Here is a 54419-nt window from a genome sequence, read left to right on the forward strand (position 1 = left end):
TCCCCGTCAGGATCAGCGCAAGCGCGGCGTAAAGCCCCGGCTGCAGTTCCTCGCCCAGAAGCAGGACACCGAACAGGACGGAAAAGACTGGAATAATGTAGGCCACGAGGCTCATGAAGACCGAGCCTGCCGACTTGATCACCCGGACCCGCCAATAGGCGGCCAGGGCCGTGGGAAAGAGCGCGGCATAGACCGCTGCCATTGCCGCTCCAGCGCCGAAACCGCGCGGCACGCCCTCCAGGATCAGGGCCACGGGCAGCAACACCGCCGACGCAACCGTCAGTATGCCAGCCGAGAAGGCCAGAGGCGGCACCTTCGGGCTGCGCCGGGTGATGATCGAGGCAGCCGAGTAACAGACCACGGCGCTCAGGCAGGACAGACGTCCCAGCAGCGTCATGTCTCCCGCGCCGGCCTCAAAGGCTCCCGGACCGATCAGCAGTACCAGCCCGCCAAAGCCCACCAAAAGACCGAGGATCCGTACGGGGGTGATCACTTCGTCCCGCAGAAAGATGAATGCCAGCGGCACCAACACGATAGGCAGACTGCCCATCGCGACGCCTGCGAAAGCCGAGGGCACATGCTGCTGACCCCAGCTCAAAAGGAAGAATGGCAGGGCCATGCCGATCACGCCAACTGGCGCGACATATCCCCACGCCCCGGCCTTCGAGACCTGCCCGATCCCCTGCCCCGACAACTGTGCCGCAGCCAGCAGAACGGGCGCACCCATGGATGTACGAAGCGCCGCGACCCACCACGGGCCGAACCCGGTCAGGGCAATTTCCATGGCCATGAAAGCCGATCCCCAGACAGCCCCGAGGGCAAGCAGGATCAGCCAGTTCACAAGGCCCGGCTGCGCCGGTGTCGTGTCCAAGATCGTGACGGGCTGCCGGACTTATCCGGCGGCCCGCGCCTTATCTTCGGCAGCTTCCGCCAATGCCTCGGCCCGCGCGGCCAGCTCTGCCAGCGTCTCGCGCACCTCAGTCGGAATCACTGCCACCTCGACCATCTCGGGCTGAGGCGCGGGACGGCTCTGCAACTCTTCGATCCAAGCTTCCTGCTGGGCGATCTTGTTCTCCATGGCCTTGATCTGGTCCTGCGTCCCTGCCGCCTTGTCGGCCAGCATCAGTCCGGCCATCAGCAGCATGCGGGCTTCCGGCAGCCTCCCGATCTGGTCCATCAGCGTCTTCGCCTCGTTGTCCAGAAGCCCGGCTGCAGCATGAAGGAAATGCTCTTCGCCCGCCTGACAGGCGACGTTGAACGGGCGGCCTCCGATCTCGATCGTGACTTCGGGCATCTCACGCCTCCTTCAAAAGCGGTTCAAGGGTGGCCAGCACCTCGTCGATCTCGGCACGCTGCGCTTCCCGCTCCGCGCGCAAACCTTCCAGTTCCGAAGCCATCGCGCCGTTCACCAGTCCCGCATCGGCCAGCCCCTGGGCGTTCGCCGCGCGAAGTTTCCCGTTCGAGTCGCGCAGTTCGGCGTTGACAGACCGCATGCGCTGCACCTCGCCATCACGAGTGCGCACCGCTTCTTTCAATCGAACCACCTCGGCTTCAAGCGCAGCCAACGTGGTCTCCTGCTTATCCTTGATCGCCCGCACCCGCTCTTCCAGCTGCGCGTTGGCAACCCTCTCTGCTTCCAGTTCGGCTTTCATCGCCTCGAGGTCGGCCGTGTCCGACGGGACGCCCCCCAGATGCTCCAGCGCCTGCGACGCCCTGTCCAGCGCCGCCGTGATCCGGCGTTCAAGTTCGGCAATATCACTCATAGATCCGTCCTGCTCCGTCCGTTCCTGTGGGGACAGGCGGCGCAGTTCCATGCGAATCGCCAGTGAAGCCCCCGTTTCGGGCGACTCTTACCCATTCGACCGCCTGTTTCACCCCCTTTCGGCACATAAGGCACCCGCGTCGTCTTGCACTCGGACAGGGGGCTGGTATCTAGCGGCTCGATTCCGGCTTCAGAAGTGAGGGACAGAACCTTGGATATCGCAACTCTCAAAGAGCTTCACCCCGATCACTTCAACCGCGCCACGGCCATCCGTGTGCTGGCGATGGACGCTGTCCAGGCAGCGAACTCGGGTCACCCCGGCATGCCGATGGGCATGGCCGATGTGGCGACCGTCCTCTTCGAAAAGCACCTCAAGTTCGACGCATCGAACCCCGACTGGCCCGACCGCGACCGGTTCATCCTGTCGGCCGGCCACGGCTCTATGCTGCTCTACGCGCTCCTGCACCTGACCGGCTACGAAGACATGACCCTCGATCAGGTCCGCAACTTCCGCCAGCTTGGCTATATCACCGCAGGCCACCCGGAATACGGCCACGCCAAGGGGATCGAGACCACGACCGGCCCGCTCGGCCAGGGCATCGCCAACGCCGTCGGCTTCGCTATGGCCGAGGAATCGCTGCGCGCCCGTTATGGAAAGAAGGTCGTCGACCATTACACCTACGTTATCGCCGGTGACGGCTGCCTGATGGAAGGCATCAGCCACGAGGCGATCGGGCTTGCGGGCATGCAGAAGCTGTCGAAGCTCATCGTTCTCTGGGACGACAACAACATTTCCATCGACGGCGAGATCTCGCTCTCCGACGTCACCGACCAGCGCCAGCGCTTCAAGGCCGCGGGCTGGCAGGTTCTGGAGTGCGACGGCCATGACCCCGAGGATATCGACCGCGCCCTCACACAGGCGAAATCGTCGAAGAAACCGACGATGATCGCCTGCAAGACCCATATCGGCTTCGGCTCGCCCAAGCAGGACAGCTCCAAGGCGCACGGCTCGCCCCTCGGCGCGGATGGCATCGCGGCGACCCGCGAGACCTATGGCTGGACCAGCGCACCCTTCGACATCCCGTCCGACATTCTCGACGCATGGCGGGCAACCGGTCGCCGCGGTGCAAGCGAACGGGCCGCCTGGGACGCGCGCTTCGCGGCGCTCAGCGCATCGCGCCAGAGCGAACTCGGACGCATCTGGTCCGGCGCGGCCCCGCGGAAACTCTCCGCGGTGATCCGCGCCCTGAAGAAGCAGATCTCCGAAAACGCGCCCAAGGTCGCCACGCGGAAATCGTCTGAAATGGTGCTCGAGGTCGTGAACCCGATCATGCCCGAGAACATCGGCGGCTCCGCCGACCTCACCGGCTCGAACAACACGCTGACCGCCGATCTCGGCGTCTTCGATCCCACGAACCGCAAGGGGCGCTACGTCCATTTCGGCATCCGCGAACACGGCATGGCGGCGGCGATGAACGGCATGGCGCTCCACGGCGGCATCCGCCCCTATGGCGGCACGTTCCTGACCTTCACCGACTATGCCAAGGGCGCGATCCGGCTCTCGGCCCTGATGGGCGTGCCCGTCACCTACGTGATGACGCATGACTCGATCGGCCTTGGCGAAGATGGCCCGACCCACCAGCCTGTCGAGCACCTCGCCGGGCTGCGCTCCACGCCCAACATCAACGTCTTCCGTCCCGCCGACACGGTCGAAACCGCCGAGGCCTGGGAAATCGCGCTGACTTCGGACAAGACCCCGTCGGTGCTGGCTCTGTCGCGTCAGGGACTGCCCACGGTCCGCACCGAGCACAAGACGAAGAACCTGACGGCTCAGGGCGCCTACGTCCTCGCCGAAGCGAGCGGCAAGCGGCAGGCGCTGATCATGGCCACCGGCTCCGAGGTCGAAATCGCCATGAAGGCCCGCGATCTGCTCGAGGCCGAGGGCATCGGCACCCGGGTCGTCTCCATGCCCTGCTGGGAACTTTTCGAGGAACAGGACGAGAGCTACCGCCGCAAGGTCCTGCCCGCTGGCCCGGTGCGCGTGGCGGTTGAGGCCGGCATCCGTTTCGGCTGGGACCGCTGGCTTTACGGCGAGCGCGGCCGGCGCGAGAAATCGGGCTTCGTCGGCATGCACGGCTTCGGCGCCTCTGCCCCGGCTGAAGAACTCTACAAGCACTTCGGCATCACGCCCGAGGGCGTCGTCGCCAAGGTCAAGAGCCTGCTCTAATCGCAGGCACGGCGCCTTCGGGCGCCGCGTCCTTCCTCTTGGCGAAAATACTTCGGGGGTGTGGGGGCAGAGCCCCCACCCTGAACCACGCCGGACATCTTGCGCCCGCCCCGTTAACCACCGGGCTCGTCCGCCATCTGCCATACGTTTTGCCGACGGTTCGCCGACGCTTCGCCGCCCGGTGAACGCGCCTGTTTTCCCTTGATCTTAACGTCCAGGCCGGGTTTTTCGACAGCACGGAACCACGCCGCAACGCGCGATCGGGAATAAAATTCTTCACCCTGTCGAAATCCCGCTCCCGCCCGCGTCCTTGGATCATCGAACCAGACAGGGAGACAGCCCAGACACTCTCGATCGCTGAGATCCATGCCGCGACGCATGGGCCAGGGCCGCCCCTCGTTGCACCCCGGATCGCCCGAGCCTTGCCAGCGCGCGGAATCCGCGCAACACTTCACCCACAGGAAAGGAAAAATTCCATGCAATATCTTGCACTTATTTACGCAGAAGACGGTGCGGGGCCGAATCCCGGCGACCCGGACTGGGATGCCTACATGGCCGGGTACTTCGCTGCGACCAAGACCTACAAGGACAGTGGCGTCTATCGCGGCGGCGAAGCGCTCCAGCACACCTCCACCGCCACGTCGGTGCGCATTCGGGATGGCAAGACCGAGACCATGGACGGACCCTTCGCCGAAACAAAGGAAAGGCTGGGCGGGTTCTACCTGCTTGATTGCAAGGACCTCGACCAGGCCATCGAGATGGCCGCGCTGATCCCCACCGCCAGGCACGGCACCGTCGAACTCAGGCCCATCATGCAGATCCCCGGCGACGAATGACCCATCCCGCCCCCGGCCTCGCAGACACGATCTCCGCGATCCTCCGCGACGACCGGGGGCGGCTTCTCGCCGCGCTGATCCGCTCGCTGGGCGACTTCGACCTTGCGGAAGAGGCGCTCTCGGACGCCACCGAGCGCGCGCTTGTTCACTGGGGCCGAAACGGCCTTCCAACCCGCCCCGATGCCTGGCTCCTGCAGGTCGCGCGCCGCGCTGCAATCGACCACATCCGCAAGAGCAAGCGTCACGCGGCCCGCATCCCGGACCTGACGATGCTCATGGAGGAAGACGAGGCCTCTCGCGCCATGGAAGCTCCTGAAATTCCTGATGAACGGCTTCGGCTCATCTTCACATGCTGCCACCCGGCGCTGGAGGAGAAGACGCGCGTCGCGCTGACGCTGCGCACAGTCGGCGGGCTGACCACGCGCGAAATCGCCCGCGCGTTCCTCGACACAGAAGTCGCAATGGGCCAGCGTCTGTCCCGCGCCAAGGCCAAGATATCGGCGTCCGGTATCGCGTACGAGGTCCCGGGGCGGCAGGACTGGGACGCAAGGCTCAACTCGGTCCTGACCGTCCTTTACCTGATCTTCAACGAAGGCTGGACAGCCAGCCAGGGCGACGCGCCGATCCGGGAAGCGCTCTGTGACGAGGCGATCTGGCTGACGCGACTGATGACCTGTCTCGCGCCCGACGAGCCCGAGATCGAGGGCCTTATGGCCCTGATGATGCTTTCTCATGCCCGCCGCGCGGCCCGCTTCGACGGCGACGGCGCGTTCCAGCCACTCGAGAACCAGGACCGGAGCCTCTGGGACACGGCCATGATCGACGAAGGCCTGGCAATTCTCGACCTAGCCGTCGCCCGGCGTCTGCCGGGCCCGTTTCAGATCCAGGCGGCTATCAACGCCCTGCATGTGCGGGCGGATCCGCCGGCCGCGACGGACTGGCCCCAGATTCTTCTTCTGTACGAGCGCCTTGCCGCGCTTGCCCCTTCTCCGGTCGTGCATCTGAACCGGATCGTCGCCCTCGCCGAAAGCGGCGCGCTGACCCGTGCCCGTCGCGAACTGGACGCACTCGCCTGCACGCTCGATCCCTACCAGCCGTTCCACGCTGCCCGCGCCGAGCTTGCGCGCCGCGCGGGTGATGTCCCCGCTGCCCGGGCCGCCTATGACCGCGCCATTACCCTGGCCGCGAGCGCGGGCGACCGCGCGTGGCTCGCAGCACGCCGCGATACGCTCGAAGACACTCCCCCTTCCATCGGCCTCAGAGTTTCCCGGGAGTGAATTGGCCGCAGGCCAAGAGGGGGCAGAGACCCATGCCCACCGGCGGCCGCGCGGCGGGCGCAATCGCCGGTTCAGAGCGCCCGCTGCATCAGCACCGCAGGAAACTCGATCCCGGGACGCAAATCGATCATCACCGGACCGATCTCATCGAACCCACATGCCGCATAGAAAGGCACCGCCATGCGTGTCGACAGACAGTCAAGCCGCATCACACCCTTGCTGCGCGCATCGTCGAAGATATGGCCCATGAGCGCGCGTCCGATGCCCTCGCGGGTGCGGCGATGATCCGTGACGACATGACGGATATGTCCCGTCGTCGGCGCGCCGGACCGGCCCCTGCGCGGATCCATCGCGCTCCAGCCGCCGGCTCCGACGATTCGGCCTTCGCTGTCAGACACGGCGAAATAGCGGCCCGAGGTCACCAGCGCCGGATTGGCCCTCGATATCAGGGGGATCGCCATGACCATCAGAGACGGCGGATAATGGTCCCTCAGCAAGGCAGGATAAGAACGCTGAAACAGCGCATCGATCTCACTCAGATCGCTGTGGCGCGTGGTGCGGATTGTCAGAAGGTCTGCCATGGCTCCATCAAAGCTCCCGCAGGCCGGAAAAGTCCAATCACAAAACAAAAAGGCCGCGTCCCGGACGCGGCCCCTGTCTGATGTACGGAAAGGCGATCTTACTTGATCTTGCCTTCCTTGTACTCGACATGCTTGCGCGCGACCGGATCGTACTTCCGTACGACCATCTTCTCGGTCATCGTCCGCGCGTTTTTCTTGGTCACGTAGAAATGACCCGTGTCAGCGGTCGAGTTCAGACGAATCTTGATCGTCGTCGGTTTCGCCATTGGTCGTCTCCTGATCGGCCTGCGCAGTACGCACGCCCTTAAAACCTGAAGCCCGCCTTCTAAAGATTGCGCCTGCCCTGTCAAGGGCGGAATGCGCTGCGGGAAGCGATTAGGCCACGCCCATCGACTTGTGAATGCGATCCCGGGTCTCTTCTGACAATCCCAGCGCCTCGGCCAGCGCGTTCAGGTATTGGGCTTCGGACATCTTGTCGACACGCACGGCCATCAGCGAGGTCGCGTAAACCTGCGCCTTCATCTGTTCACTCGTATCGCCCGCAAGCGACATCACGTCCACTGGCGCAGCCATCTCGGCTTCGACGAAGGCTCGCTGTTCGGGACCGGCATCGCCGAGGTATTCGAAGATCCGGGCTTTCTCTTCGGCGTCGATCACACCATCGGCCTTGGCCGCCTGGATCATGGCACGGATCATCAGCTTCGCGTTTTCTTCCATCGTATCCGTGGCGATCGAGGTTCCGGTCATTGCATCGATCATCTGGCCTGTCTGCGCGGCGCCGGCCGCCATGCCGCCGCCCATTGCCGCCATCAAACCTGCAATCCCAGCAGCGGCGTTGCCGCCATCGGCACCGGCCCCCATGAACTTGTCCATCATGCCGCGGAACTGCTCGGTCGGCAGGCCCATCTTGTCCATCGTCTCGAAAGCCTGCTCGGACATCCCCGTGATCTGCGGGTTGGAGCGCATTGCATCCCGGACGCCGTCCATTCCGCCCATGTTCTTGTATTTGTCGTATCCCTTGGCAGCGGCAAAGCCGACGGCCAGCGTGGCAAGTGTTTTGACGAAACTCATTCCTGTACTCCCTGGTTTCAATGTCCGGCAGTCCATACCGGCGATTCCCGAATATTCCGGAGTGTAACAACATGACGGGGGCATAAGAAATGCGCGGATGGCCTGTAAGCCGGATTCTGTTCCCCGTTGCCGGGGTGATGACCATTCCTCTGGCCCCGCCGTTACCGGCGGGATCAAGCTGCCAACCCGGGCCTCTGGGATGAAGCATCCCTGCGGCGATATCCCTTTCGGGATCAGCCCGCGCGAGGCCCCTATTCGGCATTGCTTCCGGTGGGGCTTGCCGTGCCGTTCCTGTTGCCAGGACCGCGGTGGGCTCTTACCCCACCGTTTCACCGTGACCCTGCATGCAGGGCCGTCTGTTCTCTGTGGCGCTTTCCCTCGGGTTACCCCGGCCGGGCGTTACCCGGCACCGTTGCTTCATGAAGTCCGGACTTTCCTCGCATCCGAAGACACGCGGCCATCCGGCCATCCGCGCGGTTCGGGATGTAGTGAGCGGGAGGGATGGGGTCAATAGAGCCCGATTTGAGCATGGGGAAATCAGTCGGGTCGGCGGGCTTAGCGGAGGTCCGTCCTCAAGCTCGGAAGCCCTTCTAGTCTATAAACTTGCGCGGTATCAGTGCGGAAAAGTTCGCCCCTGCAATTCGGACAAATCTGAAGAGTGACAGCGGGCATGGGATTGTCGCCGTTCCAAAGTATTCCTGACTTGGCCTCGGAAATCGCGAACGCACCTTCAAGCAGCCAACCACCCCAACCGCAGGCATTTTCCGAAAGCGTACAGACGGCGAAAGTAAGCACCGCGTAGTCGGGTGCAGTGACGTCGGCTGCCTCAATCTCTTCAAGGCTCTTTCGCATTTCGACGTCAATAACCTATGGCATTCCCGCCCGTCAAAGATTCCGCGACACCGGCCGAGACGTGATCCGCCGCGCGATCCGTGCGGTGACGTCCGCCGGGTAATGACGCGCCAGCCCCGCCATCAGCGCCAGGTCGGCCGGACCGATCGGGCCCGTCGCATGAGGGCGGAACCTTTGCCGGAACGCATCCAGAATGACCGTCTCGCCGTGCTCGACCGGATAGCCGAAGGCGGCCGCGTTGCGCATGAAATCGCCCGGCATCGCGGCCTCGGGCCAGACCGCCAGTCCCTTGTCGGCTAGCCGCTTCCAGTCGAACAGACGACCCGGATCGGACTTCCGGTCGGGCGCCATGTCGGAATGTGCAATCACATGCTTGGGCTCCAGCCCATGCCGTTCCAGGATACCCGCCAGAAGCGTCTCCAGCGCGGCCATCTGCGCCTCGGGAAAGCGCGACGCGCCGTCATTGTCCAGCTCAATCCCGATCGAGCGCGAATTGACGTCGTCGACGTCCGCCCATTTCCCCGCACCCGCGTGCCAGGCGCGGTGCGCCTCGTCCACCAGACGGGTCACGGCGCCGTCTTTCGCGATCAGGTAATGCGCCGAAACCTCGCAGACGGGATCGCACATGCGTGCAAGCGCCGCCTCGGCATCACGCATGGCCGTATAGTGCAGAACCACCAGTTCCACGCGCTCACCCTGCCGCCGTTCGCCATGGTTCGGAGAGGGGAGGGCCGCGATCTCCATCGTCTCAGCCGCCTCTCGCGGCGCGGAAGGGCGTCGGATCCCAGTAGCAGGCGAACCCGTCGCCGTCCGGGTCAAGCCCCTGACGGTCCCGCTTGGGGCCACCGGCTTTCAGGAAAGCTTCCTGAGCCTGGTCTGATGTGGTGTACCGCGCGCAGGCACGCTGGAACTTGCTGTCGCTGACAGTGCCCGAGCGACGATGTACCTGCTGACCGACCATATTGGTGGTCGAAAGCGCGAAACTCACGATATCGACGTCTGTGCCGCCGGGCCGCTCAGGAAGCGCTTCGGGCTGAACAACCTGGTAGGCTTCTCTCTGACGCGCCAGACGCTCGGCATCGCTTTCGATGGTCTCCCGGCTCGCGACAGCGGTGAAGTTCTGTTCGTCGGAAATGCCCGGATTGCTTACGGCAGCCACCTGAGCCGTCCCTGCCAAAGGCTGAGCGACGACAGGTGCCGCGGTGGCGGCCTGGGTCTGTTGCACCGGCAAGGTAGCGGTCGTGGATTGGGTCGTGCGCGTCGCGTTCAGTACACCAAGCGTCTCGGAGGCGATAACCTGCTCTTCGGGAACCACGGCCACACGTGGGGCTTCAAGCGCAGCGTTTCGCTCGGCTCTCAAATCGGCATATCTGCCCCGGTCGCCAAAACCCACGCCCTGACCGGCATAGGGATTGCTGTCGGGAATCGAGCTGCCACAGGCCGCCACAATACAGAACGCGGCAAGTGCCGCCTTTCGGGAAGTCATATCTCTGCTCTGCCTTCGTTTTGCTTTGACGGAGACTTTACCACCATTTCGACGGCTTGGAAACAAACCCGGCCCGATCTTCCAGCGCTTGCGCGACATTCAGCAACTCGCCTTCTTCCCAAGGCTTGCCGACCAGCTGAAGACCAAGCGGTAGACCGGACGAATCGAGGCCGGTCGGAACTGCAATTCCCGGAAGTCCGGCAAGGTTCACCGTCACCGTGAAGACGTCATTCAGATACATCTGCACCGGATCTTCGAATTTCTTGCCTAACTCGAAGGCCGCCGACGGCGTTGCCGGCGTCAGGATCGCATCGACACCCGCCGCGAATGAATCGTCGAAATCCTTTTTGATCAGGGCACGGACCCGGCGCGCCCGGTTGTAGTAGGCGTCATAGAAGCCCGCCGACAGCACGTATGTGCCGACCATCACGCGTCGCTTGACCTCGGCCCCGAAGCCTTCGGCGCGGGTCTTCTCGTACATCTCGGTGATGCCGTCGCCCTGCGCCAGCTTGGCGCGGTGGCCATAGCGCACGCCGTCATACCGGGCGAGGTTGGACGACGCTTCGGCCGGCGCGATCACGTAATATGCGGGGAGCGCGTATTTCGTGTGCGGCAGACTGATATCGACGATCTTCGCACCCGCATCCTCGAGCATAGCGCGGCCTTCGGCCCAAAGCGCCTCGATCTCGTCGGGCATGCCGTCCATGCGGTATTCCTTGGGGATACCGATGGTCTTGCCCCTGATATCGCCGGTCAGCATGGCCTCGAAGTCGGGCACCGCGAGGTCGGCGCTGGTTGAATCCTTCGGGTCGTGCCCCGCCATCGCCTCCAGCATGATCGCGCAGTCACGCACAGACTTGGCCATCGGCCCGGCCTGGTCCAGCGACGATGCGAAAGCCACAATGCCCCAGCGGCTGACGCGCCCATAGGTCGGCTTCAGCCCGGTGATGCCCACGAAGGCCGCGGGCTGGCGGATCGAGCCGCCCGTGTCCGTCCCGGTTGCGGCAAGGCAAAGGTCCGCCGCCACGGCCGCGGCCGAGCCTCCGGAAGAGCCGCCAGGCGTCAGCGCCGCGTCGTCGTTGCCGCGCCGCCAGGGGTTCACGGCGTTGCCGTAGACGCTGGTCTCGTTCGACGAGCCCATGGCGAATTCGTCCATGTTCAGCTTGCCAATCATCACCGCGCCGGCATCGAAAAGCTGTGTGGTCACGGTCGATTCATATTCGGGCCGGAAGCCCTCCAGGATGCCGCTCGCGGCCTGGCTGGCCACCCCCTTGGTACAGAAGAGGTCCTTGATCCCCAGCGGGATACCGCACATGGACGGCGCGTCACCTGCCGCGATCCGCGCATCTGCCGCCTTCGCCTGCTCCATGGCGATGTCCGGAGTCGCATGCACAACGGCGTTCAGAGCCTTCGCGCCATCTGCAGCCTTTAGACAGGCCTCGGTCAGTTCGACCGCCGTGATCTCTCCGGCACGCAGCTTGTCGCGGGCCTCGGCGATGGTGAGGGCGTTCAGATCGGTCATCGATTACTCCACCACCTTCGGAACCGCGAAAAAGCCCTCGCGGGCATCGGGCGCATTCGACAGGATCTTTGCCTGCTGGTCACCGTCCGTCACCACGTCAGCGCGCCTTTTTAGCCGCATCGGCGTCACGCTGGTCATCGGCTCGACACCCTCGACATCGACCTCGTTCAGTTGCTCGACGAAACCGAGGATGGCGTTGAACTCGCTGGCCAGCGCGGGAAGATCCTCTTCCTCGACCTTGATGCGGGCCAGCTTGGCGACTTTGCGGGCGGTGTCTGTATCGATCGACATACGTCTCTCCGTTGACGGGTCCGGCAGCGTTTAGCGTGCCAGCGGGACGATTCCAAGCCTTGCTCAGACCTCTGTGCTGCCTCAGTGTCGGATCGACAGAGGAGAGCCATGAAACTGACGCTACATCACATCAACCTGTCGACCGACAAGGCGGAAGAGATGGACGAATTCTATCGCGACATTCTCGGCCTCGAACGCGAAACCGAAGGCCTGCCCACGCTGGAGAAAGGCAAGGGCTATGCGGGCGACGTGGCCTTCGTCACCGACGGCGCGATCCAGACCCATATCGCCCAGCGCGACGTGCTGGCGGGCTTCAAGACCGGCCATATCGTGAATGCCGTCAGCCGTGGCCACATCGCCTACCGCACCGACGACCTCGACGCCTTCAAGGCGCATCTGGACAGCAAGGGCATTCCCTATTCCGACTGGGGCCACACCGCCGTTGCCGGCTGGCGGCAGATCTTCTTCTACGACCCCGACGGCAACGTGATCGAGGTTCACGAAGTCGCCATGTGACGCCGCCAGGTCTCGATCATCCAGCCCAGCATCACCGCGTTCAGGATGTGCCAAAGGAAATGCGTGCCAAGCGGGATCGCCGCACAAAGGGGCTCGTCCATCGACCGCGCGGTCAGCGAAACGCAAAGGATGCCCGCCCCGATGGCGAGGTTCCGCGCCAACTCCGGCGCGCGGCGGCGCAACAGGGCGGCATAGGTGAAGATCAGCACCGGCAGCGGCCAGTAGAAACTGGAAGTCGCGAAGAAAGGCAGCGCCTCGAATACCGGGGTCAGCGCTGCGGTATAGGGGATATAGGCCAGCGCACCCAATCCCGCGCCCCAGACCGGCCAGCCCCAGAAATCCCGGTTCGCCAGAAAGATATAGACCAGCGTGAACAGCAGGATCGGCATCGTGTCGGCCATCGCCGCCCAGGGTGTGGCATGGGTGTGGAACAGCCATGACCCGACCCCGATCGCGAACAGGATCGCCGCCAGCACCCGTCCGCCCGTTCCTCCGGCACAGCGCCGCCACATGACGATGGCCGAGACGATGAAGGCGAGGTTCGTCACGGCGTTCACCGGCTCGGACCAGTAGGACGGGTCCGTCCGCTCGCAATAGGCGTCAATCGCTCTTGTCCAGTCCATGTGGTTCCCTATCCTGACAAAAGGCATCTAGGGAGGATCAGATGAAAATCACTTGGCTTGGACATTCAGGCTTCCGGATCGAGATCGGCGACCAGGTTCTTCTGATCGACCCTTGGCTGACCGGGAACCCGGTCTTTCCCGAGGGCGGGCGCGACGCGGCGATCTCGGGCGCGACCCATATTCTCGTGACCCACGGGCACGGCGACCACACCGGCGACGCGGTGGCGCTCTCGAAAGAGACCGGAGCCCCCATCGTAGGCATCTACGACCTGATGAGCCACTGGGGGGCGACCGAGGGCGTCAGTGTCGTCGGCTTCAACAAGGGCGGCACGGTGATGCTGGGTGACGTCGCTGTCTCGATGGTGGCCGCGCAGCATTCCTCGTCGCTGTCGGGCGAAAACGGCCCCGTCTACGCAGGTCATGAGGCGGGTTTCATGATCCGGGGCGAAGGCCACACCATCTACGTCTCGGGCGATACCGACATCATGGCCGACATGGGCTGGTTCGGCGAATACTACGCCCCCGACATCGGTATCCTCTGCGCCGGCGGGCATTTCACCATGGACATGAAGGCGGCAGCCTGGGCCGCGCGGAAATACTTCGACTTCAAGACCGTGATCCCATGCCACTACAAGACCTTCCCGCTTCTTGCCCAATCGGCCGACGAGATGATCGCCGCCCTGCCCGGCGTCGACGTGAAAACCCCCGAGGTGATGCAGACGATCGAGATCTGATGCTCCATTCCGTCGAATTCGGCGGCGGCCCTCCGATCCTGATCCTGCACGGGGGCGGCCTCGACCACCAGCATATGGTCGATGCGCTCGAACCTGTGTTTCAGGACGCGCCGGACTGGCGGCGTATCTATGCCGACCTGCCCGGTCACGGGCGAAGCACGGGCGACGGCATCGATGGCCAGGACGACGTCCTCGCCCGTGTCGCGGCCTTCGGCGAAAGCATCGGAGAACCCTACGCGGTTATCGGAGAATCGCGTGGTAGCCTGATCGCGCACGGTCTCGCCATGACGCACCCGCAGGCGATCTCGGGCATTTGCCTGATCGTTCCCGGCGGAAACGACGCCACCTCGCCAAAGCCCGGCCACGTCACCCTGGCACCCGACCCCGCCACCGCCGAGACCTTGTCGCCCGAGGTCAGGGCGCGCTTCGACCGTCTCGTGGTCCAGAGCCCCGATATCGCCCGCCGCATTGCCGCAACAAAGGTTCCGGCTGCCCGCATGGCCGATACCGAGACGGCCCGGCGCGTCGCTGCGCATTTTCACCCTGATCTCGGGGAGAACCCGGAACCCTTCACCGGCCCCGCGCTCATCGTCGCCGGGCGTCAGGACGCCGTTGCCGGCTGGCAGGACGCCGCCGCACTTCAGGACGCCTATCCAAGATCGACCTTCTCCGTGCTGGATACCGCCGGACACAGCCTGACATGGGAACGTCCCGCGCTCTTCGCCGCGCTCCTGCGCGACTGGCTGGATCGGCTCAGCCTCGCTCTCGCGCAGCCCTAGCGCAGCCCGTCCTTGCCCTCGACCTGATCCACGGTGAGCCCACCCACGCGCGGCAGGGGTCGCCCGCTGTCGGTGACCGCCACGGCGACAAGGATCTCGTTCGCACGCGGCGCATCGGCCAGCCGGACCTCGATCGCGTCGAAATGACTGCGCACATAGGCCGCGTCCTTGTGACCAAGGGGCACATCCAGCGTCTGGCCCGACCCGCCCATCTTCTTGGCAGATGGCACCAGCGCCGCCCCGCCGCCGACCTCGGTGCGCAAGGGCGCACCAAGCTTCGGATGGAGAATCGCGGCAGCATGTTCCAGTTCGCCATTCTCACCCACCATCGCAGCCTTCCCATAGCTCTCCGCAACATCAGGTGCGATGCCCAGAGCCTCCACGCAACGGCGCCCAAGAAGCGCCCCCAGTTCCGCCCCGATTTCAATCAGTTCCGAAAGATCGCTCTGGAAGGCACCCGCAAAAGGATTGGCGATTACCGCGATCGCCACCGCCTTCCGCGTCGGCGGGTGCACGCTCTGACCCATTTCAGAGTGGGTCTCCTCCACCGTCACCACCAGCTTGCGGATCTCAGCCATCCCGTTTCTCCCTGAAGAAATCCCTCAGCAGCGCCGCCGCGTCATCGGCCCCGATGCCGTCATAGACCTCGGGCACATGATGCGCCTGCGGGTGCGTGAACACCCGTGGCCCATGGGCGACGCCCCCGGATTTCGGGTCGTCAGCTCCGTAGTACAACCGCGCGATCCGCGCGAAAGAAATCGCCGCCGCGCACATCGGACAGGGCTCCAGAGTCACGTAAAGGTCAGAGCCGTTCAAACGCTCGGACCCCAGCTGTGCAGCGGCCTCGCGGATGACCAGCATCTCGGCATGTGCCGTGGGATCGTTCAATTCGCGCGTCCGGTTCCCTGCCCGCGCCAGCACAGTGCCATTGGCACCCACCAGAACTGCGCCAACGGGGACTTCTCCCCGTCCGGCCGCGGCCCGCGCCTCTTCCAGCGCCATGTCCATATGGCTGCGAAAACTCATTCCCGGTCAATGCCCCCAAGCCCGATGCGGATCAAGCCCGCATCAATCCCGCTTCCCCTCGGGATGCGGGCAATGTAAGCCCAAGCCATGACCGAAAAAACACCTCCCGGCGAGCGGATCGCCAAAGTTCTCGCCCGTCGCGGCGTGGCCTCCCGTCGCGAGGTCGAGCGCATGATCGAAGCCGGACGGATCGCCGTGAACGGCAAGAAGATCGACTCCCCGGCCCTGAACGTCACCGAAAAAGACCGGATCACTGTTGACGGCGCCGATGTCGGCGAGGCCGAGGCGCCCCGCCTCTGGCTCTACCACAAGCCCGCAGGCCTCGTGACCACCGAACGCGACGAGAAAGGCAGACCAACGGTTTTCCAGAACCTGCCCGAAGGACTGCCACGCGTCATGTCAGTGGGGCGGCTCGACCTGACCTCGGAAGGTCTCTTGTTGCTGACCAACGATGGCGAGATCAAGCGTAGACTCGAACTGCCATCGACCGGCTGGCTTCGCAAGTACCGGGCCCGGGTCAAGGGCACCCCCACCGACGACGATTTCGAGCCACTGCGCAAGGGGCTCACCGTAGAAGGCGAAAAGTTCCAGCCGATGCAGGTCACGCTCGACCGTCAGCAGGGCGGCAACGCGTGGGTCACCGTGGCGCTCCGCGAAGGCAAGAACCGAGAAATCCGCCGCGCGATGGAGTCGATCGGGCTTACGGTGAACCGGCTGATCCGGATCAGCTATGGCCCATTCCGGCTGGGCGACATGAAGCCGGGTGCTGTCGAAGAGGTGAAGGGGCGCGTACTGCGCGACCAACTGGGCCTGCAAGGACCGGACAGCGCCGAGAAACCCAGCCCCAGACCCCGCCAGAACCGAAAGCCGTCCGACGGAAAGCGCGCCAGGCGCTGAAATTCGCCGTCGTCTCCCGTCCGTATCTACCCGCCAAATCAAGCCAAATTCCAGAACCGGGAAGGAATCGGCATCTTTCCCCGTCGCCGCTATGGCAAGGCAGTGTTGCATCAACTATGTTTACCCGGACAAGAGGATCCGATTTCTTAATGGCACGGTTTGTCTTTGCATTTCTTTTGTTGACACTGGTCGTCGCAACCATCGGCTATCTGGCCGGTCGCTTCTCTCGGACGGCAAGTGAACAGGCCGATGCAGGCTTCGTGGCAAGTGGGGGTGGCATGCAACGTATCTCTTTCTTTTTGTTGCTTTGTCTCATGACTTACGTCTCAGTGAGCGGCCTGTCCTGATGGCCGAGCGCTTTGGCGGCAAATTCAGCCCTGGTTCGGCAACCGGACCTTCGGTTCCGGGGAAACCGCGCCGCCGTCCCGCGGGTGCTCGCGTCAATTTTCTCTTCATCGTTCCTTTCCTCCTCGTCCTGTCCGCGTTCCAGCAGGGCCCCGTCGGCATGGCCCTGGATCTTGCGGCATTCGGCGATCTGATGCTGGCCGCTTGGCTGACTCGCGAGGGTCTCGTGGCAGAGGACGCATTCAACGCGCGTCGGGTCGCAAAGCGCCCGGCGATCCCGCGGAAACTGTTCGGCAGTTTTCTCACCGGAAGCGGGCTGGCGCTCGGTGGCCTCGACCCCGAGACATTCGCGCTTCTGGAACCCGCCCTATTCTTTGTGCTCGGCGCGGTTCTGCATTTCCTTGCCTTCGGGCCGGACCCGATGAAGGACAAGGGTGCCGAGGGCATGGATGGATTTCAGACCGACCGCGTGGCCCGAGCCGTGGACGAGGCGGAACAGCACCTTGCGTCCATGCGTGACGCCATACGCCGCGCAGGAGTGCCGGCGCTGGAACGCCGCGTGGCGGATTTCTCGATAACGGCGCAACGAATGTTCCGCGCCGTCGAAGACGACCCGCGCGACCTGACCGGCGTGCGGCGGTACCTGGGCGTCTATCTTCTGGGTGCACGGGACGCGACCATTCAGTTCGCGGACCTTTACGCGCGATCCCGCAACGAAGAGGCACGCGCGGATTACGAAAAGCTGCTGGACGATCTCGAGACATCGTTCAGCAAGAAAACAGATAGATTGCTTCTCGACGACAAATCCAACCTCGATGTGGAGATCGAGGTGCTGCGCGACCGGCTGGCGCGTGAAGGCGTCCGAAGCGAATTTTGACCTGTAGGAGGGACATTGATGGATGACAGCGTGCGCAAGAAGGCCGAGGAATCGAAAGACCTCGTGAAGGAAGTGACGGAGCTTCACCTGCCCGAGCCCAAGCCGGCAGACGCGGTGGTGCCCTACGAGGCCGCCGATCCCGGCACCTCGGCCGAGATCGAGAAACGTCTTGCTGAGATCGACATGACAGACACGAACTCGATCGTGTCCTTCGGGTCTGCCGCCCAGCAGGAACTTCAGGAAATCAGCCAGTCCATGCTTCAGGACGTTCGCAACAAGGATGTCGGTCCCGCGGGCGACTCGCTGCGCGATATCGTCTCGACCATCCGCGGCTTTTCGATCTCGGAGCTCGACGTGCGCCGCAAGCAGTCCTGGTGGGAGCGGCTGATCGGCCGCGCCGCGCCAATCCACAATTTCGTCGCGCGTTTCGAACAGGTGCAGGGCCAGATCGACAAGATCACCGATAACCTGCTGCACCACGAACACAAGTTGCTCAAGGACATCAAGTCCCTCGACATGCTCTATGACAAGACGCTGGCGTTCTACGACGAACTGGCGCTCTACATCGCCGCCGGCGAGGAAAAGCTGAAGCGTCTGGATGAGGTCGATATCCCCGCGCGCGAGCAGGCCGTCAACGAAGCGCCCGAAGCCGAGGGCGTCATGAGGGCTCAGGAACTGCGCGATCTTCGCGCTGCCCGCGACGATCTCGAGCGGCGGGTGCATGATCTCAAGCTGACGCGCCAGGTCACCATGCAGTCGCTGCCCTCGATCCGGCTGGTTCAGGAAAACGACAAATCGCTGGTCACCAAGATCAACTCCACGCTCGTCAACACCGTACCACTCTGGGAAACCCAACTGGCGCAGGCCGTGACGATCCAGCGCTCCTCCGAGGCCGCCGAGGCCGTGCGCGAGGCAAACGACCTCACGAACGAGCTGCTGACTGCCAATGCCAAGAACCTTCGCGAAGCCAACAAGATGATCCGCGAAGAGATGGAACGCGGCGTGTTCGACATCGAAGCCGTCAAGCAGGCCAATGCCGATCTCATCGCAACGATCCAGGAAAGCCTGCAGATTGCCGACGAAGGCAAGGCCAAGCGCGCGGCGGCCGAGCAGGAGCTGAAGAAAATGGAAGCCGAGCTGAAGGCCACACTCGCCTCCGCAAAGGCACGCAGGGACGGCGTTGGAACGAATGCCGGAGAAAGCGTCTCCACGTCCTGACGTCATGCGGTTGAGAACGGCTTTGGCAGTGATGGGAACCTTAGGGCTGGTCGGCGCATGCGACCAGTTCGGAGGCATTCCTACACCGCCAAGCCAGACTCCGCCGCCCTTGTCCCGACCGGCCGCCGAGGAACCATCTGCAGAAAGCGTCGAACTGGCGAATTACTACAGACGCGTCGAAAGCGGCCACGTCACCCGAGGCCTCTTGCGCGCCGATGGCGGCGGTCCCGACGTCCCTTTCGACGCGAACCGGCTGGCCGCCACCTTCCAGGCCATTGCCTTCTCGCGCGAGTTCTCCGACGTTGGAGGCGCGCTGGTCCGCAGAAGCGACGAAAGCATTCTCCACCGCTGGGAGGACCCGATCCGGATCGAGCCGGTTTTCGGCCCGGCCGTGTCGGATGGGCAGCGCAGCGACGATACCGCCTCCATCAAGCGCTTTGCGGACCGCCTCGCGCGGGTCACTGGCCACCCGGTATCGATGGTGGACAGAGGCGGGAACTTTCATGTGCTGATCGTGACCGAGGATCAGCGGCGGACCATCGGCCCCACGCTCCGTCGGATGATCCCCGAGATACGCAGCCGCGAGATCGACGTGATCCAGACACTCGACCGGGCCACCTACTGCGTCGTTCTGGCGTCGGACCCGGCCAATGGCGGCGTGCTGAAACGTGCCGTGGCAATCATTCGCGCCGAATTGCCCCCGCTTCTTAAGCTCTCCTGCATCCATGAAGAGATCGCCCAGGGGCTCGGGCTGGCGAATGACAGCCCTAGGGCACGTCCGTCTATCTTCAACGACGACGACGAGTTCGGACGGCTCACGACGATGGACGAATTGATGCTGGAAATGCTTTATGATCGCAGACTGTCACCCGGCATGGACGCGGAAACCGCCCGTCCCATCGTATCGGAAATCGCCAACGCCCTGAAAGCGCAGGCATTCTAACAAAGGACCAGAGGAGACCCCATGAGCATTTTCGATTTTCTCTCAGGCCAGTTCATCGACGTCATTCACTGGACCGACGACACCCGCGACACCATGGTCTGGCGCTTCGAGCGCGAGGGACACGAGATCAAGTATGGCGCCAAGCTGACCGTCCGCGAGGGTCAGGCCGCGGTCTTTGTTCATGAAGGCCAACTCGCCGACGTGTTCATGCCCGGCCTCTACATGCTGGAAACCAACAACCTGCCGATCCTGACAACGCTGCAGCACTGGGACCACGGCTTCCGCTCGCCCTTCAAGTCCGAGATCTACTTCATCTCGACCCGCCGTTTCACCGATCTGAAATGGGGCACCAAGAACCCGATCATGCTGCGCGATCCCGAATTCGGGCCGACCCGGCTCCGCGCCTTCGGCACCTATACGGTCAAGGTCAGCGATCCGGGTCGTTTCCTGAAAGAAATCGTCGGCACCGATGGCGAATTCACGATGGACGAGATCAGCTACCAGATTCGTAACATCATCGTTCAGGAGTTCAGCCGCGTGATCGCCTCCTCGGGCGTTCCGGTTCTGGAGATGGCAGCGAATACCGCCGATCTGGGTCGCCTCGTCGCCGAGGCGATCTCCGAGACGATCAAGGCGTACGGCCTCGTTCTTCCTGAACTCTACATCGAGAACATTTCTCTCCCCCCCGCCGTGGAAAAAGCGCTGGACGAGCGCACCTCGCGCGGGATCGTCGGCAATCTGGACGAGCATTTCCGCTACAAGGCCGCCGAAAGCCTCGACCAGCCGGGGTCGGCTGCCGGACAGGCGATGGGCATGGGCATGGGCGCCGGAATGGGCACGGCCATGGGTGGCATGGGTGGGCCATGGGGCGCCCGCCCGCAAGCGCCCGCCGCAGCGCCGGTCCCACCCCCTCCGCCGGTTGAGCACGTCTGGCACGTCGCCAAGGACGGGCAGACGTCCGGACCGTTCTCCAGAGCGACCATGGGGCAGATGGCAAGCACAGGCCAACTGACGCGTGAAAGCTGGGTCTGGACCCAGGGTCAGGACGGCTGGATGAAGGCCGAAGACGTGGCCGAACTGGCACAACTCTTCACCGTTCTGCCGCCGCCGCCGCCGGAAAACTGACGGACGGACGTTCAAAAGAGCGTTCCCAAGTCATCAAAGGACAGAAAATGGCAAACCGCACAGGCTACACCGGGCTTCAGATCGGCATTCACTGGATCATGGCACTCTTGATCGCGGGTGCTTTCTTTACCCATGAGAACATGGGCGCTGCTCTTCGGCAGAAAATCGAAGCCGGCATCGTCGGCCCCGGCACCCCGACCCCTCATACCATCCTCGGCATGCTGGCGCTGCTCTTCGTCATTTGGCGAATCGTCGTGCGCCTCCGGAACGGCGCGCCGGAACCCCACGGATCGCACGCCGTTGTGGCGGCCGCCAAATGGGGGCACAGGCTTCTGTATCTGCTGATGGTCGCCGTTCCTGTCGGCGGCTTCGTCGCCTGGTTCTTCGGTCTGCGCGATGTCGGTGAAATCCACGAGTTGGCGGGCAAGGCGCTGGTTATTCTCGCCCTCGGCCATGCCGCCGCAGCCGTCTGGCACCATGTCGCGCAGAAGGACGGAACGCTTCGACGGATGACTCGCCCCGAATAGGCGAAATACCACCGTCACCACACTGTTTCCGGGCCGCGCCTTATTCCGCGGCCCGTCGCCTGTTAACGATCCTCAGGGGGCTCCGGAATTCAAGGGAGCCATTTGATGATCGCAGCACTATTCGCCCTGCTTTTCGGTGGCATCGCCGCCATGGCCGCCGGTGGCGGCAGTTCGCCTGCCCCTGTACCTGCAGGGCCAACCGGCTTCGCACCTCCGCCCCCGCCGGACGAAGATGACGCCGACCAGCCCGGTTCCGCCGCTCCCGAAGACCCAACGCCATCGCCCCTTCCGCCCCAGGACAACCCCGATCTGCCTGCTTCGGCCTATGCGCTCGACTGGGCCGGCCTCTCGCCCGAAGAACAGCTCATCGTCGAACTGATCAACCGCGCCCGCCTGGATCCCGCAGACGAACTGACACGCCAGACCGACGGCTTCGCCTCCGGTGTCACAACCGCTCCAAAAGAAGCGCTGGCCGTGGTCTCAACCCTCAGCCACGCGTCCCGCGAACATTCGCAGGACATGGACGACCGCAATTTCTTCGCCCACACCAACCCCGACGGCCAAAGCCCCGCCGACCGCGCGGTCGAGGAAGGCCACGGCTCACGCTATGTCGGCGAGAATATCGGCTGGATCGGCTCCAGTTCCACCGGCTTCGACCGGCAGGACCGCGTCGAGGATCACCACGGCAATCTCTGGGATTCCGACGGCCACCAGCAGAACTTCATGTCCGACAACTGGTCGGAAATCGGCATCGGCTACGATTATGGCACACATAGCGGCCTGGCCGGCTCGACCTTCGTGACCGAAATGTTCGGCGATCGTGGCGACACCTACCTGACTGGTGTGGTGATCGAGGACCGCGACGGCGACGATTTCTACGACCTCGGCGAAGGCCAGGGCGCCGTCCGGATCACGGCCGAGGCGGCCGACGGCACGCTTTACACGACCTCCACCTGGGATGCGGGCGGATATACCCTGAAACTGCCCCCCGGCACCTACCGCGTCACCTTCGAGGGCGGAGACCTCGACGCGCCCTACTCCACGACGGTCACCATCGGCAGCGAGAACGTGAAGCTTGACGTGTTCGATCCCGGTGCCTCCGGCGGCGTCGCGGTCAGCGCAGCGCTTCTGCCCGATACAGAACCGGAGGATTCACCGGGAACCGAGGTTCTCACGCTGCTCTCCCTTCCACCGGACGACGAGGCAACCGCAACCGAAGCTCTTGATGAACCGGAACCCGAAATGGCGTTTTTCTGACCGTCCGGACGCGTCTGGGCTGTTGCAGCCAGCCCTGCGGCGGGCCATCTTCGGAGTGAACCGACGGAGCACGCCTCATGCGCCCACACCGATGCCCCGCGCATCCAACTGACCAAAGGCGGTCATGACCCGCCGCCAGCCTGTCATCTGCGCCCAGTGGAGCCCTGCCTTCCCTTTGTCCGTCCTCAGTATCGAGAGACCGGGCGCGCTCGGGGCGACTGCGCCCTGCGCGCTGCTTGGGGTGCGCCGGTGACACAGCAGGATCATCGCTTCCCCTGCGAAAACTGCGGCTCGGACCTGCGTTTCGATCCCGGCAAGGACCGTCTGGTCTGCGACCACTGCGGCAACACCCAGGCCATCGACCACGGCCCTTGGACGCGGACCCGCGCCATCGCCGAGCTTGATTTCGAACATACACTCCGTGCCCTGCCCGACGATCCCGATTTTGAGGTCACCCGCGTTTCCCAATGCCCGAATTGCGGCGCGCGTGTCGAGTTTGATCCCGACGTCCACGCAACAGAATGCCCGTTCTGCGCCACACCCGTCGTCACCGACACCGGCTCATCGCGCCAGATAAAGCCGCGCGCCATCCTGCCGTTCGCGCTGAACGAGGCGACCGCTCGCGGCGCAATGGTCGACTGGCTCGGCTCGCTATGGTTTGCCCCGAACGGGCTTCAGGAATATGCCCGAAAGGGCCGGAAACTGAACGGAATTTATACGCCCTGCTGGACTTTCGACGCCGATACGAAAAGCAGCTATCGGGGCCAGCGCGGCATCGTCTATTACGAGGAACACGTCGTTGTTCGGAACGGCAAGCGCGAACGCGTCCGCGTGGCCAAGGTCCGCTGGACCCGGGTGTCGGGCCGCGTCGCGCGGTTCTTCGACGATGTACTTGTCGTCGCCTCCGAGGCGCTGCCCGAAAAGTTCCGCGCCGGTATCGCTAACTGGGATCTGACCCGCCTTGAACCCTACGTTGCCGATTACCTCGCCGGCTTCCGATCCGAGGCCTATACGGTCGATCTCAAGGAAGCCTACCTCGAAGCCCGCGTTATCATGAACCGCCAGATCTTGCGCGATGTCAGGTTCGATATCGGAGGCGACCGTCAGCAGGTCGAAAATGTCGAAACCCGCGTCAGCGACGTGACCTTCAAGCACATCCTCGTGCCAATCTGGATCGCTGCCTACCGATACCGCGGCCGTTCCTACCGCTTCGTTGTGAATGGCCAGACCGGCGCGGTATCCGGGGAGCGCCCGTGGTCGGGCGTCAAGATCGCACTGGCTGTGGGGGCGGCGATGATCCTCGCCGCCATCTTGGGATATTTCTACGCGATGAACAATTAGGCCGCGTTGATCTTCACCTGCCGGGACGCCTTCTCCTCGGCTTTCGCCTTTGGAACCGTCACCGTCAGAACGCCGTTTTTCAGATCCGCGCGAACCTTGCTCTCGTCGGCATCGGGTGGCAACCTGAAGGACCGGCTGAACGATCCGTACTGACGCTCCGAGAAGAACCAGGTCTCGCCTTTCTCTTCCCGCTCGGTCTTCTTTTCACCCTTCAACGTGACGATCCCGTTTTCGGCCGACAGCGATATGTCCTTTTCCTCGACACCCGGCAATTCGATCGAGATCCGATAGGCGTTGTCATCTCCCGATGCCTCCGAAGCAGGCGCGACCCACTCCGCGAGGCGAGTCCCGAACGTGCGGAACGGATCAGCCAGCGAAGGCCAAAAACCGGTGGTATGACTTTTCTCAACCATCATATGTCCTCCTTTTGATTGAGTTCGCCAAATGATGTCTTCAAAATTGGAAAGTTGCCTTGACGCTGATCAATCCAACGATGGTTGCGCGAAAGCGCCAAGCCAAATATGGATAGCGCTAACATAAAGGGAGAGACCCATGATCCTCTGTGCCGGAGAAGCGTTGATCGACATGCTGCCACGAGAAAGTACCGGCGGCGAACAGGCCTTTGCTCCCTATGCGGGCGGCGCGGTCTTCAACACCGCAATTGCGCTTGGCCGCCTCGGTGCGCCGGTGGGCTTTTTCAGCGGGATCTCCACCGATCTATTCGGTGATATCCTCACGCGCACGCTGGAAGCTTCCGGTGTAGACGCCGGTTACGCTGCGCGTTCCGATCGCCCCACCACCCTGGCCTTCGTCACCTTGACCAACGGCCACGCAAGCTATGCTTTCTATGACGAGAACACCGCCGGCCGGATGTTGTCGGATACCGATCTGCCCGAGCTTTCCGACGATGTGGCAGCCGTTTTCTTCGGCGGCATCTCCCTTGTGGTCGAGCCCTGCGCCGCAGCATACGAAGCGCTGATGACCCGCGAAGCCGCGTCCCGGGTTACGATGATCGATCCGAACATCCGCCCTGGCTTCATCCGGGACGAAACCGCCTATCGTGCCCGCATCGGCCGAATGCTGAAACTCGCCGATGTCATCAAGCTCTCCGACGAGGACCTGGCCTGGTTTGCAGGCCATCACGATACCGAAGCATCGGCGCGCGAACTGCTTTCCGAAGGCGCCAGGCTCGTCTGCATCACCAAGGGCAGCGAGGGCGTCACCGGGTACGCCCCGGGCCAAACCATCACCGTTCCCGCCCGCAAGGTCCAGGTCGTCGACACTGTGGGCGCAGGAGATACGTTCAACGCCGGCGTATTGGCCGCCCTGCACGATGCGGGCGCACTGACCAAGAGCGCGGTTGCGGCGCTTGACGCCGACACGATCCGCGCCGCGCTGGAGCTTGGGGTAAAGGCGGCAGCCGTCACCGTAAGTCGCGCCGGCGCCAACCCGCCCACGCGGAACGAGCTGTGAGGGCGCTGATCCAGCGGGTCAGCCGTGCCGACGTCGTCGTCGATGGCGAAACCATCGGAGAGATCGGTCCCGGTCTCCTGATCCTCGCCTGCGCCATGCAGGGCGACACAGACGAGGCACCCGCGAAACTGGCCGCCAAGATTTCCAAGTTGCGAATCTTCCGCGACGACGAAGGCCGCATGAACCGCTCGCTTCTGGACACCGGCGGTTCCACGCTGGTGGTCAGCCAGTTCACTCTTGCCGCCGACACCACGCGCGGCAACCGGCCCGGGTTCTCCACGGCCGCCCCGCCCGAAGTCGGTGAAAGGCTCTATCTCGCGCTGGCCGACGAACTCGCCGCGCTTGGGATTCCGGTTGCAAAGGGCCGGTTCGGTGCGGACATGGCCGTGACACTCACAAATGATGGCCCGGTGACCATCTGGATGGATACCGACGCCTGAGGACGCGGCTCAGCGCTCCAGTGCGCGCCTCAGCAAGGTCCAGGTGTTTTCCAGCACGCCCTTGCGGGCAGCGATGACTTTGGAGGCCCCTTCACGCATGGGCCACCGTGCCTCGGCGTCAAACAGCCGCACGACCTCCCCGGCAAGGCTTTCGGCATCCCCGACCAACCGCGCAGCCCCGGCAGCGGCCAGCGCTTCATAGCTCTCGGAGAAATAGGACACACCGGGTCCGTGAAGGATCGCCGAACCCAGGGCGGCGGCCTCGAACGGGTTCTTGCCCTCAAGCCCCTCACCCTTCGGATCCAGTGAGTGTCCGATAAAACTCACCGGTGCGATCCTGTACCACAACCCCATCTCACCGATGGTGTCGGCGAGATAGACCTCGGTGTCCGCGTCCGGCATCTCGCCCCTGCTCCGCCGACGGACATGGGCAAAAACGGCGCGCGCTTCGGCTTCGGCGGCATCTCCGTCCCGAACATGGCGAGGCGCAATGACAAGCAAAGCACCGGGCACCGCCTCTCGTACCATCCGGTGTGCCGCGACCATGATCGGATCTTCGCTGCCCCAGGTCGCTGCCGCCAGCCAGACCGGGCGCGGGCCGATGGCCGCTTCAAGTGCGGTCAGTTCCGCCTCATCGGCGGGAAGCGGACGGGCCGCCGCCTTCAGCGCACCCACCACGCTGATCCGCCCTTTGTCCGCACCCAGTTGCCGAAACCGCTCGTAGCTGTTCGCGTCCTGCACCAGCATGCGGTCGAACAGCCCCAGGATATCCCGCATGGCCGGTCCCATCCGCTTGCGGCTGGCAAGGTTCTTTTCGGGAAGGCGGCTGTTGATCAGAACCATCGGCACGCCCCGCCGGTGCGTCTCGACCATCAGGCGCGGCCAGAAATCCAGCTCCGAGAACGCCGCGAGGTCCGGTCTCCAGTGATCGAGAAAGCGGCGCGTCGCGCGCGGCGTGTCGATCGGCAGGAGAACGTGGATGCATCGTCCGGGCAAAGCCACGTTCGACAAAGCCACCGCCGACGTCGCGGTCGACGTCGTCAGCAGCACATGCGCACCTGGCATGTCCTCCAGTGCCCTCTCGATGAGAGGCACAAGCGCCAGGCTTTCGCCGACGCTCAATGCGTGAAACCACAATAGCGTGCCTTCGGGACGCTTCTGCGAATATTGCCCGTATTTCTCCGGCAGTCGCTCAGGCGTCTCCTTGCCCTGTTTCAGGCGCCGCCGGTGCGCAAGCCGCCACAGCGGCCCCGAGATATGGCTAAAGGCAAGATAGGCGCGCAACTGCGGCGACATCGCCTCAGGCCGCCCCGCGGTTCAGGAGACGGAGCATGGTGATCAGACCCACGGGCTGGTCCCCGTCCACCACGAAAGCCGCAGAAATCCGGCGCGCCTGCAGAGTCGCCAGTGCCTCGCCCACCATCACCAGCGGGGACAGGATCACGGAGCCCGACGTCATGATGTCCTGCGCCTGCGTTTCATGAAGCGCCGCCTGCATCGTCGAGGCTGCGTTCCGCTCGAGGTACCTCCGCACATCGCCGTCCGTGATGACGCCCACCAGCCGGCCGGCCTGCGTCACCCCAACGATGCCATGACCCTTCGCAGATAGTTCCCCGATGGCCGCCATGACCGGTGCACCGCCGTCGATCAGCGGCAGGGCATCGCCCTCGTGCATGATCTCGCTGACCCGCTTCAGCGCCGCACCCAGCGAACCGCCCGGATGGAAACCATGAAAACTCTCCTCGCTGAACCCCTTCATCTGGAGAACGGCAATCGCCAGCGCATCACCCAGCGCCATCTGAAGCAGCGTGGAGGTTGTCGGGGCCAGATTGTGCGGACAGGCCTCCCGCACTTTCGGCATCACCAGAGCAACCGTCGCCGCACGGGCCAGCGTGCTGTCGCCTGCGCCGGTCAGCGCGATCAGCGGCACGCTGCGGCGCTTCGCATAGCCGATCACGTCCGACAATTCGCTGGTCTCACCCGACCACGAAAGTGCGAGAATCACGTCCGAGGGCTGCACCATGCCAAGATCGCCATGACTGGCCTCGGCGGGATGAAGGAAATAGGCAGGCGTTCCCGTAGAGGCGAAGGTCGCAGCAAGCTTGCTGGCGATGTGACCAGATTTGCCAAGACCGGTTACGATCAGCCGGCCTTCCATTCGGCCAATCAGATCGACGGCATCTGCAAGCGCCTGTTCCATACCGGGCAGAGCCTCGGCAAGGGCCCCGAGACCATCCCGGTCGATCGAGATGGCGTCACGGATAACAGTGTTCTGGCTCATGGCATCTCACATTTCCCTGACCCATCGCTTAAGGTAGCCCAGCGATGGGCGCAAGCTGGGCGGACCGGCCGCCTTGCATCGGAATACCCTTGCGCCGAAGCACGTGGCAACTGCATCCAGCGAAGCACTCTGGCGACCCTTGCGCTGAGCGCCTGGTCGAAAGACGCTGAGAACAGACATGCGCGCGTCGCGCTCAGTCTTTGGAAACCTCGTCGAACGCCTTCAGCCGCGCCAGCAGCGCCGGCATGTCCGCCAGGGCGACCATGTTCGGGCCATCCGACGGTGAGCGCGCGGGCTCCTCGTGTGTCTCGATGAAGACCGACGCCACGCCCACTGCCACCGCCGCGCGCGCCAGCGGGGGCACGAATTCCGCCTGCCCGCCCGACGAGGTGCCCTGCCCGCCCGGCAACTGAACCGAATGGGTGGCGTCGAAGACGACCGGATATCCGGTCCGCGCCATGATCGGCAGCGAGCGCATGTCCGAGACCAGCATGTTATAGCCGAAACTCGCCCCGCGCTCGGTCAGCAGGATGCGGCGGTTTCCGGTGGTTTCGATCTTGTCGACGATGTTCTGCACGTCCCAGGGCGCCAGGAACTGGCCCTTCTTGACGTTGATCGCCGCCCCGGTCTCACCAGCGGCCAGCAACAGGTCGGTCTGACGGCAGAGAAATGCCGGGATCTGCAGGATATCTACCGCCTCGGCGGCAGGTGTGCATTGCTCGCGCTCGTGAATGTCGGTCAGAACCGGACAGCCGAACTCCTCGCGGATCTTCGACAGGATCGTCAGCCCCTCGTCCATGCCGGTGCCACGCCGGCCCTTCATGCTGGAGCGGTTGGCCTTGTCGAAACTGGCCTTGAAGACGAACGGGATGCCAAGATTGGCGGTCATCTCCACCAGCCGGCCGGCCAGCATCCGCGCGTGATCCAGCGTCTCGAGCTGGCAGGGGCCTGAGATCAGCGCGAAGGGCCGATCGTTACCAAAGGTTACATTTCCAACGGGAACTGGCGTCATGCGATGCCCTCGCGTTTCATGATGTCCTCGATCAGCGGAATGTCCGAGGGATTGTTCAGCTCCCAGAACGAACGGCCTCGGGCGTCTACCTCGACACAGCGCACAGGAATGCCGTTTTCGAGAAACCGAAGCTGCTCCAGGCCCTCGCGCCTTTCCAGCGGCCCTTCGGGCAAGTCCGCATACCGCCGCAGCGCCTCGGGCCGGTAGGCATAACACCCCACGTGATGGAACACCGGCACCGCATCCGCGGGCGCATTGTCGTAAAATGGAAGCACCTCTTTCGAGAAGTACAGCGCATCGCCGGAGTGGCCGAAAACCGCCGTGGTGGCGCCGACGCGGCCCGCCTTGCGGTCGGCCTGCAAGTGCGACAGGTGCTTGGGCTCGGTGCGCAGAACGGGCGTAGCCATCTCGATCGACGGGTCCCCCGCCATGGCATCGATCAGCGCTTCGACATAATGGGGCGGCGTCAGCGGCGCGTCGCCCTGAAGATTGACGACGATATCCGGCGCGGCATCCAGAAGCGCCAGCGCCTCGGCGCAACGCTCGGTGCCATTCCGCGGCCGCTCGCTGGTCATCAGCACATCGGCTCCGAAGGTCCGCGCTGCCTTGGCGATACGTTCGTCGTCGGTAAGTACAAAAACCGCATCGATGCCCGACACCGAGCGGGCCGCCTCCCAACTGCGATGTATCAGCGAACGGGTTTCACCCGTCGCCCCCGTCAGCATCGCAAGCGGCTTGCCCGGAAAGCGACTGGAGGGATAGCGGGCGGGAATGAAGATGACGTTGTGCAAAGCTCGGCCCATTTGATACTCGGGGATTAGGGAATTTCCCGGTTCGGTGCAATGGCCGGACGGGCAAAGGGAGGCCAGAATGAAAATCACGCGACTGGAAACCGTCCGCATCTCGGAACGTCCGAACCTCCTTTGGGTCCTCGTCCACACCGACGAGGGTCTGACGGGCCTCGGCGAAACCTTCTTTCATGCGAAGACCGTCGAAGCCTATGTCCACGAGGTCATGGCCCCCCGCGTCATCGGCCGGAACCCGCTCGAGATCGATGCACTCTCGCGCGACCTGACCGGCATTCTCGGCTTTCGCTCCACCGGGGTCGAGATGCGCGGGAATTCCGCCTTCGACATCGCGCTCTGGGATCTCTTCGGCAAGGCCGCAGGTATGCCTGTGGCGCAGATGCTGGGGGGGTTCACTCGCTCCGAGATCCGCACCTACAACACCTGCGCGGGAACCGACTACATCAAGACCACCGAAGGACAGGTCTCGTCGAACTATGGCACGGGCGTCGAAGACCTGAACGATCTCGACGCCTTCCTGCACCGCGCCGATGAACTGGCCCTGTCACTTTTGGACGAGGGCATCACGGCCATGAAAATCTGGCCCTTCGACATCCCTGCCGAGAAGACGAACGGCACCTACATCTCCGTCCCTGACCTCAAGGCCGCGCTGGTGCCCTTCGAGAAAATCCGCCGCGCCGTCGGCGACAAGATGGACATCATGGTCGAGTTCCACTCGATGTGGCAGCTTCTGCCCGCGATGCAGATCGCGAAGGCACTGGAGCCCTTCGGCACCTTCTGGCACGAGGACCCGATCAAGATGGACAGCCTCGCGAGCCTCAAGCGCTATGCCCAGGCCTCGCCCGCGCCGATCTGCGCCTCCGAGACGCTGGGCGGGCGCGCCGCCTTCCGAGACCTTCTTGAAACCGACGTGGCGGGCGTGGTGATGCTGGATCTCAGCTGGTGCGGTGGCATCTCCGAGGCCCGTAAGATCGCGTCGATGGCCGAGACCTGGCACCTGCCCGTCGCGCCCCACGACTGCACAGGACCATTGGTTCTCGGCGCCTCGACGCATCTTTCGCTGAACGCACCGAACGCGATGTTCCAGGAAAGCGTACGCGCCTTCTACCGCACCTGGTACCGCGATCTGGTCACCGCGCTCCCCGAGGTGAAAAACGGGATGATCACCGTTCCACCCGGCCCCGGCCTCGGGATGGAACTCAACCCCGACCTCGACCGTGCTTTCACCGTCTCGAGACAGGTCAGCGACAAAGCCGAGTTCTAGGGATCAGCCCCGAAACCCCGTCGCAACCACGAATTTTTCCGAGGAATCCGACCGCGAGGCAGGCGGCTTGACATTCGCGACCTTGTCGAAACGCTGCTTCAGAAGCGCCTGAAGCCCGCCTTCGGCGCCTCCGGCAAGCACTTTTGCAACAAATGTGCCGCCCTCTTCCAGAACGTCGAAGGCCAGTTCGGCCGCGGCCTCGCACAGGGCGACGATCCGCAGGTGATCGGTCTGCTTGTGCCCCGAGGACGCGGCCGCCATGTCAGACATGACCACGTCGGCCTTGCCACCCAACCACGCCTTCACCTTTTCGTCCGCACCATCTTCCATGAAATCGAGCTGGTGAATCTCGGCCCCCGGAATCGGGTCCACTTCCTGCAGGTCGATGCCCAGAACCGTGCCGACCGCCTTGCCCTTTTTCTCGCCCAGCGCATTTACCCGGCTCACCGCCATCTGGCACCAGCCGCCTGGTGCGCACCCCAGGTCAACCACTCGCGCACCCGGCACGAGGAAACGGAACTTGTCGTCGAGTTCGAGGATCTTGAAGGCCGCGCGGCCTCGATAGCCTTCGGCCTTGGCGCGGCGCACATAGGGGTCGTTCAGCTGGCGCTCAAGCCACCGGGTCGACGAAAGCTTGCGCCCTCTCGCCGATTTCACCTTCACGCGAAGATCGCGCTCTCCCCTGCCGCTTGATTTCCGTACCATCAGGCTTCTGTGCCTTGGAGCCGCGGGCTTTGCAAGTGGCCGCGCGGCGCTCAGCGCCCGAGTATGGCCGTCACATAGCCCCGCGTCTCGCGATAGGGCGGGATGCCGCCATGCTTCCGGACCGCCTCGGGACCTGCGTTATAGGCCGCCAGCGCCAGCCGCCAGTCGCCGAAGGTGCGGTACTGTTCGGCCAGGTACCGCGCGCCGCCGTCCAGGTTCTGCTGCGGATCGTTCGGATCGACGCCCAACAGCCGCGCCGTTCCCGGCATCAGTTGAGCGAGACCCAACGCGCCCTTGTGTGAGCGCGCCCGCGGGTTCCAGCCCGATTCCTGCTGTACAAGCCGCAGAAACAGGTCCTCGGGGATCCCGTAACGCCGCGCGGCATCCCTGGCCGCTTGCAGATACTGCCCGCGGTAGCGCCCGGCGAATTTCGGGATCGACCCCGGCGTTCCCGGCACCCGGATCGCATCCGGTTGATAGCGGATCGAATTAGCGTATTGCTTAGCGGCCCGGCTATCCAGAACCGAGGTCTGCTTGGCGAAGAGCTGCTGGCGCGCCTTCGACGTGACGGACTCTGCCGTCACCGGCCCTGCGAGAAGGCAGAAACATGCAATCAGGAAACGAAACATCGGCCCCCCGTTCGTCTTTCCCTTTGCGAACCTAGGGAATTTGCATGATTCGTCCAAGAGGACCAATCCGCAATCGAAAAGGCCCGCCAATTGGCGGGCCTTCCGAAACGTCTCTCAAGCAACCTCAGATCAGCTTGCCCATCGCGACAGCGGTGTCACTCATGCGGTTCGAGAAGCCCCATTCGTTGTCGTACCAGGTCAGGATACGCACCATGTTGCCGTCCATAACCTTGGTCTGGTCCATGTGGAACACGCTCGAATGCGGGTCATGGTTGAAATCGCCCGAAACCAGAGGCTCATCGGTGTAGCCGAGGATTCCCTTCAGCGGACCTTTCTTTGCGGCGGCCTTGATCGCCTCGTTGACCTCTTCGACGGTGGTCTTCTTCGCCGACTCGAAGGTCAGGTCCACGACCGACACGTTCGGCGTCGGCACCCGGATCGCGACGCCGTCCAGCTTGCCTTTCAGTTCCGGCAGCACCAGGCCCACGGCCTTCGCCGCGCCCGTCGAGGTCGGGATCATGTTCAGCGCCGCGGCGCGCGCGCGGTAGAGGTCCTTGTGCATCGTATCCAGCGTGGGCTGGTCGCCCGTGTAGCTGTGGATCGTCGTCATGAAGCCCTTCTTGATGCCGATCGCGTCGTTCAGAACCTTGGCCACCGGGCTCAGACAGTTCGTCGTGCAGGACGCGTTCGAGACGACGACGTCGGTCTTCTTCAGCGTTCCGTGGTTCACACCATAAACGATCGTGGCATCGGCATCGGTGCCCGGCGCCGATATCAGCACCCGCTTGGAGCCGTTTTCCAGATGGGCCTGGCATTTCTCCTTAGAGGTGAAAATGCCGGTGCATTCCATCACCACGTCGACGTCCGACCAAGGCAGATCGGCGGGGTTGCGGATTGCCGAAACGGTCATCTTCCCGCGACCGACATCGATCCAGTCCTTGCCGGATTTCACCTTGACCGGAAAGCGGCCGTGCACACTGTCATAACGCAAAAGATGGGCGTTGGTCTCGACCGGGCCCAGGTCGTTGATGGCAACGACCTCGACATCGGTGCGGCCCGATTCAATGATTGCCCGCAGAACATTGCGGCCGATGCGTCCAAATCCATTGATGGCGACTTTAACTGCCAAGGGTACTCTCCTTTGGTTCGTGTCCCTATCGCCAGAAGGCGACGAGACGGATCAACTCCAGAAACTTGCGGCCCAGAACTACGCCCCATCCCAGACCAAGCGCGTAATCAAGCGCAAGGAACGCGAGGATGAAGGCGCCAAGGCCAAGTGCGATCCGGTTTGTCATCGCGCGCCTTATGGCAAGAAGTGGCGCTTTGGGAAAGAGGGAAGAATGCTCGGCCCTTTCAGGGAAGCGCGGCAATGCCGCGCAAGCAACCCGACAAAGGCCTCCCGTTTGGTTACTGGATTCCGAAGGCCTACTACAGGCGGTTATATCCGGCCGGATTGAGGGGTCATTGACGACGTATCCAAAACCGTTGGAGTCCCCACGGATATTCTCAAGTGGCATGGAACTCCCGGAAGGTAACGACCTGCCATTTTTCAACCGTTCGATCTGGCGACTGAACAATCCGTTTCAGCAAGTTTGTCGCCCGCAGAGGTCCACCGCGTCAGGGTCCGGGGCCAGGCCCCGCCCCGAACTGCGGCGTCACAAATCGCCAAGGAGTGTCCGCAGGTGCCGCTGCGACACCGGCATCTTCGCACCGCTCCTGAATGCCAGCCAAAGATAATGAAGCGGTTGCCCTGAATAGCGCGCCGGCATGTCTTCGAGCTCTCTGTCCCGCGGCCAGTTCGTCCCGGCATAGCGCTCCGAAAGCCGCGCAATCTGACGCGCCCTTTGCGATACGCTGCCTTCCGGCAAATGAGCGCGCGCCAGATCGCGCAGGGCCTCGTCGCGCACCCTGATGGCGCGTTCGCGCCACCACGGGATTCCCCCGTGGTCCTGACGAATGCCAAAAGCCTCGTTCAGCGTCTTGCAGCCATTTTCCAGGAAACGCTCCAGCGATTGCGCCAGCCAGTCCCTCAACTCTTCCGGCATCGGCTCTCCACCGGCACATACCCGGCAGACCTCATCCAGTGCCTGTATCGGATTCCGCATATCACCCTCCAATCTACAACTTTATGAAATTATTACACAAAATGCGTTTCACGGTCGTTTCTGACGGCGTTCTGACGGCGTCAATTGACGCGTCAAAAACCGTCATCGGCGTCAAGTTCCGTTTTTAATCGCGGAAATTCATGTTTCTTTGCTTGGCCACGAGTCATTACTATTCTCTTATGTATCCGCAGCGGGCATGCAGGGGACGACGGGTTGAGCGGATCACATCAAGAAGTATGGCGTCTGTATGGCGACCTTACCCTTCCCTTCGAAGGGCGCGAGCTGATGCGCGAGTTGGGGGCCAAACAGATCGCCCTTCTGGTCATGCTGATCATCTCCGGTCGACCGGTTCCACGCGAGGAACTCGCGCTTCTCCTTTGGCCGGGTTCAGCGCCGCAATCCGCGCGCCAGAATCTGCGCCAGGCGCTGTTCGCGCTCCGCAAGACGCTCGGTCAGCGGGCCAGCGAGATTCTCGTGGCCGACTCTCACAGCGTGCGCTTCGACAAGGATGCGCTAAGGATCGACTTCAGCAGAATGCAGGACATCGCGGCAGGAAGCGATTTCGAGATCGCCGAGGTGGTTGATCTTTGCCGTGGACCGCTCCTCGAGAACCTTGCAGGCATATCTCCGAAATTCGACGAGCAGCTTGCGACGTGGCGGCAGGAGGCCGCGATTGTCGCCGATGCCGCGATCGGCCGAGCCATGTCTCGTGCGCGCCCTGTCGAAGTGCAGCAATTGAACGAGAAGCGCAGGCTCTACGCCAGCTTCGACACCTCAGGCGGCGGTGCACCTGCGTCGAATACCCGGCCTGAAACCACCCCATCGCAACCGGCGCGAAAAGGCTCCTGGAGGCGGTCATTCATTACGCTGGCGCTTGGCCTCGGGCTTGGAACGGCCCTTGTCTTCGGGACGTTTACCGTATCGCGTGACTTCCGCGCGTGGATGCGGGCGAACCTGCTCGGTCATCAGGTCGACGCGCCAAGCATCGCCGTCCGCCCATTCCGCGCCGCGAACGACAGTCAAGTCGAAAGAAACCTCGCCGGAGGCGTAACCGTTGGCGTCACCTACGGCCTCTACACAGTGGCAGCCCGGGACCTGTTCGTCGTCACCGTGCCAGCCAACGCGGACGATTTCGATGCAATCAATGCGGCCGAATACGCCGCCGAACTGGGCGTGCGCTACTTGATTTCCGGCGCGGTCGAACACGATGCGGGAAGCGTCCGGGTCTTCGTCACCTGCTTCGATGCCGAAACAGGGCACGACATCTGGCAGAACCGGTTTACCAGCCCGGTGACCGAGGCCTTCCAGCTTCAGGACGACATCACCCTTCGTATCCTGCAGGGGCTCGAGATCGATATCAGCTCGGCGGAACGAAACCGCATCCAGTATCTCGAGGATACCGAAAACCTGGAAGCTTGGCTTTTTGCCGTGAAAGGCGTGAGCGAACTCATACAGCTTACTCCCAGCAAGCTCGAAGATGCATACGAGTCCTACCGAACCGCCCTCCGAATCGACCCCGATTACATCAGCGCCCGTCGCGGCGTTGTCTGGCATGCCCTTCTCGAGGTGCGCTTCGGGCTGGCCGACGATCCGGCGGCGTCGATCCAGGAAGCCCGGAACCACCTCGATGTCATCATGCGCCACGACGCCGAAAACGGGATGAGCAAGGCAATCGAAGGCCTGTTGCTTCTACTCGAAGGCACATGGGACGCGGCGGTCAAGGCGGGTGAAACGGCATCCAGCCTGCTTCCGGGCTCGGCCGACGTCTGGGCCGTTTTGGCACACACCTACACCTTCACCGGAGAGCCGCGCAAAGCGATCGCCGCCATCGACCGGGCCATGACCCTCAGCCCCGGCCATCCCCTGTTCTATCGTTGGATCAAGGCCCGCGCCCTCCGTCAGACAGGCGATATCGAGGCCGCAATCGCGATCCTCGAACAGGACGCTCCGCCAGAGGAGGAAACCCTCGTTCAGATGGTCGAACTTGCGGTTGCCTATTCCGCTGCAGGCCGCCTTGAGGACGCGCGCGCCGTGGCACAAAGAATCCGTGCCAGAGCGCCGGACTTCTCCGCATCGAACTGGGTGTCACATCCGGCCATCAAGGATCAGCAAATGCAAAGCCTCGAATTCGAGCTGCTCTCGAAGGCTGGCCTTTGACCGTTCCTCCGGTCAGGCTTCTGACGGGAAGCGAGGTGCAGCTCGGTCCCGACGCGAACGGCATCTCCGGCACCTACGCCGCCGCGCTTTTCGTGGCGCTGGCCCTGGCTCCTGGCGAAACCTTGTCGCGGGAATACCTTGCCACGCTTCTCTGGCCCGATGCCGATCCCGCAAGCGGGCGACAGCGTCTTCGGATGTCACTTCTGAAACTGCGTTCTCAGCTTTCGCCCCAGCTGGCAGGAAGCCTTGCGGCAACAAAGGACGCCATCCGCCTTCAGCTCACCGACGAGGACATTGATCTCCACTTATTCGAACGCCTCGCCCGCTCCGGCGAATCGCCCGACCGGCTGCGCGCGATCGAACTCTACAAGGGCAATCTTCTGGAGCGATTTCCCGAAGTCTCGGAGACTTTCGACGAATTCCTCCGCAGCCGTCGCGCCACATCCCGTGACGCCTTTCTGGCGACCAGCCTGCAGGCGCTGACGGACGCGGCCCGCAACGAAGACGCTGCACGGTTTGAAACGGTCTTCCAAAGAGCGCTGAGCATCGAGCCGACAAACACCGACATTGTCCGGGAGGCCCTGGTATTCTTCGGGGCAAACGGAAGTGCCCGGCGCGTGCTCGACATCTACGACAGGTACGAAATCGCGCTCGGCCGCGATCTCGACGTTCTCCCCGAAGCCTCCATCCGGGATCTGCGCGACCGGATGCGGGCCAAGGCCATCGCGGTATCCGAGCAGAGCTCGGAAGCGGAGACGCCTCTCCCAAAGACCGAACCGGCGGGACCAGGAGCGCCCGTCGGCATCGCCCGCAGCCAGGCTGGCCCCTGGACAGGATACGCCGCATCGATGGCCGCGACGGCCATCGTGGTTCTTCTCACTGTCGGCTTCTATCTCGGCTGGTTCAGCCGGAACGACGGTCCGGTCTTCATGCTCCAGCCACTCGCCTCCGATACGACCGGATGCCGCGACAGCGCCACTGTGCGTTCGTTCGAGCGCGCCAGCCAGGACGCTCTCCTCGCGGTGCCTGGCGCAGCGGTCCTTCTGACGCTCCCACAAGGGCAGGATGCCGGGCGATACGAGAGCCTCCTCCTTGTCGGACGCAGCGTGACCTGCGAAGGCGAAACGGCCCGTGGCTCGATCACCGTGGCGCGCGCCGAATCCGGGGAAGTGCTGATGGTCCGGCGCTACGATCTCCAAACGAACATCAACGGCGCCTTGACGGCAAGGATTGGCACCGACGTTCAGGAGGCGCTCCTCAGATAAACGTCTGCGTGCCTGACAGCCACCGCCCCCGGCGCCGGCGGGTCGGTGCCGCGATCGGTCATGGCGGTTCCCCAGGTTCCCCGTTTCATCCGGTGGCGACGATCCCGACGGTCCCGGCTGACAATCCGAAAGTGCACGATTGTCCGGCCCACCAGGCAAGCGCCCGGCGTGGAGAGGAAATCCGAATGACCTCGGACTTCCCGCAAGTGCGCCGATACTCGCGACAAGGGATGCTGCCGACCGCCCGATGACAGGCGGCTCGCTCGCGAAAGGAGGTGCCCGATGGGACTGAACGATCAATTTGAACTTGTGTACTTCGGAGACAGCCTGACCGATGACGGAAACACCTACGACCTGACGTCGGAAACACTGCACACGGCATATCCGCCGCTGACTTACGGTTATGCTCAGAAATTCACCAACGGGGACACCTACGCACAGGTTGCCGCCGACGCTCTTGGCGCGACCAGCTACAGCAACTACGCCTTCGGCGGCGCCGAAGCCGTCGGATCCCAGACCTTAGAGCGATATGTCCAGGAGAGTGGCCTCGAATACGACGTCAAGGACGAGTCCCTCTTCGACTATGACATCAACCTCGCGGCCCAGGTCGAAAGGTTTCTTGCCGACACCGCTGGCCAGGACCTGTCGAGCCTGACGGCGTCGATCCTCATCGGCGCCAACGACTACCGGAACTTCGCGCCGACAACGAACGACCCATACAAGACGTATCTTGAAGCGGTGACCCTGATTCAGAACGTCGTGACGTCGACGATCACGGCAGCGATGACACTTCTCCAAAGCGGCGTCGGCACGGTTCTGATCAATACCCTGCCCCCTGCCGATTTCTTCCCGTTCATCGAACAACTGCCTCCCGTTCTGCAAGACCTGTCCCGCCAAGGCTTCGCGATGCAGAACCAGGCGCTTGAGGCGGCCGTCGCAGGGCTGGCAGCGCAAGGTGCCGACATTCGCATCGTCGATCTCGAAGCGATGAGCACCGAGATCCTTCTCGATCCATCGACCTTCGGGTTCGTCGCGCCACTGGCCGACTCTGTCCTCATCGACATGAACGGTGATCCTGTCGCCTCGGGCTTTGACCCCGACCAGGTTGCCTTCTTCGACGAGGTGCACCTGACAGACGCTGGGCACGCCATCTGGGGAATGTTCCAGGCGGCAAACCTGACTCACACAGTGACCTTCGGCAGCTTCGGCGCGGATCACATCAACGGTACGGATTCCGACGACCTCGTGCTCGCGGCGTCCGACGACGATACCGTAAGTCTCATGCAAGGAAACGATGTCGGCATCGGCGGTCGGGGTAACGACACAATGTCGGGCGGCAACGGCAATGACATTGTCGCAGGCGGCAGCGGCGGCGATGTGCTCGACGGGGGCAAGGGAGACGACTTTCTCGCCGGCGGAAATGGCGATGACGAGATATACGGTGGCAATGGGGATGATGTCCTGGTCGACGGCCTTGGCAGCGACATGCTTTTCGGTGGCAAGGGCAGCGACATCTTTCTCTTTGCCGAAAACGAACTGATCGGCGGAGCGGCAACCGACGACGATCTCGACATTTTCGACGGAGGCCATGGCCATGACATCCTGTATCTTGCTCTGACATCCGATAGTCGCAGCGCAGTCGAGGATGCCGTGAGCGCGGGCGCTTCCTTCGAGGATGCCCTCGCCTGCATCGGACTCTTGATCACGGGGATCGAAGAAGTGGCCTTCGTCGACAGCAGGATGGACCTCGCCAATGTCGAGGCATCCGCCAATATCGAGGACGCCGATCTCTGGGGCTTTATCTGATCAGGTCCGGTGCGCGCCGGTTCATCGACATCGCAGAAGCGCCGCTTCCGAAAGGGCGCTCCTCCTTCATTCGTCTATGCGGACTCAGATCAAGATCGGCCCCGGGAAAGAGCCGGCGCCGAAACCAAAGTCTCTAACTCATTCCCCCGCCGATCAGGCGCTTGGCAAGGTTCGTATAGGCATCCGCCACCGGCCCGCCCTTCAGCACGACTGGCTCACCGGAGTCCCCGGCGATGCGCACATCAAGCGACAAGGGGATCTCCCCCAGGAACGGCACCCCCAACCGATCCGCCTCCGCCTTGACGCCACCATGGCCGAACAGATGCTCTTCGTGGCCGCAATTGGGGCAAACGTAAGTGGACATATTCTCGATTAGACCCAGAACCGGCGTCTGAAGGTTGCCGAACATATCGATGGCCTTGCGCGCATCCAGTAGCGCCACGTCCTGGGGCGTGGATACCACGATGGCCCCTGTGACCTGCGTCTTCTGGCAAAGCGTCAGCTGCACGTCACCGGTACCGGGCGGCAGATCGATCAGTAGCACATCCAGATCGCCCCATTGGACCTGACCCAGCATCTGCTGAAGCGCTCCCATCAGCATCGGACCGCGCCAGACCACGGCCTTTGCCGGATCAACCATGAATCCGATCGACATCAGCGTCACGCCATGGGCGTGCAGGGGAATGATCGTCTTTCCATCCGGAGACGCCGGGCGTTTGTTTACCCCCATCATGACCGGCTGGCTCGGTCCGTAGATGTCGGCGTCCAGCAACCCGACGCGCCGCCCTTCCCTTGCCAGTGCGACCGCAAGGTTGGACGACACTGTGGATTTCCCGACGCCCCCCTTGCCGGAGCCAATGGCGATGATCCGGTCGACGCCGGACACGGGTTTCGGCCCCCCGTCCTGCGGCTTCGGATGGCCGCCAATTTTCAGAGACGGCGGTTTCGGCGCTGCCGGCGCTGGCCCATGCGCGGTGAGAACCGCCGAAACATGCTCAACGCCCTCCAGCGCGCGCACAGCTGCCTCGGCTTGGCTCCGCGCAGCTTCAAGCAATCTCGCCGCGTCCGCGCTTTCGGCTTCGATCACGAATCGGACCGTAGAGCCCTCTATCTGTATGGCCCGCACCAAATCGCGCGACACCAGATCACCGCCTCCGGGGCAGTCGACCGACTTCAGCCTGTCAAGGACACGTTCGCGTGAAATCGTCATTTTCTGACCCCTTTGCCACCTACCGGCCACTAATTGAGGCGGCAATCCGCCAATGGCAAGTCCGGGAAGCGCATTTGCCCAAAACACGTGCACTCTGCTAACATTATCCGTTTTTAACCATGCTCTTGCTGCATAGCAGCATTGCTTAGCTGTCCATTGTGCATCTGCAGCAAAGCCCTATCTTGAAGATCGAAGCAGTCAACAGGGCTTCTTGAGCCACGAAGGACAAATGCAATGAGTACGTTTGACGAAGTAAACAATGTTCGCCCCGCCATCAACAATAGCATTGGCGGCTATATCAGCGGCGTTTCCGCCCGTTTCGCGCAGTACCGCACGTACCGCAGGACACTTGAGGAACTCCAGTCGATGACGGATCGCGAACTCACTGATCTTGGCATCTCGCGCCACTCTGTGCGTTCGATCGCCTACCGCGCCGCATACGGCGGGTAACAGAATTCTGATCGGGCAACCCATCCTCCTCCCTTGGGTTTCCTGACAAGAGCGGCGGCACCTTCCTCCTCCCTGGTGTCGCCGCACGTAAATCGGGTCAGAGCTTCACGAAGTTCGATCCAACATTTTCAAAGGCCCTCCTCCTCCCTTGGGTCTTTGATTAGAGCGGCGGCACCTTCCTCCTCCCTGGTGCTGCCGCACGTAACAAGGACCGGGTCCGCAGGACCGGTCACCCGATACAGAGGCCCTCCTCCTCCCTTGGGCGTCTGAAAACGGCGGCGGCACCTTCCTCCTCCCTGGTGCCGCCGCTATTTTTTTGCGCAGCACACTGGATCAGATGCCGTCAGATCCGGCAGGCCATCGCCTTCGCGAATGTCTCGCGGCCTTCATGTGGCGCAAGGACCTGCGTCGCGAAAGACGCGCCATCGAACTTTACAGCAAGCACCTCCGACCAATCCGCGGTGGCGACGATCATTTCCGGACCCTGACCGCACTCGCGAATGCCCCCAGCGATGTCCGTTTCTCCGATACGGTGGTTGGTAACCCCTTCCAGCGACGCGACAATCCGCAAGGTCTTTCCGTCGCGGCGCAGGATCAGCAAAGTCTTGGCAAGGTGCGGGCGGTCGACATAAGCAAATTCGACCTCCCCGTCTCCGTCCAGATCGGCCGCCCCCAGACCGACAGGAGCCAGCCATCGGTTCGTTCGTCCAATGAAGTCGTTTGCGGCCACAAGACCTTCGGTATCATAAACGGACAGCCGGGCGCCCAGCGTGACATCCGTCTCGACCGCGATCACCTCGCTATCCCCGTCACCATCGACGTCCACCAGTCGCGGTTCCGTATCCTCGAACACCCGCGTTTCTGGCAACCTGACCCTAAAGACCTGCCCCGAGGCGGCCTCCATGATCAGCGCGCCCCATTCCACGGCATCCCCGAGGATCCCGTGTGCATATCGGGACGTCGGTTCTTCGTAGCGTGCGGACGCCACACCTTCTGCAGCAACTGGCCAGGCCAGAACGCTCAGGCAGGCCACAAGTCGCAGCATCAAATCTGCTTCTCGGGCATCTGAACCACGAGGCCGTCAAGTGCGTCGGTGACTTTCAGTTGGCAAGTCAGGCGCGAGCGCTTGGGATCGGGCTGAAAGGCAAAATCCAGCATATCCTCTTCCATTGCCTCGACTTCCGGCAATCTGTCGAACCAATCCGGATGGACATAGACATGGCAGGTCGAACAGGCGCAGGCGCCACCGCAGTCAGCCTCGATTCCCGGGATGCCGTTGTCGCGCGCACCTTCCATTACTGTCAGGCCGTTGGCCACCTCGACGACATGCTCTTTGCCGCCATGCTCGATATACGTGATCTTCGCCATGATCGCTCCGTTTACTCTTCGCCGACCTAACTAGTATCGGTCTTGCCGATGGGCCACCCCTTCCCGCACGCAAGGCGAAACAACTTTGCATGATCTGGCAAATGTTCTATATTTGTTCTCATGGAATCCCAGCTTCGCCCCCCCGATTGGCCGCGCCCCCCGGCCTGCCTGCCGCACTCCCTGCTTGCTTTGCCTCCGAATGGCGCGCGGATCGCGGTGGCGGGACTGGTCCTGGTGCGCCAGCGACCGGGCACGGCCAAGGGCGTCATCTTCATCACGCTCGAGGATGAAACCGGCATTTCCAACGTGATCGTCTGGCGCAAGATGTACGAACGCTTCCGTCGCGCCGTCATCGCGGGACGTGCGCTGAAGGTCACGGGCCGGGTACAGCGGGAAAGCGGCGTCACCCATGTCATCGCGGAAGAGATCGAGGATATCTCGTGGATGCTTGACGATCTGATCCGCCCGGCGAAACCCCGCTGCGCGTATCAGCCCTAGTACCGCCACGCCCTGCCCCGGGTTTTGCCACATTTGAACGCCAGTATCGGTGCAAACGATGACGGAGGCAGCAGTGTTCTTTCGCGACCTGAAATTCAAGAAAGGTGCGGCTCTTCAGGTGATGTTGGCCGAAATCCACCTGCCTGTGCGGCTTGGTCATCGCGACGCGGAAAAGACCTTCATCACGCCGTTCACCCAGCAACTTGCAGCCGCAGGACTGGGAACGGTCACCGGCTTCAAGCCGCGCCGCGTACACGAAGACGGAATCGAAGGCCTCGACATATTCGTCGGCCTGACCAATTCGTCGCGCAACGCCCTTGAAACCGTCGCGCGGATGCTGGAACAACTCAGCGCGCCCTATGGCTCATCGGTCCGGCTGTCCGAAACGCCGGGAGACCCCGTCATCTTCGGTGTGACCGAGGGTCTTGAGTTGTCGATCGGAACAGACATTACCCCCGATGCGAACACCCGCAAGGAACTGGTCCAGGCCTGCCGCAGCGCCATCGAGGACCGGGCGGTAAGTCTCGGCTGGGCGCGGCGTGCCGACCGAACTCTGTTCTATTTCTATGGCGAACGCTTCGATGAGATGAAGAAACGTCTCGACAGCGTTCTCGACGAAGATCCCCGTTTCGCCTCTGCCGTTCTGCGCCGAATGGCCTAGCGTCCCCTCCGCAAGCGTCCGGGACACCACATGAGAGCATTTGGCGCAATTGTCATACCGCCGCCTCTTGCCTATAGCTCTCCACGCCAGCCGCGAGGAGAGCTTTTTCATGACCGAGACCCGTACAGAAACCGACAGCTTTGGCCCGCTTGAAGTTCAGGCCGACCGCTACTGGGGCGCTCAGACCCAGCGCAGCCTGATGAACTTCCCCATCGGATGGGAAAAGCAGCCCGTGGCGATCATCCGCGCGCTTGGCGTGATCAAGCAGGCCTGCGCCGAAGCCAACAAGGCCCGCGGAGCGCTCGATGCACGTATCGCAGACGCGATCATTGAGGCGGCATCCGAAGTGGTTGCGGGCAAACTCGACGACCACTTCCCGCTGGTGGTCTGGCAAACCGGCTCGGGCACCCAATCGAACATGAACGCCAACGAGGTGATCTCGAACCGCGCCATCGAGATTCTGGGCGGCGTCATCGGCTCCAAGGACCCTGTGCACCCGAATGACCATTGCAACATGGGCCAGTCCTCTAACGACACTTTCCCGACCGCGATGCACATCGCCGCCGCGACCACGGTCCGCGACGTACTGCTCCCGGGACTGGAGAAACTGGCGGCAGGCCTCGAAGCCAAATCCGAGGAATTCAAGGATATCATCAAGATCGGCCGCACCCATACGCAGGACGCCACCCCGCTGACGCTCGGTCAGGAGTTCTCGGGCTACGCCAAGCAGGTGCGAAACGGGATCGAGCGGATCAAACTGGCGCTTCCCGGCATCTATGAACTGGCCCAGGGCGGCACGGCGGTGGGCACGGGCCTCAACTCGCCTGTCGGCTGGGGTGAAACGGTTGCCGCCAACATGGCGCGCATTGCCGGCCTACCCTTCATCACGGCGCCCAACAAGTTCGAGGCGCTGGCAGCCCATGACGCGATGGTCTTCATGTCGGGCGCGGTCAAGACGGCCGCCATGGCCTGCTACAAGATCGCCAACGACATGCGCTTTCTCGGTTCCGGCCCGCGCTCGGGCCTTGGCGAACTGATCCTGCCCGAGAACGAACCCGGCTCCTCGATCATGCCCGGCAAGGTCAACCCGACCCAGGCCGAGGCGATGACCCAGGTCTGCGCCCATATCCTCGGCAACGACGCCGCGATCGCCTTCGCTGGCAGCCAGGGCCATTTCGAGCTCAACGTCTACAACCCGATGATGGCCTACAACCTGCTGCAATCCATGCAGCTTCTGGGAGACGCCGCAGACAGCTTCACGCTCCGGATGCTCGAAGGCACCAAGGCCAACGAGGAGCGGATCGGTCAGCTGATGCGCGAGAGCCTCATGCTGGTCACAGCTCTCGCGCCCACCATCGGCTATGACAACGCCACCAAGGTCGCCAAGACCGCGCACAAGAACGGCACCACGCTTCGCGAAGAAGCCATCGCGCTCGGTTTCGTCGATGGCGAAACCTTCGACCGGATCGTGCGGCCAGAGGACATGATCGGGCCGAAATGAGCGACATCGTCAATCTGAACAAGGCGCGCAAGGCAAAGGCGCGGGCCACGAAAAAGGCCCGCGCGGATGCGAATGCCGCCAAGTTCGGACGGACGAAGGCTGAAAAGACATTGGAGCAGGCGAAGGCCGACAAGGCCCGCTCCGATCTCGACGGCCATCGCCGCGAGGACTGATGGGGCGGCCCGTCAAACATTCCCTTACGCTGCGCGGCCATCGCACAAGCGTCTCTCTGGAAGAGGAATTCTGGCAGGCCTTCCGCCAGATCGCGTCGGAAAAGGGTCGTCCGATCAACGATCTCGCCGCCGAGATCGACGAGGCGCGCGGCACAGAGACCGGGTTGGCCTCGGCGATCCGGCTCTACGTCCTTCGACACATCCAGAACCGGTAAAGCGCCGCTCAGCGCCGCTCGACCCGCAGCCTGATCCCGTCCCGCGACCGCAACGTCAGATGGGCCACCGGAACCGGGCGATCGGTTACCTCGAACCTGAACCGCGCCATAAGGCTGGCCAGCAGGACAGCGCCCTCGGCCATCGCGAACCCCGCGCCCGGACAAACGCGCGGCCCGGCCGAGTACGGCAGGTATGCTTCGCGCGCGGCCTTTTTCGCGGTCTCTGTCTCCCAACGGGCGGGATCGAACGCGTCGGGGTTATGCCATTGCTCTTCGTGCCGCCCCAAATGCCAGGGCGAGATGACGATCTGCGAGCCGACAGGCACGCTTCTCCTGCGGAATGTCTCTTGGCGTGTGGCCTCACGCACCATCATGGGCACGGGCGGGTAAAGCCGCAGCGTCTCGCGCAGAACATTGCGCGTCGCCGGCATGGACGACAACTGGCCGAAGTCCGGTTCAACCAGAAACTCCGCCGCCTCCCGCGCAACTTCCTCGGCCCACTCCGGGGCTGCCGCAAGGCACCACAGCGCCCAGCCCAACAGCGCCGCGCTGGTCTCGTGACCCGCAAGAAAGAAAATCGCCACCTGGTCGATCATCTCTGTCCCGGAAAAGCCTTCACCGGTTTCGGTGGCCGTGGCCGTCATGATGCGTGTGGCCAGATCATCCGGCGCGGTCCCGGCCTCGATCTCCCGCTGCCGGGTTGCGACCAACTCCGAAATCAAGCCGCGCAGACGTATTGCTGCCTCTCTCGCGGGCTTCGGATGACGAACCGGCAGCCACGGTACAAGTGCAGCGCCCGTCGCAACGGGCTGCACTCGCTGAAAAGCGCGGAACCCGTCATAGGTGTCGGCGGCGAGCGCGTTGTCGATCGGGATCGAGAAAAGCGTGCGAAAGATCACGTCGGCCGTCGCATGGCTGGCCATCGCTTCGACATCCAGCAAACCGGGACCGATGCGCTCGGCCGCCGCCTCGGCCGCCGCGAGCATCTTGGGGAAAGCGTTGCGAATGCGACCTCCCTCGAAAGCCGGATCGATGATCCGGCGCTGACGCTTCCAGGTGTCTCCGTTCGTCACAAAAACCGACTGGCCCAGAAGCGGCTCAAGCCCGCGCGTCACGCGCGTCGATTTGGGAAAGTCGTCGGGCCGCCCGGTCAGCACTTCCCGCACGAGGCCTGGCTCATTGAGAAGGAATGACCGGAAGAACGGCGTCCGGAACTCGGCCATCTTGGCGCGATAGAGGTGATCGGGTTGCGCCGACAGGATATCCTGCCGGAAAAGCCGCCAGTACCGCCAGAGCGAGACGCGGCGCGGACGCCCCACCGGCTTCGGCGGGATCATGTCACGGTCGAGGTGAACCGCGACGCCGGCACGTCGATCCGGTTGCGGGACGGGCGCCGTCCCCGGAACCGCGCTCCCAGCGTCAGCGGACCGGCGGTGATACGGAAATAGTCATAGGCATCCGGGTTGTCGAAGGCGCAAAGATATTGAAAATGCAGGCGGAAATAACGGCGCTTCAGAGCTTTGAAGGTTTCCGGCTTGAGCGTCTTCGAGAATGCCGCCGACAGGATCAGAGGCCATTGCTGCCCGCGCTTCGGCGCGACACCGGAAACCGAAACCGGATCGGAAAGGGCAAACGAGCAGCCGTCTCCCGGAGCCGACACATCGATCCAGGTGATTTCCTCGGCGGTCGACAACAGACGCAGGTCGCGCCGGATGCGCCGCGCATCGGGCAGGAAGCTGACCATCGGGATGACCTGTCCAAGGGTCAGAAGCGACAGGGCCGGCCCTGTTCCCTGGAAGCGCTTCAGTCTCAGAATGTCGGCGACAACCGAAACGGCGAGTTGCGCGCCGCTGGAATGTCCGACGATCAGAACCTCGTCGATATCCTCGCGCAATGCCGCTTCGATCCGGTACCGGAATTCGTGCAAACGCGCCTCGATCTCGTCGGGATAGGCGCCCCGGCGCGACGCCGTGTAGGCATAGTCGTTCATAAGGTAGTAGGCGAACGTCTTATAATCATGCGACTTGAACCATCGCAGACTGGCAACCGTCGCGGGCAGGAACAACGACCAGAAGACAACGGCGCCGACCAACGTCCAGACAAAGCCGGAAGTGTCGGGCGAAAGACCGATCAGGCCGGTCAGAAACTCGCCTCCCCGAAAGGTCAGGTAACCGGCGGTGCCAGCAATCAGGCTGGCGAACAAAACTGCGAGGAAAAGCTGACCCAGCAACATACCCACAGGGTAAAGCGCCGCAAGAACGGGTCCCTTTGCCAGCCAGGACAGGCGGCGCAATGTTCCCGTGGAAAGATAGATCCAGGCGGTACGCACAAGGGCCAGATAGGTCCGCGCAATTCCATCCCGCATCGAAGCGCGAACCAGATCGTGCCAAACAAGGACGTCTATCTTCGTCTGAACCTGCTGGCCTTCCATGTCCGCGCGCACGCGCCAGCCGGTATCCGTCCGGTCAGGCTTCTGCTCGATCCGGTAGCCCGAGATCTTCGCCTGTTTCCGGCTTTCGGTCCGGTACAGTTCTCGATAGCGGCGCGGCGGATGGGGATCGTAGCCGGGGATATAGAATACCCGGCGGCGCGCAACCTTGGACTTTCCCTTCGAGAACATTCGGCGAGACTAGCGTATCATCCTGGGGCCGAGAAGCCTGTTCTTACTTTGGATTCTAACGATCAACGGTGAAATGCACACACAGAAACAATCAGAAATTCCGCTTTATCCAAAGGTCTGCAGCACCGGGAATCTCTCATTCAACCACCAGCTGAAGTCGGTGAACTTACCCGTCAGCATCAAAAGCCCAACGGTCCAGAGCAAAAGCCCCATGGTGCGTTCGATCCGGTCCATATGGCGCTTCATCCAGTTCATCACGCCCGTCATTTTCGGGAAGAAAGCGGCCACCAGAATGAACGGGATACCAAGGCCCAGCGCATATCCGGCAAGAAGCGTGGTTCCGCGTGCGACATCTGCTTCCGAGGCGGCAATAGACAGAATCGCCCCGAGGATCGGGCCGATGCAGGGCGTCCACCCGAAGGCGAAAGCAAGTCCAAGAACATATGCGCCGAAAAGCGAACCTCCCCGGTCTCCCGCATCCAGACGCATCTCGCGGTCCATGAAACCGATCCGGAACACACCGATGAAATGCGCGCCGAACACCATGATCACGATACCGGCGATGGTGACGAACCAGTCCTGGTTCGACAGGAAAAACCGCCCAAAGGCGCTGGCGGTGAAGCCAAGGAACAGGAACACCGTAGAGAGACCCAGCACAAAGAATGCGGCCGCGCCCAGCACACGCCTTCGCGACCTGGTCTCGTCCTTCTGCATCTCCGAAACTGAGATACCGCCCATATACGCAAGGTAAGGTGGCACGATGGGCAGAACACAAGGGCTGAGGAACGAGAGGACACCCGCCGCGACCGCTATGGCGAGCGCGGGCAAAAGGCTTGCGTCGAAAATGTCGATCCCGAACATAGGTCTGTTCCTTACCGCCTGCTTTCCACATAGGCGATCAGCCTGCCCGCGTCACGGGCAGGCGTGCTCACATCTCGGTGGACAAATTGTAACACCCGTCGTACCGCTCTGGCATGGATGTTGATGAAGAACTCGATGCTACGGGGCTTCTTTGCCCACTCCCCGTCCTTAAGGCGGCCAAGCGGATGCGCGCATTGCCGTCCGGAGGAATGATGCGCCTTTTCGCCGACGATCCGGCCGCCATCGTCGACGTGCCACATTTCTGCGCAGAGCAAGGCCATCAGCTTTTGTCTTCGGAAGAAACCGACGGCGTTCAGATATACGTGATCCGCAAGGGCTGAACCAAACCGCCTAAAATACTTGAAGAGGGCGCGACCCGGGTTCTCCGGGCCGCGCATTCCCTTGTTGTCAGCGGCCCATCGACCACCAGCCGCGGCGGCGCGGCTTGTCGCTGGGAGCATCCCCTCCGCCGTCGCCATTTGCGGTCTCAAGCACCGGCTCCGTCGCAGCCTCCTCTACCACAGGCGAAGGAGTTTCGGCGGCGGGCTCGGTTTCAGGAGGCGTGACATCCGAAACCGGCTCCGGCTCCTGCGCAGGCGCCTCGGCAGGCTCCTCGGTCCCTGAAGTGGCTTCGGGCTCCTCGGTCTTCTTCTTCCGGCTGCGGGTCGCCCGCTTCCGCTTGGGCTTCTCTTCCGGCTCCGCAGCTTCGGCTTCCACCGGCTCGGCCGGCACATCCTCAGTGACCACTTCAGCGCTTTCGTCCGCAGCGGCCTCCTCGGCGCTCGCCTCTTCAGCAGCAGGCGCCTTCTTGCGGCGACCGCCGCGCGAGCGCCGACGCTTCGGCTTTTCGTCCTCGGTCACCTCGGCTGGTGTCTCCGCCGCGGCCTCGTCACCGGATTCGACTTGTTCAGCACCTTCTTCGGGCTCGATGGCGGATTGCTCTTCGCTCCGGGCTTCGACCTCCTGGCTCTCGCCTTCTCCAGTCCCCTTGCCCCTCCGGCGACGACGACGGCGGCGCTTGCGCTTGGGCTTATCGTCCTCGGACGCTTCGACGACCTCGGCCTCCTCAACGGCATCGACCTCTTCCTCGTCCTCCTGAAGGTCCTCGTCGACTTCCTCCATCAGGGCGATATCCACCGAAACGACTGGCGCAACCTCGACCACCTTTCGGGTCGCCGTCTTGAACTTCTCGATCGAGAAGTCCGGTGAGATCAGGAAGGGATCGGCTTCCATGCGGACAGCCATGCCATAGCGCGCCTCGATCTGGGCGATGTGTTCGCGCTTCATGTTCATCAGGAAGTTGACGATCGAAACCGGCGCCTTGACCAGAACCTCCTTGGACCGCCGGCGCACGCCTTCTTCCTCGATCTGACGTAGAATGGTCAGACCAAGGCTGTCATCGGACCGGATCAGACCTGTGCCATGACAGGACGGACACGGTTGCGTCGTGGCCTCAAGCATGCCCGGGCGCAGACGCTGGCGGCTCATCTCCAGAAGGCCAAAGCCGGAAATCCGGCCCACCTGAATGCGCGCACGGTCTGTTTTGAGCTTGTCCTTGAACCGCTTCTCGACCGCCGCGTTGTTCCGGCGCTCTTCCATGTCGATGAAGTCGATCACGATCAGACCGGCAAGGTCGCGGAGCCTGAGCTGGCGCGCCACTTCCTCGGCGGCCTCGAGGTTGGTCTTCAGAGCCGTCTCTTCGATCGAACCTTCTTTCGTCGCCTTGCCCGAGTTCACGTCGATCGCCACCAGCGCCTCGGTCACACCTATCACGATGTAACCGCCAGACTTCAGCTGGACCGTGGGGTTGAACATCGCGGCCAGGTAGCTTTCGACCTGGTAGCGCGCGAAGAGCGGCATGGCATCATGGTAATGCTTCACGTTCTTGGCATGGGACGGCATGATCATTTTCATGAAGTCCTTGGCCACGCGGTACCCCGCCTCGCCCTCGACCATGACCTCGTCGATCTCGCGGCTGTAAAGGTCGCGGATCGAGCGCTTGATCAGGTTGCCTTCCTCATAGATCTTGGCTGGCGCGATCGATTTGAGCGTCAGTTCGCGGATCTGTTCCCACATGCGCTGCAGGTATTCATAGTCCCGCTTGATCTCGGTCTTGGTCCGTTTCGCGCCCGCAGTGCGGATGATGAGACCCGCTCCTTTGGGAACCTCGATCTCGTTCGCAATTTCTTTCAGCTTCTTGCGATCTGCGGCCTGAGTGATCTTGCGGCTTATACCGCCGCCCCGGGCCGTGTTTGGCATCAGAACGCAGTAACGGCCCGCAAGGCTGAGATAGGTGGTCAGTGCCGCACCCTTGTTGCCGCGCTCTTCCTTGACGACCTGAACCAGCAGGATTTGACGGACCTTGATCACTTCCTGGATCTTGTAGCGCCGCACACGAGGCTTGCGCTTGGGCCGGATCTCCTCGGCCGTATCGTCATCCGCGACGGACTCGATCGTCTCATCGGTCTCGGCGGCATGTTCGGCGGCCACATAAGGCTCGTCGTCGTCCTCGCCGGCCTCGACAGCCCGCTCCTCGTCCAGATCGATGACATCCATCCCCGGAATGGCTTTTCCCCCATCCCCGGTTTCCGCCGACAGGTCGTCGCCGCGGTCCTCGTCCGAACCGTCGTCGTCCTCGGCACCGGCTTCATCGTCTGCGCCAGCGTCATCGTCGACGGCCGGCTCCTCGGCCACTGTTTCGTCCGCCGCCTCGAGCTTTTCAGCCTTCGACTTGGAACGGCTACGACGACGGCGGCGAGGCTTTTCCTCCTCTTCCGCTTCTGCCTGGGCTTCGGCCATTTCCTCGGCAAGCAGCGCCTCACGGTCCGCAACCGGGATCTGGTAATAGTCCGGGTGAATCTCCGAGAACGCCAGGAACCCGTGGCGATTACCGCCGTAGTCGACGAAGGCCGCCTGAAGCGACGGTTCTACTCGAGTGACTTTTGCTAGATAGATATTTCCGGAAAGCTGGCGTTTGTTTTCGGATTCAAAATCGAACTCCTCGACCTTGTTTCCGTCAACCACCACAACGCGGGTCTCTTCCGCGTGGGTGGCATCGATAAGCATCTTTTTGGACATGTAGACTTTCTGCGCAAAGGCTCAATCGCACCTGGAGGCGCCAAACGATTGATATTGCGGCTGATTATGGCGAGGCGCGGCTGGGCCATAGGGGGGCGGCCCGTCAACGACGGGGAAACGCTTGTCCGGTCCCACGCGCGCGTCATCGCGGTTCTTCTCCGACGCCTGAACTCTCAGACGCCCGTTCATGGCCCGGCGCCGGAATGATCCGCGCCATGGGCAATTCGGTACTTTGGCCAATTACTGGCCGGCGAGCCGGATCAGGGTGGCGTGAAAATCTGCCTAATCCCCTGATACAGCAAAACTTTTCTGCAGAGTTCGCGATATGGCAATCGCGTGACACCTCTGCTCCTGCACAATAAGGTGTCTGCGAGACAAATATCAATGCGGAAAATCTGATATCCGCGTCACGCGTTTTAACGGCAACGCGGCAGAACACGAACTTGTTTCACCCTGCATTGATATCTTGGCCACGACTCCACTTGGCGCCATCCGCGCGATCAATCCGCTTAGATCAGAATACGAAGCGCCTTCATGGCTTCAGACAGATCGCGAGAAATGCGCTGTCCCAACACCGGAAGCGGCCGGTCGGCCGGTCGGATGTCGGGGATTTGCACCGTTACGCAGCCTGCGGCCACCGCTGCGGTGACACCGTGATCGCTATCCTCGAAAGCAGCCGAACGCGCCGGGTCGACGCCCAGCCGACGGGCAGCCTCCAGGTAGGGTTCGGGATCGGGCTTGTTCGCCTTCACCTCGTCGCCGGCAACAATCGTCTCGAAATGCTTCAGCAGGCCCGCGCGTTCGAGATGCTCACGTGCGCGCGCGCTGCGTGTCGAAGTCACAACGGCAAGCCGGTGCCCCAACACGGCAACCGCGTTCAGCGTTTCGCGAACTGTTGGCTTGACCAGCACCTCGCCAGCCATCTGCCTGTCCAGGGCCTGATGCCATTCACCGACAAAAGTCTCGATATCGACTCCCGGGATGAACTCCGACACCCGTCGGCGCGTGATTGCGCTCGATGTGCCGACGAGTTCAGCATAGAAAATCTCGGCGCGCTCGGCAGCAATGCCGAAGGGTGCCGTGATCTCGCAAAAAGCGATGCTTCCAGCCCGCTCCGTATCAAGAAGCAGGCCATCCATATCGAAGAATAGCGCGTCTGGGACGAAATCGGACGTCAGATGTAGTCCGCCCGCTGCAAACCGTACTTCGCCATCTTTTCGTTCAGCGTCCGACGCGGGAGGCACAGCTCCTCCATGACATTCACGATCGAGCCCCGGTGGCGGCGCATCGTATTGTCGATCAGCATGCGTTCGAAGGCCTCGACGTATTCCTTCAAAGGTTTGCCCTCGGTCGTCACGGTCATCTGGGTCTCATCGTTGTCGGCCATCAAGAGCGACGCGATGGTGCCCGAGCCGCGACGCGCCTGCAGAACCGCGCGCTCGGCGACGTTGACAAGCTGGCGGATGTTCCCGGGCCAGGGCGCCTGCAGAAGCTGGGCAGCCTCCTGCGCCGATACCTCCGGGGCATCACAGCCGTATTCGTCGGCGAACTGCTCGGCAAAACGCTGGAACAGCATCAGGATGTCTTCTCCGCGCTGGCGCAGCGGCGGGATCGTGATCTTCATAGCGGCAAGGCGATAGTACAAGTCCGGCCGCAATGCGTCCTCGCAGGTTTTGCCCTGCTCCTGCAAGTTGCAGATCGCCACGATCCGCGTCTCGGCCGGCGTGC

General features: G+C 63.0%; 60 protein-coding genes and 1 other RNA gene (2 of these 61 cut by a window edge). 28 read left to right on the forward strand and 33 right to left on the reverse strand.

Annotation, left to right across the window (positions count from 1 at the left end; translation table 11 throughout):
* The 3 genes in view from ACKLNI_RS15090 to ACKLNI_RS15100 are tightly spaced (at most 21 nt apart) and all read right to left on the reverse strand, a layout consistent with a single transcriptional unit that may run on beyond the window.
* A protein-coding gene (locus tag ACKLNI_RS15090; protein WP_413719913.1) for a DMT family transporter crosses the window boundary here: on the reverse strand, window positions 1-871 show its 5' portion. It extends 53 nt beyond the left edge of the window; only the first 871 of its 924 coding nucleotides appear in the window; it begins with the start codon at window positions 869-871; the stop codon falls past the left edge of the window.
* 21 nt (window positions 872-892) lie between these two features.
* Window positions 893-1294 carry a cell division protein ZapA gene (locus tag ACKLNI_RS15095; protein WP_413719914.1) on the reverse strand — a complete coding sequence of 134 codons (402 nt, stop codon included), beginning with the start codon at window positions 1292-1294 and terminating at the stop codon, window positions 893-895.
* A gap of 1 nt (window position 1295) precedes the next feature.
* The gene (locus ACKLNI_RS15100) at window positions 1296-1763 is read right to left on the reverse strand and encodes a coiled-coil domain-containing protein (protein ID WP_413719915.1); all 468 of its coding nucleotides are present in this window, start codon (window positions 1761-1763) and stop codon (window positions 1296-1298) included.
* Window positions 1764-1973: 210 nt separating this feature from the next.
* On the opposite strand from ACKLNI_RS15100, the gene tkt reads away from it, so the two are divergent.
* From tkt to ACKLNI_RS15115, 3 genes are all read left to right on the forward strand, one after another.
* Window positions 1974-3989, forward strand: a complete 2016-nt coding sequence (gene tkt, locus ACKLNI_RS15105) for a transketolase (protein WP_413719916.1) — start codon at window positions 1974-1976, stop codon at window positions 3987-3989.
* A 476-nt stretch (window positions 3990-4465) separates the two neighbouring features.
* Window positions 4466-4825: a YciI family protein gene (locus ACKLNI_RS15110; protein WP_413719917.1), complete on the forward strand. Its 360-nt coding sequence runs from the start codon at window positions 4466-4468 to the stop codon at window positions 4823-4825.
* Window positions 4822-6102, forward strand: a complete 1281-nt coding sequence (locus ACKLNI_RS15115; RefSeq protein ID WP_413719918.1) for an RNA polymerase sigma factor — start codon at window positions 4822-4824, stop codon at window positions 6100-6102. The genes ACKLNI_RS15110 and ACKLNI_RS15115 overlap by 4 nt, the downstream gene beginning before the upstream one ends.
* A gap of 71 nt (window positions 6103-6173) precedes the next feature.
* Here ACKLNI_RS15115 and ACKLNI_RS15120 read toward each other — a convergent pair whose 3' ends face one another.
* The 8 genes from ACKLNI_RS15120 to gatC form a co-directional block, all read right to left on the reverse strand.
* A complete protein-coding gene (locus ACKLNI_RS15120; protein WP_413719919.1) occupies window positions 6174-6683 on the reverse strand; it encodes a GNAT family N-acetyltransferase in 510 nt (169 codons plus the stop codon).
* Between the two features lie 98 nt (window positions 6684-6781).
* On the reverse strand, window positions 6782-6949 hold the full coding sequence (rpmG, locus tag ACKLNI_RS15125; RefSeq protein WP_012179442.1) for a 50S ribosomal protein L33: 168 nt from the start codon (window positions 6947-6949) through the stop codon (window positions 6782-6784).
* A 109-nt stretch (window positions 6950-7058) separates the two neighbouring features.
* Complete coding sequence (locus tag ACKLNI_RS15130; protein WP_413719920.1) at window positions 7059-7754, reverse strand: tellurite resistance TerB family protein; 696 nt, start codon at window positions 7752-7754, stop codon at window positions 7059-7061.
* An 89-nt stretch (window positions 7755-7843) separates the two neighbouring features.
* Window positions 7844-8227: RNase P RNA component class A (rnpB, locus tag ACKLNI_RS15135), an RNA gene on the reverse strand.
* A gap of 412 nt (window positions 8228-8639) precedes the next feature.
* Window positions 8640-9350, reverse strand: a complete 711-nt coding sequence (locus ACKLNI_RS15140) for an N-acetylmuramoyl-L-alanine amidase (protein WP_413719921.1) — start codon at window positions 9348-9350, stop codon at window positions 8640-8642.
* A gap of 4 nt (window positions 9351-9354) precedes the next feature.
* Complete coding sequence (locus ACKLNI_RS15145) at window positions 9355-10092, reverse strand: hypothetical protein (RefSeq protein ID WP_413719922.1); 738 nt, start codon at window positions 10090-10092, stop codon at window positions 9355-9357.
* Window positions 10093-10129: 37 nt separating this feature from the next.
* Complete coding sequence (gene gatA / locus ACKLNI_RS15150) at window positions 10130-11614, reverse strand: Asp-tRNA(Asn)/Glu-tRNA(Gln) amidotransferase subunit GatA (protein WP_413719923.1); 1485 nt, start codon at window positions 11612-11614, stop codon at window positions 10130-10132.
* A 3-nt stretch (window positions 11615-11617) separates the two neighbouring features.
* Window positions 11618-11905 carry an Asp-tRNA(Asn)/Glu-tRNA(Gln) amidotransferase subunit GatC gene (gene gatC, locus ACKLNI_RS15155; protein WP_413719924.1) on the reverse strand — a complete coding sequence of 96 codons (288 nt, stop codon included), beginning with the start codon at window positions 11903-11905 and terminating at the stop codon, window positions 11618-11620.
* A gap of 108 nt (window positions 11906-12013) precedes the next feature.
* Between gatC and ACKLNI_RS15160 the strand changes: the two genes are divergently transcribed.
* Window positions 12014-12421, forward strand: coding sequence for a VOC family protein (locus ACKLNI_RS15160; RefSeq protein WP_413719925.1), 408 nt, complete (start codon window positions 12014-12016; stop codon window positions 12419-12421).
* On the opposite strand, the gene ACKLNI_RS15165 is transcribed toward ACKLNI_RS15160, so the two are convergent.
* Window positions 12403-13044 (reverse strand): ceramidase domain-containing protein, encoded by a 642-nt coding sequence (locus ACKLNI_RS15165; RefSeq protein ID WP_413719926.1) that lies wholly within the window; start codon window positions 13042-13044, stop codon window positions 12403-12405. The two genes, ACKLNI_RS15160 and ACKLNI_RS15165, sit on opposite strands and share 19 nt — an antisense overlap.
* 41 nt (window positions 13045-13085) lie before the next feature.
* Between ACKLNI_RS15165 and ACKLNI_RS15170 the strand changes: the two genes are divergently transcribed.
* Both ACKLNI_RS15170 and ACKLNI_RS15175 read left to right on the forward strand, forming a co-directional pair.
* Window positions 13086-13778: a metal-dependent hydrolase gene (locus tag ACKLNI_RS15170; protein ID WP_413719927.1), complete on the forward strand. Its 693-nt coding sequence runs from the start codon at window positions 13086-13088 to the stop codon at window positions 13776-13778.
* On the forward strand, window positions 13778-14557 hold the full coding sequence (locus tag ACKLNI_RS15175; protein WP_413719928.1) for an alpha/beta fold hydrolase: 780 nt from the start codon (window positions 13778-13780) through the stop codon (window positions 14555-14557). Before ACKLNI_RS15170 ends, ACKLNI_RS15175 begins: the two co-directional genes overlap by 1 nt.
* Here the strand turns inward: ACKLNI_RS15175 and ACKLNI_RS15180 are convergent.
* Window positions 14554-15135, reverse strand: coding sequence for an amino acid synthesis family protein (locus ACKLNI_RS15180; protein WP_413719929.1), 582 nt, complete (start codon window positions 15133-15135; stop codon window positions 14554-14556). The two genes, ACKLNI_RS15175 and ACKLNI_RS15180, sit on opposite strands and share 4 nt — an antisense overlap.
* Window positions 15128-15583, reverse strand: coding sequence for a nucleoside deaminase (locus ACKLNI_RS15185; RefSeq protein ID WP_413719930.1), 456 nt, complete (start codon window positions 15581-15583; stop codon window positions 15128-15130). Before ACKLNI_RS15185 ends, ACKLNI_RS15180 begins: the two co-directional genes overlap by 8 nt.
* An 87-nt stretch (window positions 15584-15670) precedes the next feature.
* Between ACKLNI_RS15185 and ACKLNI_RS15190 the strand changes: the two genes are divergently transcribed.
* The 9 genes from ACKLNI_RS15190 to ACKLNI_RS15230 all read left to right on the forward strand — a co-directional run bounded on the left by ACKLNI_RS15190 (window position 15671) and on the right by ACKLNI_RS15230 (window position 24113).
* Window positions 15671-16480: a pseudouridine synthase gene (locus ACKLNI_RS15190; protein WP_413719931.1), complete on the forward strand. Its 810-nt coding sequence runs from the start codon at window positions 15671-15673 to the stop codon at window positions 16478-16480.
* A 149-nt stretch (window positions 16481-16629) separates the two neighbouring features.
* On the forward strand, window positions 16630-16827 hold the full coding sequence (locus tag ACKLNI_RS15195; protein ID WP_413719932.1) for a hypothetical protein: 198 nt from the start codon (window positions 16630-16632) through the stop codon (window positions 16825-16827).
* Window positions 16827-17702 carry a 5-bromo-4-chloroindolyl phosphate hydrolysis family protein gene (locus tag ACKLNI_RS15200; protein WP_413719933.1) on the forward strand — a complete coding sequence of 292 codons (876 nt, stop codon included), beginning with the start codon at window positions 16827-16829 and terminating at the stop codon, window positions 17700-17702. Before ACKLNI_RS15195 ends, ACKLNI_RS15200 begins: the two co-directional genes overlap by 1 nt.
* An 18-nt stretch (window positions 17703-17720) precedes the next feature.
* Window positions 17721-18920 (forward strand): toxic anion resistance protein, encoded by a 1200-nt coding sequence (locus ACKLNI_RS15205; RefSeq protein WP_413719934.1) that lies wholly within the window; start codon window positions 17721-17723, stop codon window positions 18918-18920.
* 31 nt (window positions 18921-18951) lie between these two features.
* Window positions 18952-19863, forward strand: coding sequence for a DUF2927 domain-containing protein (locus ACKLNI_RS15210; protein ID WP_413719935.1), 912 nt, complete (start codon window positions 18952-18954; stop codon window positions 19861-19863).
* Window positions 19864-19884: 21 nt separating this feature from the next.
* Entirely contained in the window at window positions 19885-20988 is a 1104-nt protein-coding gene (locus tag ACKLNI_RS15215) for an SPFH domain-containing protein (protein WP_413719936.1), read from the forward strand.
* Between the two features lie 47 nt (window positions 20989-21035).
* Window positions 21036-21515 (forward strand): cytochrome b, encoded by a 480-nt coding sequence (locus tag ACKLNI_RS15220; protein WP_413719937.1) that lies wholly within the window; start codon window positions 21036-21038, stop codon window positions 21513-21515.
* 105 nt (window positions 21516-21620) lie between these two features.
* Complete coding sequence (locus ACKLNI_RS15225) at window positions 21621-22772, forward strand: CAP domain-containing protein (RefSeq protein ID WP_413719938.1); 1152 nt, start codon at window positions 21621-21623, stop codon at window positions 22770-22772.
* Between the two features lie 249 nt (window positions 22773-23021).
* A complete protein-coding gene (locus ACKLNI_RS15230; RefSeq protein ID WP_413719939.1) occupies window positions 23022-24113 on the forward strand; it encodes a TFIIB-type zinc ribbon-containing protein in 1092 nt (363 codons plus the stop codon).
* Here ACKLNI_RS15230 and ACKLNI_RS15235 read toward each other — a convergent pair.
* Window positions 24110-24526, reverse strand: coding sequence for an Hsp20/alpha crystallin family protein (locus ACKLNI_RS15235; protein ID WP_413719940.1), 417 nt, complete (start codon window positions 24524-24526; stop codon window positions 24110-24112). The genes ACKLNI_RS15230 and ACKLNI_RS15235 overlap by 4 nt on opposite strands.
* Window positions 24527-24665: 139 nt before the next feature.
* Between ACKLNI_RS15235 and ACKLNI_RS15240 the strand changes: the two genes are divergently transcribed.
* Window positions 24666-25586, forward strand: coding sequence for a carbohydrate kinase family protein (locus ACKLNI_RS15240; protein WP_413719941.1), 921 nt, complete (start codon window positions 24666-24668; stop codon window positions 25584-25586).
* A complete protein-coding gene (gene dtd, locus ACKLNI_RS15245) occupies window positions 25583-26026 on the forward strand; it encodes a D-aminoacyl-tRNA deacylase (RefSeq protein WP_413719942.1) in 444 nt (147 codons plus the stop codon). Before ACKLNI_RS15240 ends, dtd begins: the two co-directional genes overlap by 4 nt.
* Before the next feature lie 9 nt (window positions 26027-26035).
* On the opposite strand, the gene ACKLNI_RS15250 is transcribed toward dtd, so the two are convergent.
* The 4 genes from ACKLNI_RS15250 to ACKLNI_RS15265 all read right to left on the reverse strand — a co-directional run bounded on the left by ACKLNI_RS15250 (window position 26036) and on the right by ACKLNI_RS15265 (window position 30110).
* Window positions 26036-27322: a 3-deoxy-D-manno-octulosonic acid transferase gene (locus tag ACKLNI_RS15250; RefSeq protein ID WP_413719943.1), complete on the reverse strand. Its 1287-nt coding sequence runs from the start codon at window positions 27320-27322 to the stop codon at window positions 26036-26038.
* A 4-nt stretch (window positions 27323-27326) separates the two neighbouring features.
* Window positions 27327-28307 (reverse strand): KpsF/GutQ family sugar-phosphate isomerase, encoded by a 981-nt coding sequence (locus ACKLNI_RS15255; protein ID WP_413719944.1) that lies wholly within the window; start codon window positions 28305-28307, stop codon window positions 27327-27329.
* Between the two features lie 193 nt (window positions 28308-28500).
* Entirely contained in the window at window positions 28501-29319 is an 819-nt protein-coding gene (gene kdsA / locus ACKLNI_RS15260) for a 3-deoxy-8-phosphooctulonate synthase (protein ID WP_413719945.1), read from the reverse strand.
* On the reverse strand, window positions 29316-30110 hold the full coding sequence (locus ACKLNI_RS15265) for a 3-deoxy-manno-octulosonate cytidylyltransferase (protein ID WP_413720067.1): 795 nt from the start codon (window positions 30108-30110) through the stop codon (window positions 29316-29318). The genes kdsA and ACKLNI_RS15265 overlap by 4 nt, the downstream gene beginning before the upstream one ends.
* Window positions 30111-30189: 79 nt before the next feature.
* On the opposite strand from ACKLNI_RS15265, the gene ACKLNI_RS15270 reads away from it, so the two are divergent.
* Window positions 30190-31389, forward strand: a complete 1200-nt coding sequence (locus ACKLNI_RS15270) for a mandelate racemase/muconate lactonizing enzyme family protein (protein ID WP_413719946.1) — start codon at window positions 30190-30192, stop codon at window positions 31387-31389.
* A gap of 3 nt (window positions 31390-31392) precedes the next feature.
* Here the strand turns inward: ACKLNI_RS15270 and ACKLNI_RS15275 are convergent, their stop codons facing one another.
* The 5 genes from ACKLNI_RS15275 to ACKLNI_RS15295 form a co-directional block, all read right to left on the reverse strand.
* Window positions 31393-32094 (reverse strand): RlmE family RNA methyltransferase, encoded by a 702-nt coding sequence (locus tag ACKLNI_RS15275; RefSeq protein WP_413719947.1) that lies wholly within the window; start codon window positions 32092-32094, stop codon window positions 31393-31395.
* A 50-nt stretch (window positions 32095-32144) separates the two neighbouring features.
* Window positions 32145-32723, reverse strand: a complete 579-nt coding sequence (locus tag ACKLNI_RS15280; RefSeq protein ID WP_413719948.1) for a lytic transglycosylase domain-containing protein — start codon at window positions 32721-32723, stop codon at window positions 32145-32147.
* Window positions 32724-32847: 124 nt separating this feature from the next.
* Window positions 32848-33852, reverse strand: a complete 1005-nt coding sequence (gene gap, locus ACKLNI_RS15285) for a type I glyceraldehyde-3-phosphate dehydrogenase (RefSeq protein WP_413719949.1) — start codon at window positions 33850-33852, stop codon at window positions 32848-32850.
* Between the two features lie 25 nt (window positions 33853-33877).
* On the reverse strand, window positions 33878-34018 hold the full coding sequence (locus ACKLNI_RS15290; RefSeq protein ID WP_413719950.1) for a hypothetical protein: 141 nt from the start codon (window positions 34016-34018) through the stop codon (window positions 33878-33880).
* Window positions 34019-34378: 360 nt separating this feature from the next.
* A complete protein-coding gene (locus tag ACKLNI_RS15295; protein WP_413719951.1) occupies window positions 34379-34828 on the reverse strand; it encodes a hypothetical protein in 450 nt (149 codons plus the stop codon).
* Between the two features lie 213 nt (window positions 34829-35041).
* On the opposite strand from ACKLNI_RS15295, the gene ACKLNI_RS15300 reads away from it, so the two are divergent.
* The 3 genes from ACKLNI_RS15300 (at window position 35042) to ACKLNI_RS15310 (ending at window position 40056) form a co-directional block, all read left to right on the forward strand.
* A complete protein-coding gene (locus tag ACKLNI_RS15300; protein ID WP_413719952.1) occupies window positions 35042-36985 on the forward strand; it encodes a hypothetical protein in 1944 nt (647 codons plus the stop codon).
* The gene (locus tag ACKLNI_RS15305; RefSeq protein WP_413719953.1) at window positions 36982-38250 is read left to right on the forward strand and encodes an AfsR/SARP family transcriptional regulator; all 1269 of its coding nucleotides are present in this window, start codon (window positions 36982-36984) and stop codon (window positions 38248-38250) included. Before ACKLNI_RS15300 ends, ACKLNI_RS15305 begins: the two co-directional genes overlap by 4 nt.
* A 282-nt stretch (window positions 38251-38532) precedes the next feature.
* Window positions 38533-40056, forward strand: a complete 1524-nt coding sequence (locus ACKLNI_RS15310) for an SGNH/GDSL hydrolase family protein (protein ID WP_413719954.1) — start codon at window positions 38533-38535, stop codon at window positions 40054-40056.
* Between the two features lie 133 nt (window positions 40057-40189).
* Here ACKLNI_RS15310 and ACKLNI_RS15315 read toward each other — a convergent pair whose 3' ends face one another.
* Window positions 40190-41266 (reverse strand): Mrp/NBP35 family ATP-binding protein, encoded by a 1077-nt coding sequence (locus ACKLNI_RS15315; protein WP_413719955.1) that lies wholly within the window; start codon window positions 41264-41266, stop codon window positions 40190-40192.
* 234 nt (window positions 41267-41500) lie between these two features.
* Here ACKLNI_RS15315 and ACKLNI_RS15320 point away from each other — a divergent pair, with 234 nt between their 5' ends.
* Complete coding sequence (locus ACKLNI_RS15320) at window positions 41501-41716, forward strand: DUF1127 domain-containing protein (RefSeq protein WP_413719956.1); 216 nt, start codon at window positions 41501-41503, stop codon at window positions 41714-41716.
* A 343-nt stretch (window positions 41717-42059) separates the two neighbouring features.
* Here ACKLNI_RS15320 and ACKLNI_RS15325 read toward each other — a convergent pair whose 3' ends face one another.
* Entirely contained in the window at window positions 42060-42761 is a 702-nt protein-coding gene (locus tag ACKLNI_RS15325) for an FG-GAP repeat domain-containing protein (protein WP_413719957.1), read from the reverse strand.
* On the reverse strand, window positions 42761-43084 hold the full coding sequence (locus ACKLNI_RS15330; RefSeq protein ID WP_413719958.1) for a 2Fe-2S iron-sulfur cluster-binding protein: 324 nt from the start codon (window positions 43082-43084) through the stop codon (window positions 42761-42763). Before ACKLNI_RS15330 ends, ACKLNI_RS15325 begins: the two co-directional genes overlap by 1 nt.
* A gap of 120 nt (window positions 43085-43204) precedes the next feature.
* Between ACKLNI_RS15330 and ACKLNI_RS15335 the strand changes: the two genes are divergently transcribed.
* From ACKLNI_RS15335 to ACKLNI_RS15355, 5 genes are all read left to right on the forward strand, one after another.
* The gene (locus ACKLNI_RS15335; RefSeq protein ID WP_413719959.1) at window positions 43205-43582 is read left to right on the forward strand and encodes an OB-fold nucleic acid binding domain-containing protein; all 378 of its coding nucleotides are present in this window, start codon (window positions 43205-43207) and stop codon (window positions 43580-43582) included.
* A gap of 58 nt (window positions 43583-43640) precedes the next feature.
* Entirely contained in the window at window positions 43641-44243 is a 603-nt protein-coding gene (locus tag ACKLNI_RS15340; protein WP_413719960.1) for a hypothetical protein, read from the forward strand.
* A gap of 109 nt (window positions 44244-44352) precedes the next feature.
* Entirely contained in the window at window positions 44353-45744 is a 1392-nt protein-coding gene (fumC, locus tag ACKLNI_RS15345; RefSeq protein WP_413719961.1) for a class II fumarate hydratase, read from the forward strand.
* Window positions 45741-45917 carry a DUF4169 family protein gene (locus tag ACKLNI_RS15350; RefSeq protein ID WP_413719962.1) on the forward strand — a complete coding sequence of 59 codons (177 nt, stop codon included), beginning with the start codon at window positions 45741-45743 and terminating at the stop codon, window positions 45915-45917. The genes fumC and ACKLNI_RS15350 overlap by 4 nt, the downstream gene beginning before the upstream one ends.
* On the forward strand, window positions 45914-46132 hold the full coding sequence (locus ACKLNI_RS15355) for a ribbon-helix-helix domain-containing protein (protein WP_413720068.1): 219 nt from the start codon (window positions 45914-45916) through the stop codon (window positions 46130-46132). Before ACKLNI_RS15350 ends, ACKLNI_RS15355 begins: the two co-directional genes overlap by 4 nt.
* A gap of 8 nt (window positions 46133-46140) precedes the next feature.
* Here the strand turns inward: ACKLNI_RS15355 and ACKLNI_RS15360 are convergent, their stop codons facing one another.
* The 3 genes from ACKLNI_RS15360 to ACKLNI_RS15370 form a co-directional block, all read right to left on the reverse strand.
* On the reverse strand, window positions 46141-47469 hold the full coding sequence (locus ACKLNI_RS15360; RefSeq protein WP_413719963.1) for a cytochrome P450: 1329 nt from the start codon (window positions 47467-47469) through the stop codon (window positions 46141-46143).
* Complete coding sequence (locus tag ACKLNI_RS15365; RefSeq protein WP_413719964.1) at window positions 47466-48752, reverse strand: hypothetical protein; 1287 nt, start codon at window positions 48750-48752, stop codon at window positions 47466-47468. Before ACKLNI_RS15365 ends, ACKLNI_RS15360 begins: the two co-directional genes overlap by 4 nt.
* A 105-nt stretch (window positions 48753-48857) precedes the next feature.
* Window positions 48858-49613 (reverse strand): cytochrome c biogenesis CcdA family protein, encoded by a 756-nt coding sequence (locus ACKLNI_RS15370; RefSeq protein ID WP_413719965.1) that lies wholly within the window; start codon window positions 49611-49613, stop codon window positions 48858-48860.
* A 113-nt stretch (window positions 49614-49726) separates the two neighbouring features.
* Between ACKLNI_RS15370 and ACKLNI_RS15375 the strand changes: the two genes are divergently transcribed.
* The gene (locus ACKLNI_RS15375) at window positions 49727-49954 is read left to right on the forward strand and encodes a sulfurtransferase TusA family protein (protein WP_413719966.1); all 228 of its coding nucleotides are present in this window, start codon (window positions 49727-49729) and stop codon (window positions 49952-49954) included.
* Window positions 49955-50021: 67 nt separating this feature from the next.
* Here the strand turns inward: ACKLNI_RS15375 and ACKLNI_RS15380 are convergent, their stop codons facing one another.
* The 3 genes from ACKLNI_RS15380 to ACKLNI_RS15390 form a co-directional block, all read right to left on the reverse strand.
* Window positions 50022-52691, reverse strand: coding sequence for an Rne/Rng family ribonuclease (locus ACKLNI_RS15380; RefSeq protein WP_413719967.1), 2670 nt, complete (start codon window positions 52689-52691; stop codon window positions 50022-50024).
* A 509-nt stretch (window positions 52692-53200) separates the two neighbouring features.
* Complete coding sequence (locus ACKLNI_RS15385; protein ID WP_413719968.1) at window positions 53201-53935, reverse strand: HAD family hydrolase; 735 nt, start codon at window positions 53933-53935, stop codon at window positions 53201-53203.
* Window positions 53866-54419: the final stretch of a sigma-54-dependent transcriptional regulator gene (locus ACKLNI_RS15390; protein ID WP_413720069.1), read on the reverse strand. Its footprint extends 781 nt past the window's final position; the window shows 554 of its 1335 coding nt (coding positions 782-1335); its start codon lies beyond the right edge, outside the window; the stop codon is at window positions 53866-53868. Before ACKLNI_RS15390 ends, ACKLNI_RS15385 begins: the two co-directional genes overlap by 70 nt.

Source organism: Silicimonas lutimaris (assembly GCF_047314965.1).
In the GTDB taxonomy this organism is placed as follows: Bacteria; Pseudomonadota; Alphaproteobacteria; order Rhodobacterales; family Rhodobacteraceae; genus JAVJUV01.

What these genes read in the sequence shown, in the direction of transcription:
- ACKLNI_RS15220 (WP_413719937.1), top strand. Translation starts at nt 21,036, where the DNA reads ATGGCAAACCGCACAGGCTACACCGGGCTTCAGATCGGCATTCACTGG.
- ACKLNI_RS15130 (WP_413719920.1), bottom strand. Translation starts at nt 7,754, where the DNA reads ATGAGTTTCGTCAAAACACTTGCCACGCTGGCCGTCGGCTTTGCCGCT.
- ACKLNI_RS15335 (WP_413719959.1), top strand. Translation starts at nt 43,205, where the DNA reads ATGGAATCCCAGCTTCGCCCCCCCGATTGGCCGCGCCCCCCGGCCTGC.
- ACKLNI_RS15200 (WP_413719933.1), top strand. Translation starts at nt 16,827, where the DNA reads ATGGCCGAGCGCTTTGGCGGCAAATTCAGCCCTGGTTCGGCAACCGGA.
- ACKLNI_RS15270 (WP_413719946.1), top strand. Translation starts at nt 30,190, where the DNA reads ATGAAAATCACGCGACTGGAAACCGTCCGCATCTCGGAACGTCCGAAC.
- kdsA (WP_413719945.1), bottom strand. Translation starts at nt 29,319, where the DNA reads ATGACGCCAGTTCCCGTTGGAAATGTAACCTTTGGTAACGATCGGCCC.
- ACKLNI_RS15320 (WP_413719956.1), top strand. Translation starts at nt 41,501, where the DNA reads ATGAGTACGTTTGACGAAGTAAACAATGTTCGCCCCGCCATCAACAAT.
- ACKLNI_RS15175 (WP_413719928.1), top strand. Translation starts at nt 13,778, where the DNA reads ATGCTCCATTCCGTCGAATTCGGCGGCGGCCCTCCGATCCTGATCCTG.
- ACKLNI_RS15360 (WP_413719963.1), bottom strand. Translation starts at nt 47,469, where the DNA reads ATGATCCCGCCGAAGCCGGTGGGGCGTCCGCGCCGCGTCTCGCTCTGG.
- ACKLNI_RS15255 (WP_413719944.1), bottom strand. Translation starts at nt 28,307, where the DNA reads ATGAGCCAGAACACTGTTATCCGTGACGCCATCTCGATCGACCGGGAT.
- ACKLNI_RS15365 (WP_413719964.1), bottom strand. Translation starts at nt 48,752, where the DNA reads ATGTTCTCGAAGGGAAAGTCCAAGGTTGCGCGCCGCCGGGTATTCTAT.
- ACKLNI_RS15310 (WP_413719954.1), top strand. Translation starts at nt 38,533, where the DNA reads ATGGGACTGAACGATCAATTTGAACTTGTGTACTTCGGAGACAGCCTG.
- ACKLNI_RS15170 (WP_413719927.1), top strand. Translation starts at nt 13,086, where the DNA reads ATGAAAATCACTTGGCTTGGACATTCAGGCTTCCGGATCGAGATCGGC.
- ACKLNI_RS15325 (WP_413719957.1), bottom strand. Translation starts at nt 42,761, where the DNA reads ATGCTGCGACTTGTGGCCTGCCTGAGCGTTCTGGCCTGGCCAGTTGCT.
- ACKLNI_RS15235 (WP_413719940.1), bottom strand. Translation starts at nt 24,526, where the DNA reads ATGGTTGAGAAAAGTCATACCACCGGTTTTTGGCCTTCGCTGGCTGAT.
- ACKLNI_RS15280 (WP_413719948.1), bottom strand. Translation starts at nt 32,723, where the DNA reads ATGTTTCGTTTCCTGATTGCATGTTTCTGCCTTCTCGCAGGGCCGGTG.
- ACKLNI_RS15290 (WP_413719950.1), bottom strand. Translation starts at nt 34,018, where the DNA reads ATGACAAACCGGATCGCACTTGGCCTTGGCGCCTTCATCCTCGCGTTC.
- fumC (WP_413719961.1), top strand. Translation starts at nt 44,353, where the DNA reads ATGACCGAGACCCGTACAGAAACCGACAGCTTTGGCCCGCTTGAAGTT.
- ACKLNI_RS15340 (WP_413719960.1), top strand. Translation starts at nt 43,641, where the DNA reads ATGACGGAGGCAGCAGTGTTCTTTCGCGACCTGAAATTCAAGAAAGGT.
- ACKLNI_RS15095 (WP_413719914.1), bottom strand. Translation starts at nt 1,294, where the DNA reads ATGCCCGAAGTCACGATCGAGATCGGAGGCCGCCCGTTCAACGTCGCC.
- ACKLNI_RS15380 (WP_413719967.1), bottom strand. Translation starts at nt 52,691, where the DNA reads ATGTCCAAAAAGATGCTTATCGATGCCACCCACGCGGAAGAGACCCGC.
- gatA (WP_413719923.1), bottom strand. Translation starts at nt 11,614, where the DNA reads ATGACCGATCTGAACGCCCTCACCATCGCCGAGGCCCGCGACAAGCTG.
- ACKLNI_RS15120 (WP_413719919.1), bottom strand. Translation starts at nt 6,683, where the DNA reads ATGGCAGACCTTCTGACAATCCGCACCACGCGCCACAGCGATCTGAGT.
- ACKLNI_RS15295 (WP_413719951.1), bottom strand. Translation starts at nt 34,828, where the DNA reads ATGCGGAATCCGATACAGGCACTGGATGAGGTCTGCCGGGTATGTGCC.
- ACKLNI_RS15210 (WP_413719935.1), top strand. Translation starts at nt 18,952, where the DNA reads ATGGGAACCTTAGGGCTGGTCGGCGCATGCGACCAGTTCGGAGGCATT.
- ACKLNI_RS15185 (WP_413719930.1), bottom strand. Translation starts at nt 15,583, where the DNA reads ATGAGTTTTCGCAGCCATATGGACATGGCGCTGGAAGAGGCGCGGGCC.
- ACKLNI_RS15195 (WP_413719932.1), top strand. Translation starts at nt 16,630, where the DNA reads ATGGCACGGTTTGTCTTTGCATTTCTTTTGTTGACACTGGTCGTCGCA.
- ACKLNI_RS15215 (WP_413719936.1), top strand. Translation starts at nt 19,885, where the DNA reads ATGAGCATTTTCGATTTTCTCTCAGGCCAGTTCATCGACGTCATTCAC.
- ACKLNI_RS15140 (WP_413719921.1), bottom strand. Translation starts at nt 9,350, where the DNA reads ATGGAGATCGCGGCCCTCCCCTCTCCGAACCATGGCGAACGGCGGCAG.
- ACKLNI_RS15240 (WP_413719941.1), top strand. Translation starts at nt 24,666, where the DNA reads ATGATCCTCTGTGCCGGAGAAGCGTTGATCGACATGCTGCCACGAGAA.
- gatC (WP_413719924.1), bottom strand. Translation starts at nt 11,905, where the DNA reads ATGTCGATCGATACAGACACCGCCCGCAAAGTCGCCAAGCTGGCCCGC.
- ACKLNI_RS15160 (WP_413719925.1), top strand. Translation starts at nt 12,014, where the DNA reads ATGAAACTGACGCTACATCACATCAACCTGTCGACCGACAAGGCGGAA.
- ACKLNI_RS15115 (WP_413719918.1), top strand. Translation starts at nt 4,822, where the DNA reads ATGACCCATCCCGCCCCCGGCCTCGCAGACACGATCTCCGCGATCCTC.
- ACKLNI_RS15375 (WP_413719966.1), top strand. Translation starts at nt 49,727, where the DNA reads ATGGATGTTGATGAAGAACTCGATGCTACGGGGCTTCTTTGCCCACTC.
- ACKLNI_RS15180 (WP_413719929.1), bottom strand. Translation starts at nt 15,135, where the DNA reads ATGGCTGAGATCCGCAAGCTGGTGGTGACGGTGGAGGAGACCCACTCT.
- ACKLNI_RS15110 (WP_413719917.1), top strand. Translation starts at nt 4,466, where the DNA reads ATGCAATATCTTGCACTTATTTACGCAGAAGACGGTGCGGGGCCGAAT.
- ACKLNI_RS15370 (WP_413719965.1), bottom strand. Translation starts at nt 49,613, where the DNA reads ATGTTCGGGATCGACATTTTCGACGCAAGCCTTTTGCCCGCGCTCGCC.
- ACKLNI_RS15145 (WP_413719922.1), bottom strand. Translation starts at nt 10,092, where the DNA reads ATGACTTCCCGAAAGGCGGCACTTGCCGCGTTCTGTATTGTGGCGGCC.
- ACKLNI_RS15330 (WP_413719958.1), bottom strand. Translation starts at nt 43,084, where the DNA reads ATGGCGAAGATCACGTATATCGAGCATGGCGGCAAAGAGCATGTCGTC.
- ACKLNI_RS15275 (WP_413719947.1), bottom strand. Translation starts at nt 32,094, where the DNA reads ATGGTACGGAAATCAAGCGGCAGGGGAGAGCGCGATCTTCGCGTGAAG.
- ACKLNI_RS15205 (WP_413719934.1), top strand. Translation starts at nt 17,721, where the DNA reads ATGGATGACAGCGTGCGCAAGAAGGCCGAGGAATCGAAAGACCTCGTG.
- ACKLNI_RS15100 (WP_413719915.1), bottom strand. Translation starts at nt 1,763, where the DNA reads ATGAGTGATATTGCCGAACTTGAACGCCGGATCACGGCGGCGCTGGAC.
- ACKLNI_RS15350 (WP_413719962.1), top strand. Translation starts at nt 45,741, where the DNA reads ATGAGCGACATCGTCAATCTGAACAAGGCGCGCAAGGCAAAGGCGCGG.
- ACKLNI_RS15315 (WP_413719955.1), bottom strand. Translation starts at nt 41,266, where the DNA reads ATGACGATTTCACGCGAACGTGTCCTTGACAGGCTGAAGTCGGTCGAC.
- ACKLNI_RS15250 (WP_413719943.1), bottom strand. Translation starts at nt 27,322, where the DNA reads ATGTCGCCGCAGTTGCGCGCCTATCTTGCCTTTAGCCATATCTCGGGG.
- ACKLNI_RS15165 (WP_413719926.1), bottom strand. Translation starts at nt 13,044, where the DNA reads ATGGACTGGACAAGAGCGATTGACGCCTATTGCGAGCGGACGGACCCG.
- ACKLNI_RS15225 (WP_413719938.1), top strand. Translation starts at nt 21,621, where the DNA reads ATGATCGCAGCACTATTCGCCCTGCTTTTCGGTGGCATCGCCGCCATG.
- ACKLNI_RS15190 (WP_413719931.1), top strand. Translation starts at nt 15,671, where the DNA reads ATGACCGAAAAAACACCTCCCGGCGAGCGGATCGCCAAAGTTCTCGCC.
- rpmG (WP_012179442.1), bottom strand. Translation starts at nt 6,949, where the DNA reads ATGGCGAAACCGACGACGATCAAGATTCGTCTGAACTCGACCGCTGAC.